Raw genomic sequence first — 57671 nt, forward strand, 5'->3', positions numbered from 1 at the left:
AGAGGTACGGCCGGGTCCCCGTGCCAGTTGGACGCGAACACCACCGCACCGGATGTCACGGAAGGCCTACATGTTCACTCCGGAGAGTGATCCCAGCGGCCGGGAGGCCCTTCTCCTCTCCCCACTGGGAGAACGCGCGATGCAGCCGCGCCCGTATGGGCTTGGAGCCGTCTCGCAATACAGCCTGGTACAGCCGTGTCGTCGACCTCACTGTCCGCCCTTCGGTCCGCCGGGTGAGAGGTACGGCCGGGTCCCCGTGCCAGTTGGACGCGAACACCACCGCACCGGATGTCACGGAAGGCCTACATGTTCACTCCGGAGAGTGATCCCAGGGGCGGGAATCGCCCGACTGCGATGCCGGCGGCGAGACATCCGGCAGGTCGTTCGTCGTGGGACGCCGCGCTCGCACCGTCAGCGCCCTCAGGTGGTCCACGACCATGCGCCCGGCCGGTCTAACTTTTCATTTCTTATGAATAGTTATTGACGCTGCGCCCGCCGGGATGCCACTGTGTGCTTCGACCTGGCCGCCCCTTACTCCCCCTGCTCCTCCGGAGGCCACCCTTGAACCACCCCAATGTGAGCCGTCGCGGCTTTCTCGCCGGCCTCGGCGCGCTCGGCATGACGTCGGCGCTGGGCGCGTGCGCGACGAGCACCTCCTCGGGCCCGGCCGCGGCCGGGAGCGGCGCCACGTCCAAGGCCCTGCAGCTGAAGTCCCGCGAGACCAGCGACAAGAGCCGCAAGGCCATGCAGGCGCTGCTGGACGAGTTCGTCAGGAGCAACCCGCAGTACAAGCCGACGCTGAACACGATGGAGGCGGCGGCCTTCCAGCAGCAGATCCGCGCCGACCTCGCGCTCGCCACGCCGCCGGACGTGCTCACCTGGTTCGCCGGCGAGATCGCCGGGAACTTCGCCAAGCAGGGACTGCTGCTGGACGCGACCTCGGCGTTCCCCGCCGAGGGCTACAGCGAGCAGTTCGCCGGGCTGTCCTCCGACGCCTCCGGCAAGAAGATCTTCATCCCGACCAACTACTACTGGTGGGGCATGTTCTACCGCACCTCCTTCTTCGAGAAGTGGGGTGTCTCCGAGCCGAAGACCTGGGACGAGTTCATCGCGCTCTGCAAGACCCTGAAGGGCAAGGGCGTCAGCCCGCTGGCCCTGCCGCTCGCCGACGCCGCCTGGCTCACCGCGTCCTGGTTCGACTACCTGAACCTGCGCGTCAACGGCGCGGCGTTCCACCGCGCGCTGCTCGCGGGGCAGGAGAGCTACGCCGACCCCCGGGTGGCCAAGGTGCTGGACGTCTGGCGGGAGGTGCTGCCCTATCTGGACCCGGCGGGCAAGGGCCTGTCCTTCCAGGAGGGCTCGGCCAAGTGGCAGCAGGGCAAGGACGCCATCTTCCTGTGCGGGCCGTTCCTCGCCGACGCCATGCCGGCCGAGGTGAAGGCCGACGTCAACTTCTTCCAGTTCCCAATCGTCGACCCGGCCGTGCCGGTGGCCGAGGAGGCGCCGCTGGACGGCTTCATCGCCAGCGCGCACACCGCCAACCCCGACGGAGCGCTCGCGTTCCTGAAGTACGCCGCCACCCCGGCGGCCCAGGAGCTCTACCTCAAGATCTCCGAGAACACCGTCATCCCCGCCAACAGCCAGGCGAAGTCCCCCTTCACGACGCCGCTGCTGGAGAAGGGGCGCTCGATGGTCGCCGCGGCCGCCGACGTGACGCAGTTCTTCAACCGCGACTCCAACGACGACCAGCTCAACGCGCTCACCACGGCGCTGGTGAAGTTCATCGACCGGCCCGGCGAGGCCGGCGACATCCTCAAGCAGTGGCAGAGCGACTCGGCCAAGGCTCGCGGCAACTGACGATGGCCGCTTCCGCCAAGGCGTTCTCGCACGGCTCCCGCGGCGCCGGTTCCCGGTACGGGGACCGGCGGCGCGGGGCGCGCGAGAAGGCCGTCCTCCTCGCCTTCGTGCTCGTGCCCTTCGCGGTGGAGATGCTGTGGACCTTCTGGCCGGCGCTCAACAGCGTCTACATCTCGCTGACCCGGTGGGACGGCATCTCGCCGCCGGTGTTCGTCGGGATGGACAACTACCTGCGCATGTGGTCCGACGAGACCTTCCGCGCGGCGCTCGGCAACACCGTGGTGTGGCTGGCGCTGTTCGGCGGGCTGTCGGTGCTCGGCGGGCTGGGACTCGCGCTGCTGCTCGACCGGCCCCGCCGGGGGGTGGGCTTCTACCGCGCCGTGTTCTTCCTGCCGGTGGTGTTCTCCATGGTGGTCTCCGCCCTGGTCTGGCGGATGATCTACCAGCCGGACGGCCTGGTCAACGGGCTGCTCACCGCGGCCGGGCTGGAGGAGTGGACGCGCATCTGGCTCGGCGACCCCGACACCGCCCTGTACGCGCTGATCGTGCCCGCGCTGTGGCGCCAGATCGGCTACGTCATGGTGCTGTTCCTGGCGGGGCTGAAGACGGTCGACCCGCTGCTGCACGAGGCGGCCAAGATGGACGGCGCCACCGCCGTCGAACGGTTCCGGTACGTCACGCTGCCGCAGCTTCGCCCGATCAGCACCGTGGTGCTCGCGGTCACCGTGATCGACGCCCTGCGCTCGTTCGACATCGTGTGGGCGCTCACCAAGGGCGGCCCGTACCACTCCTCCGAGCTGCTCAGCACCTACCAGTTCTCGACCGGCGTGCTGGGCTCCCAGCTCGGCTACGGCTCGGCGCTCGCCGTCGTGATCTTCGTGCTCACCATGGCGACGATCGTCGTCTACCTGGTCCGCAGCCTGCGTGAGGAGGAGACCGCATGACCGCGACGACCACGAAGAGCGCGAAGACGGCGAAGAGCGCGAAGACCCCGAAGACGGTGAAGCCCGCGAAGACGGCGAAGACCCGGCTCCGGCCCTGGTTGTTCCACGGGCCGATGGGCATCCTGGCCGCGCTGTGGCTGCTCCCGCTCGCGCTGGTGCTGGTGACGTCGCTGCGCACCTTCGACGACCTCGCGGCGCGCGGGCTCGCCAGCCTGCCCGGCGGCCTGACGATCGGCGCCTACCAGCAGGCCCTCGACGCGGGGGAGTGGCGGGCGATCGGCAACAGCCTGCTCATCACGGTGCCCGTCGTCGTCGTGACGCTCATCCTCGCGTCGATGGCGGCCTACGCCCTGGCCCGGTACCGCATCCCCTTCCGCAGGACGCTGCTGCTGCTCATGCTGGCCGGCAACCTGCTGCCCGCACAGCTGCTGCTCATCCCGGTGCTCAAGCTGACCGAGCGGTTCGGCGTGTTCGACAGTCGCATCGGCATGATCGTGGTGCTGACGGCCGTCGGCCTCGGCTTCTACACCTTCGTCCTGCACGGCTTCATGCGGGGCATCCCCGACGAGATCACCCAGGCGGCCAAGATCGACGGGGCCACCGTCTTCGGCGTCTACCTGCGCATCGTGCTGCCGCTCACCAAGCCGGCGCTGGCCGCGCTCGGGTCGCTGGCCTTCACCTGGACGTTCAACGACCTGCTGTGGGCCATCACCCTGCTGCGCGACGAGACCAAGCTGCCGGTGACCCCGGCCATCCTCGGCATGCAAGGGCAGTACTTCTCCTCATGGAACGTCATCGCCGCCGCCACGGTCCTGGCGGCGATCCCCACGGTGATCGTGTTCCTGCGGTTCCAGCGCTACTTCATCTCGGGCCTGTTGATCGGATCCTCGAAGTGACCGCCGGGGCGATGGCCGCCGGGCCCGGCGGCCTGCGGGAGCGCGCCCGCCGGTGGACGGCGAGGGTGGCGCGGTGAGAGATTCCGCATGATCACTTACCTGATACGAGGACGGCGAAATTGAGCGCTTACCCGGGCCGAGGCGTACACGGGCAGGTCGTCGAGGCGATCGGCCGGCGGATCGTCAGCGGCCAGGAGGCCCCGGGCGTCACCCTCAACGTGGACGCGCTGGAGATCACCTACGACGTCAGCAAGACCGTCGTGCGTGAGGCGCTCAAGGTCCTCGCGGCCAAGGGCCTGGTGGACGCCAGGCCCAAGCGCGGCACCTTCGTCCGCCCCCGTTCCGAGTGGAGCCTGCTCGACCCCGACCTGCTGCGCTGGCAGTTCGAGGCCCCGGCGGGAAGCGGCCTGCTCGACGACCTGTACGAGGTGCGGACCATCGTCGAACCCGCCGGAGCCCGGCTGGCCGCCGTCCGCCGCACCGACGAGGACGTGGCCCGGCTTGAGGCCACGCTCGCGGCGGCCGCCTCCGGCGCCGGAGCCGAGGAGATCGTCGAGGCGGACCTCGCCTTCCACCGCCAGCTCCTCGAAGCCTCGCGCAACGAGCTGCTGATCCGGATGGAGTACATCATCGAGATCGGGCTGCGAGCCCGTGACCTGCTCGTCCACGGCGAAGGCCACCAGGACGACTTCCTGCCTCCCCACCAGGCCGTGCTCGACGCCGTCCGGGCCGCGGACCCCGACGGCGCCGAGCGGGCGATGCGCGCGCTGCTGGAGCAGGCCGCCAAGGACGAGCAGGAGATCAAGAATCGGGGACGACAATGAAGATCGTTAAGGTCGAGACCTTCCTCGTGCCGCCACGCTGGCTGTTCTGCCGCGTGGAGACCGACGAGGGGGTGGTCGGCTGGGGCGAGCCGGTCGTGGAGGGCCGCGCCGAGGCGGTGCGGGCGGCCGTCGACATCCTGGCGGAGTACCTGGTCGGACGCGACCCGCTGCGCATCGAGGACCACTGGCAGGTCATGGCCAACGGCGGCTTCTACCGTGGCGGGCCCGTGCTCTCCAGCGCGCTGGCCGGCCTCGACCAGGCTCTGTGGGACATCGCGGGCAAGACCTACGGCGTGCCCGTCCACGCGCTGCTCGGCGGGCCGGTCCGCGACCGGGTCCGCATGTACGCGTGGGTCGGCGGCGACGACCCCGGCGAACTGGCAGAGAGCATCGCCGCCCGGGTCGAGGCCGGCTTCACCGCGGTCAAGATGAACGCGGGCGGGCGCATGCCGGCCGCCGCGACCCTCGCCGACGTCACCGGCGTCGTGGACCGGGTCGCGCTCGCCAGGGAGGTGCTCGGCCCGGCCAGGGACGTGGCCGTGGACTTCCACGGCAGGACCAGCGCGGCCGACGCGCGGCGCATCCTGCCGCTCATCGCCCCCTACCAGCCGATGTTCGCCGAGGAACCGGTGCTGCCCGACCGGCCCCAGCTGCTGCGCGACGTCGTCACGGCGAGCAGCGTCCCGGTCGCGACCGGCGAGCGGCTGTACTCGCGATGGGACTTCCGGCAGGCGCTCGAAGCCGGCGTCGCCGTCGTGCAGCCCGACCTGTCCCACGCCGGAGGCATCTCCGAGACCCGCAGGATCGCCGCCCTCGCCGAGGTGTGGGACGCCAAGCTGGCGCCGCACTGCCCGCTCGGACCCATCGCGCTCGCCGCGAGCCTGCAGGTGGCCTTCGCCACGCCGAACTTCCTCATCCAGGAGCACTCGATCGGCATCCACTACAACGAAGGGGCCGACCTCCTCGACTACGTCGTCGACACCGAGGTGTTCCGCTTCACCGACGGGCACGCCTCACGGCCGCAGGCCCCCGGGCTCGGCGTGCGGATCGACGAGGCCGCGGTCAGGCGGGCCGACGAGAAGGGGCACGCCTGGCGCAACCCCGTCTGGCGCCACGACGACGGCGGGCTCGCCGAATGGTGACGGCCCCGGTCCCGCTGCGCGCCCGCTTCGACCTGGCCCAGGGCGGCAGGTGGACCTCGCTGGCCGGCGGCGGCCGCGAGTGGCTGTGGTCCCGCCCCGACCCCGCCCGCGCCCGCGTGGCCCCCGGTTCGGAGTTCGTGGACGCGGGAGGTCTCGAAGAGTGCGTGCCGACGGTGCGCGGCCGTCCCGACCACGGCGACGCCTGGAGCCGCCCCTGGACGGGAACGGCGGCCTCCGCCGTCGTGACCTGCGACGACTTCGAGCTGCGGCGGGAGGTCGCCGAGGAGGCGGGCGCGGTCGCGGCCGTCTACCGGCTGTCGGCCGACCCCGGGTACGCGTTCGTGTGGGCCGCGCACGCGCTGCTCGACCTCGGCGAGCGTGCGACGCTCGGCCTTCCCGCGGGCGTGCCCGTCCGGGTGTTCCCGGAGGCCGCCCCGCTGCTGGACCGTCCCTGGCCCGCCGGCGCCGCGTACCTGGAGGGTGCCTGGCCGGCGCCGGCCGGGCTCGCGCTGGACCGGCTCGGCCCGGACGACGGGACGGCGGTGGGCGCCGTGGCCCGCTGCGCGGCCGTCCGCGTCGCCGACGGCGCCGACGTGCTCCACCTGCGCGTGGAGGCGCCCGCCGCGGTGCCCGTCTCCATCGCCCTCTGGCGCAACCTCGGCGGGTTCCCCGCCCACGCGCCGTACCGCAGCGTCGGCGTCGAGCCCATGCTCGGCGCGATGTTCGACCTCGCGGAAGCGGGCCCGGGCGACGCCGCTGTGGTCCCGCCCTCCGGCGAACTGACCTGGCGACTGGTCCTGACCGCGGAACGGACGACCGATGACCCGGCACGATCGGTCGCCGGTGGGACGGATGACCGATGAGCGATGAGCGATGAGCGAGCACGAGTGTTTCTCGGCGGGACGGATGACGATGACCGAATCTGAGTGGTTCCTGGCGGAGCTGGCCGCGCGGAGGCTGCTGGCGATCGTCCGCGGCACCGACGCCGACGCGGCGCTGCGCGCGGTGGTGACGCTGGCGGAGGAGGGCGTGCCCCTCATCGAGGTCTCTCTCGTGACCCCGGACGCGCTCACGGTGATCAGCCGCGCGCGGGCGGCCCTCGGGGACGCCGCCGCCCTCGGCGCCGGCACCGTGATCACCGCCGAGGACGCGCAGCGGGCGGCGGACGCGGGCGCCCGCTACCTCGTCACGCCCGCCGTCAGCGAGGCCGTGCCCGCCGGTCACCGGCTCGGCCTCCCCGTCCTCGCGGGCGCTCTCACCCCGACCGAGGTCGTGACCGCGCTCGGCGACGGAGCGACGGCGATCAAGCTGTTCCCCGCGTCCCTCGGCGGCGTGCGCCACCTGAAGGCGCTGCGCGACCCCTTCCCCCACGCGCCGCTCGTGCCGGTCGGCGGCGTCGGAGCCGCCGAGGCGGTCGACTATCTGCGCGCGGGAGCCATCGCGGTCGGCGTGGGCTCCCCGCTCGTCGGCGACGCGGCCGGCGGCGGGAGCCTCGACGAGCTGAGGGACCGCGTCGCCGCCTTCCGGGAGGCATTGGTGACCAGCGCTCCGCGCTCTGACCCGCGGGGGACGGAGTGATCGACGTCGCCACCTTCGGGGAGACGATGGCCGCCCTGCGGGCGATCGATCCGATCCGGCTCGGCGGCGCGATGCGCCTGTCGGTCGCGGGCGCCGAGTCCACCGTCGCCATCGGCCTCGCCCGCCTGGGCCACCGGGCCCGGTGGACCGGCCTCGTCGGCGACGACGAGACCGGGGCGCTCGTCCTGCGGACGCTGCGGGCCGAAGGCGTGGACGTGGCCCACGCGCGCACCGACCGGCGGGGACCGACCGGGATGATGCTGCTGGAGCGCCGGGTGGGCGACCTGACCCGGGTGATCTACCACCGGTCCGGTTCCGCCGCGTCGTACCTCGCGCCCGAGGACGTCCTGCCCGCGCTCGAGCCAGTCCCCGCGATCCTGCACCTCACCGGCATCACGCCCGCGCTCGGTCCCGGCCCCGCCGCGGCCGTGCGCGCCGCGGCGGAACGGGCGGCGGCGACGCCGGGGACGCGGGTGTGCCTCGACGTCAACTACCGCTCCCGCCTGTGGGAGCGCGACCGGGCGGCCGAGACGCTGCGCGGGCTCGTCCCCTCGCTGTCGGTCGTCGTCGCCTCGCACGACGAACTCGACCTGGTCGCGCCGGCCTCCGCGACGACCGAACGCGACCAGGTGGCCGCGCTGCTGGACGCGGGGGTCGCCGAAGTGGTCGTCAAACGCGGGGCGGGCGGCGCGAGCGGTCACACGTCCGAGGAGAGCGTGCGGGCGCCCGCGCGCCAGGTGCGGGTGACGGACCTGGTCGGCGCGGGCGACGCCTTCGTCGCCGGATACCTGTCGGGCGCGCTCGACGGTCTCGACCTGGCAGGCCGGCTCGGCCGCGCCGTGACCACCGGCGCCTTCGCCGTCGCCTCCCCGGGCGACTGGGAAGGGCTCCCCGCCCGGCACGAGCTGACGCTCCTGGACGCCCTGCCCGGCTCCACCCTGCGCTGAACCGCTGAACCGCTGAACCGCTGAACCGCTGAACCGCTGAACCGCTGAACCGCGGATCTGCTGAATCGCTGATCCGCTGGACGGCTGGACGGCTGGACGGCTGGACCGCTGAAACGAGGTGTGATCGCGTGAACGTCTGGTGCCCGACCTCCTGCGAGCTCGGAGAAGGGGCGCGCTGGGTCGACGGACGGCTGGTGTTCGTCGACATCCTCGCGGGCCGGCTGCTCGACGTCCCGGCCGACCTGCCCGGACCGGCGCGGGTGCTGGCCCAGGTCGACGTGCCGCTCGGCGCGGTGGCCCCGACCCGCTCTCCCGGACGCTGGCTGGCCGCCGCGGGGCAGGGCTTCGCCGTGCTGGACCAGGCGTCCGGCACGCTCGACTGGATCGCCCGGCCGCTGCCCGCGACGTCCCGCATGAACGACGGCGTCTGCGACCCGTCGGGTCGTTTCTGGGCCGGCGGCATGGCCTACGACGCGGCGCCGGGAGCCGGCGTCCTCTACCGGGTCGACCCCGACCTGACCGTCACCGCGGTCAGAACGGGCCTGACCATCCCGAACGGCCCCGCCTTCACCGCCGACGGCCGCACCATGTACCTCGCCGACAGCGCCGAGGGCCGCATCGACCGCCACCAGGTCGACCCCGTCACCGGTGACCTCGGCGAGCCGTCCGCCTTCGCGACGATCACCGGCGGCGGCCCGGACGGGATGACGGTGGACGACGAGGACCATCTGTGGGTCGCGCTCTGGGGCGGCTCCGCCGTCCACCGGTACGCCCCCGATGGCCGGCTCGTCCGCGTCGTCCAGGTTCCCACCCCGCAGCCGACCAGCGTCTGCCTCATCGACGGCCGCCTGTTCGTCACCTCCGCCGCCTACGGCCTGGACCCGGCGCCGCCGGGCGCGGGAGCGGTCTACGCGGTGGACGACATGCCCCACGGCCGCCCGGCGACCCGGTTCCCGCTCGGCTGATCTCTCCTCCGGAGGCCGCGGACGAGCCCGGGGGCGGCCGTGGCGGACGCGAGGTATGCCAGAAGCAGCACCGGTGTCAGTTTCGCCGCGTACGCGCGCCTCGACGGTGAGCCGTGGTCGATGATCATGCTCCTTCGCGAGAGGCGATCGGACCTTTCACTGCGAACTACGCAACGCCGTACGCGACAGGTATAACAGCCCGGCGCGGGCCATCTCCGACGAATCCGGAGCCTGCCAGCCCGGTTCAGCCCGGTACGGCGGAGGTCGTCCGGTTATCGTCGGTGGAGTCTCCCGAGAGAAGGCCGACCGCTGTGCGCGATAACGATGCCATCGACGTCCCTTACCGCGACCGGGTGCGCGGATGCCTGCTCGGCGGGGCGGTCGGTGACGCCCTCGGTGCGCCGATCCGGTCCGACTCGCTGGCGGACATCCGGCGGGGGCACGGGCCGGCCGGGCTGACCGACCTGGCGCCGGACCCGCGCGGCGAGGCCCACCTGGCGCTCGACCCGCGTGCGGAGGTCGGCCTGATCGGCGACGACACCCAGCTGACGCTGTTCACCGTCGAGGGCCTGATCCGCGCCGGCGTACGGGAGCGGGAGAGGGGCATGGCCGCCGTGGTGGACGTCGTCCGCAACGCCTACCGTCGCTGGCTCGACACGCAGACGTACTTCGCGCCGCCACCGCCGGACGGCCTCGTCCGCACCGGCCGGCTCCGCGAGCACCCGTGGCTGTACTCCCGCCGCGCGGAACCCCGCGACACCGTCATCCCGGCGGCCCCGTTCGGCCTCGTCGCCCGCGCCGCGCGCGCCGCCGTCCAGCTCGCCGTCGACTGCGCCGAGATCGCCCACGACGACCCCGCCGGCCACCTCGCGTCCGGGGCCCTGGCCGCCGTCGTCTTCCACATCGTGCGCGGCGGGCCGCTGATGGCGGCCGTGCGGGACACGCTCGACCTGCTCGGCGAGCATCCCGGCCACGAGCGGACCACCGCCGCGATCCAGGCCGCGGTCACCCTGGCCGCCGAGGACACGCCGTCGCCGGAGACGGTGGAAAGACTCGGCGGCGCGCGGGACGCCGGGGAGGCGCTCGCGATCGCCCTCTACTGCGCCCTGGCCGCGGGCGGCGACGTCGAGCGCGCGCTGCTGCTGGCGGTCAACCACTCCGGCGACAGCGGCACCACCGGCGCCATCTGCGGCGCCATCGTGGGAGCCCGGTACGGCCAGGCCGCGCTGCCGAGGCGCTGGCTGGACCGGCTGGAAGGAAAAGACGTCATCGCCCAGCTCGCCGACGACCTCGCCACCCAGGCCGTCGGCGGCCCCGTCGCCCGGGACGAATACCCGGGATGCTGACCCGCACCGGCGCCGTACGGCCCATCACCCCCGGCGGCCATGCGGATGTGGTGGCCATGCGGGGCGCGGCCGCCCGCTGACTCGGCGGCTTCCGGGGGCACCTCCGAGCGACGCTGAACCTCTACAAACCCACCCCCGGCGTCTGCACACCGGGTCCATAGATTCCTGGTCATGACCGTCGATACCGATGATTTCCTGACCTGGCTACGGGACTTCGAGGGCGCGGAGCTGCTGCGGCGAACCTGGGGCGACCCGGACTGGAGCCTCGGCGCACGGCTGGAGCCGAACCTGGTGAGAAGCCTCCAGCGGTTCCAGGTGGGGGAGGACGGCGACGGCCGCGCTCTGGCGGGCAAGGCCGACCGGGCGGGCGATCCGCTGTACGCGAGCGCGATCCGGCTGTTCGTCGACGAGGAGCGCGAGCACGCCCGCCTGCTCGGCCGGCTGCTGGAGGCCGCGGGCGCGGCGACCATCCCGGGCCACTGGACCGACGCCGCCTTCGTCCGCCTGCGGCGGCTCCTCGGCCTGCGGACGGAGCTGATGGTCCTGATGCTCGCCGAGGTCGTCGCGCTCACCTACTACCGGGCCGTGCGCGACGGCGTCCGCGACCTGCTCGCCTCGGACGTCGCCGGCCGGATCCTCGCCGACGAGCTCCGCCACGTGCCGTTCCACTGCGACCGCCTGCGCCGGTCCTTCCGCGACTCCTCCCGGCTCGCGCGGGAGACCGCGCGGGCACTGTGGTGGCTGCTGCTGGCCGGCGCGCTGACCGTGGTGCTCCTCGACCACGGTCACTGCCTGCGCGGCCTCGGCGTCACCCGGACGGGCTTCGCCGGCGACGTCATCGCCGACTTCCGCGCCGTGGTCGCCGACGTGATGTCCCAGGGCCCACCGGATGCCACCTGACCGGCCGACGAGGAAGGTCTCACGGGCGTGGATCGGTTCGATAGCGGCCCGGAGTCGTTCCGACGACGCCGGTGAACGCCGCGATGAAGCCGCTGGGGTTGGCCCATCCGCAGGCGTGGGCGGTCCGGGTGGTGTCGTGGCCGTCGGCCAGGAGCACGAGCGCGTGGTAGACGCGTAGCTGCGTGCGCCATTCGTAGAAGGTCATGCCGAGTTCGTCGCGGAACAGCCGGCTGAGGGTGCGGGAGCCGGCTCCGACCGCCCTCCCGAGTCCGGCCAGCGTGGTGTTGTCCGCCGGGTTCTCATGCAGCATCCGGGCGATGGCCCGCAGCCGGTCGTCCCGCGGTTCGGGCAGGTGCAGCGGCTGTTCGTGTGCTTCGCGCAGCTCGTCGACGAGGACGCGAAGGAGGCGAGCGCGCGCGGAGCGGCTGTAGCCGGGCGCGGCGTCGTCGTGGTTGCGGGGGCCGGTCAGCGCGAGCAGGACCTCGCGGGCGAGGCCGGAGGCGGTGAACACGGCGGGACGCTCGGGCATGAGCCGGGCGAGCGACGGCGACAGGAAGACGATGCGCATGTCGGTGTCGCCGTGGGCGCGGTGGCGGTGCGTGAACCCGGCGGGCGTCCAGGCGACCCGGTTGGCGGGGACGACCGAGGTGCCGCGCTCGGTGACGACCGCCAGGACGCCGCCGGCCGCGTACACCAGGTGCCCCCGTGCGTGCGACCGCGTCGCGCTCGTGCCGCCGGACGGCCAAAGGTGGCGCCCGCCGGACGGCCAGATGTGCGACGTGACGCCGGCGGCCGGATGAGGTTGGCGGCTAACGGGCATCGATCGGCATTCTATCGGTGGCCCGCCACACCTTGGTCTGGCGAGACTTCCCGCATGCGCGGTGGTCTCCGGTCGCGTACAGCGCACCGGCCGGACCACACGGCAGCGAGGCGGCGTGCCTCGATGCCGCGGCGCCTACGAGAAGTGGAGAAGCGCATGGAGACGTTCGTCCTCGTGCCCGGCGGCTGGCACGGCTCCTGGTCGTTCGAGGCGGTGGTCCCGCTGCTGGAACGCGCCGGGCACGCCGTGCACGCCGTGACCCTGACCGGTCTGCGGCCGGACGACGACGAGGCGACGGTCGCGACCGCCAACCTCGACACGCACGCCGGCGACGTACTGCGGCTCCTCGACCGCGCCCACGTCACCGGCGCGACGCTGGTCGGCCACAGCTACGGCGGGATGGTGATCGCCGCCGCCGCCGATCGCGCCGACGGCCGGGTCTCACGGCTGGTGCACCTCGACGCCTATGTGCCACGCGACGGCGAGTCGTGCTGGTCGTCGACGACCGAGCGGTACCGGGAGTTGTTCGCCGCGGGCGCCGCGACCACCGGCTACGCCGTCCGGCCGCCGGACGGCGGCGACCCCCGCCGCCGTCCCCATCCCCTCGCCTCCTTCGTGCAGGCGATCCGGCTCACGGGCGCGCTCGCCCGGGTGCCCCGCCGGGAGTTCGCCTACTGCTCGGGATGGGAGGACCGGACGCCGTTCGCCGGACTGCGCACCCGGCTCCAGGCCGACCCCGGGTGGCGGGTCCACGACCTGCCGACCGGCCACGACGCGATGCGCGAGGCCCCGGAGGCGGTCGCCGCGCTGCTGCTCGGCGACCGCCTCCGGGGCGCGTCGGCGCTCCAGGGACGAGAAGGTCAGTACGGCCAGCCGGGGACGTTCAGCCGGACGCTGTAGAGGCCGAAGTTGCCGGAGTTGCCGCCTCGGGAGGGCGTGCCCGAGGTGATGTACAGCGTCTGCCCGTCGGGGCCGCCGAAGGCGACGTTGGTGGTGTTCATCCCGGCCGAGATGGTGCCGAGCTGCACGCCGGACGGCGAGTACACGTGGACCTTGCCGTCGTTGAAGGACGCCTGGTAGAGGTTGCCGGCGCAGTCGATGGTCGCGCCGTCGGATCCGTTCAGGGACGCGAAGTCGGCGCGCTGGCCGAGGCTGCCGTCGGCGTTGACCGGCCACTTGTAGATCCGTCCCGTGCCGTTGCCGCCGACGTAGAGCGTCCTGCCGTCGGGGGAGAGCACGATGCCGTTGGGCTCCCGGATGGTGTCGTCGATCAGCGACACGACGCCGTTCTTCACCCGGAACACGCCGGTGCGGCCGGACATCTGGTCCGCCCGGTTCGCCCGTTGGAAGTCGGGGTCGGTGAAGTAGACCGTGCCGTCGGCGCCGACGGTGAGGTCGTTCGGCGAGTTGAAGGCGCGGCCCTGGTAGGAGGAGGCCACCACGCCCCGCGTCCGGTCGGGCAGACCGAAGGAGGAGACGCTGCGCTGGTCGTGCGTCGCGGCCAGCAGCGTGCCGCCGTCCCGGCTGAGCGCCAGGCCGTTGCTGCCCGAGCCGGCGATGAAGGTCTCGAACGTGCCCAGGTGGGTGAACCGCAGCACGTCCGCGGGCTGGACGCCCTCCGAGCCGGTGCCGTCGCGCATCAGCGACAGCAGCAGACTCTGTGAGGTGGCGTCCCAGACCGGGCCCTCCAGGAAGTTGAACCCGTCCCGGATCTTCGTGGCCGTCACCGACGTCGACGGCAGCGGGCTGGGATAGCTCGCACCCGGCGTGCACGGCCCGACGCCGGGATGCGGCGTGCTCGGCGTGGGCGTCGGTGTGGGCGGGGGAGTCGGGGTGGGAGTCGGTGTGGGCGTGGGAGTCGGCGTCGGCGTGGGGGTGACCGTCGGGGTGGGGGTGAGGGTCACGGGCCCGCTGCACATGACACCGTTGAGCCAGAACGTGTTGGGCAGAGGATTGGCGCCGGTGAGGCTCGCCTGGAATCCCAGGCCGCTGACCGTGGCGTTGGTGGCGATCGAGCCGTTGTAGGACATGCTGGTAGCGCTCACACGCGCGCCGGACTGCGTCCACGTGGCGTTCCAGCCCCACCCGACCCGCTGGCCTGAGTCGAGGAAGTCGAACTCCAGCTTCCAGCCGTTGACCGGGTCGCCGAGGTTGGTGATGGCCACGTCGCCCTGGAAGCCGCCGTTCCACTGATTCATGATCTTGTAGGTCACCTTGCATCCGGCGGCGGCCGCCGCCGGCATCGTCACCGCTGCGACTCCACCGGCGACGACCAGCGCGGCGGCCAGCCCAGTGGCCGCGACAGCGGCGAGACCTCGTCTCATCTGGCGTCCTTTCGGGAGGCGGCGACGGGCGGACGCCGCCCGCGTCGAAGTGCCGGTCGGGGCGGGATGCACCGGCACGCCACGCGGCGCGCCGCCGACCGAGCCTCCCGAAGTTAACCGACGAACTTGACGGTCGCGATCGGCCGCCGTCACGGCGTCCGCCGTGTGAGACGCGCTGTGACGCGCTTGCACGCGGCGGCCGGTCGCGCGCCGGGCCGCCGGCGGCCTCAGCCTGGGCGAACGCGGCCGCCCGCCCGTCCGGCGCGCCGATCGGCGTCCGGAAGGGGGCCGGGCCGCCGTGCTGAAACGTTCACCTTCGCCGAGCGCGCGGCCGCCCTCGTCCCGGCGGTCGCCTCACGGCGGTCGCCTCACGGCGGTCGTGAACGCGGCATCGCCCGGCTTCACCGCAGGGCGTCGGCGCGGGCCTGGCGGAGGGACGCCATGACGGTCTCTCGCAGGCCGGGGCACAGGGCGATGGTCGCGGCCGAGCCGACGGTGTGCGCGGTGTCGTCCTGGTCGAGCACGACGCCGCCCGCCTCGCGCACCAGAAGCACCCCCGCCATCGTGTCCCACGGCGCGTTCGCCAGGATGACGGACGCGTCGAGCTTCCCCTGCGCCACCCACGCCAGGTCGATCGCCGCCGTCCCGATCATCCGGATCCGCTGCGCCCGGCCGCCGAGCCGGGCCAGCAGCGCCAGCCTGACCCGGTTCTTCGCGTCCGCGTCCGCGCCGACGGCGAAGTCGCCGATCGAGATCATCGCCTCGGACAGGTCCCGGGTCTCCGAGGCGCGGATGCGCTCGTCTCCCATGAACGCCCCGTGCCCGGCCGCGGCGGTGTAGCCGACGCCGAGGAACGGCAGGTCGATGGCGGCCAGCACGCTGTTCTCGCCCTTGACGAGAGCGAGTGACACCGCGCACAACGGGACGCCGCGGGCCAGGTTCGCCGTGCCGTCCACCGGATCGAGGGCCCACCACAGCGCGTCGCCGGCCGAGCCGGTACGTCCGCGCTCTTCGCCGAGGATCCCGATCTCCGGGGTCTCGCGGGACAGGAAGTCACGCACCGCGTCCTCGACGGCGAGGTCGACATCGGTCACCATGTCGCGGTCGCCCTTCGCCATGACCGAGGACGGCATCCGGGACCGGATGATCCGGTGCGCCGTCGCCACGGCTTCCCTGGCGACGGGCAGCAGTTCGAGGTGGCCGGTCACGTCAGGCGCCGGCGGTGCCGCGCCGGCCCTGCGCGACCGTGTCGAGATGCGGCAGATGGTGCCCGAGCCGGTCGCGTTTCGCGATCAGGTAGCGGAGGTTGTGGTCGTTCGCCTGCGCGAGGAGCGGCACACGGGCCGCCACCGCGATGCCGTGCGCTTCGAGGGCGCGGATCTTGTCGGAGTTGTTGGACATCAGCCGGACCGACCTGACTCCCAGGTACTTCAGCACCCGGGCCGCCGGGCCGAAGTCCCGGGTGTCCACCGGAAGGCCGAGCACGGTGGCCGAGTCGACGGTGTCCAGCCCGTCCTCGTCCTGCAACCGGTGGGTGCGCACCTTGGCGACCAGGCCGATGCCGCGGCCCTCGTGCCCGCGCAGGTACACGAGGACACCGCTTCCCGCGTGGACGATCGCGTCGAGCGCGGCGTTGAGCTGATCGCCGCACTCGCACCGCATCGCGGCGAAGATGTCGCCCGTCACGCATTCCGAATGCACCCGGACGAGGACGCCGTCGTGCGTCCTGATGTCACCGAAGACGAGGGCGAGGTGTTCGTGCCCGTCGGCCGGGTCGCGGAACGCGACCGAGCGGAAGGTGCCGTGGCGGGTCACCAGATCGGCCTCGGCGACGTCCTCGCTCGTGATGCTGAGGTCACGCATCTATATCTCCTCGTTTCTCGGCGGTCGATATCGGGCTCGAACCGTCTTCGACGGCTCCGGCTGTTGCGAGATCGCGGGCGGCGGCGGAGGCTGACGATCCATGAACGACTCCGCGTACCTCCTGCCGTTGGCCACCACCACAGAAGAACGGGATCGGCGCGCCGAAGTGGCGCTGCTGCCCATCGGCAGCTTCGAGCAGCACGGGCCGTACCTCCCGCTGGCCACCGATACGATCATCGCCTGCACGATCGCCGGCGAACTCGCGGCCGCCTATCCGGTGCTGCACCTGCCGCCCGTCACCGTCTCGTGCTCCCACGAGCACGAGCACGCGGCCTGGCCGGGAACGGTCAGCGTCTCCGCCGCGACGCTGTACGCCGTGGTCCGGGACATAGCGGCTTCTCTCCAGAGGGCCGGTATCACCAGGCTGGTGCTGGTCAACGGCCATGGCGGAAACTACGTGCTGGGCAACGTCGTCCAGGAGGCCGCGGGGGAGGGGCGGCGTATGGCGGTCTTCCCAGGTGGCGCCGACTGGGAGTCGGCGTGGGCCGCGGCGGGCCTGGAGACCTCCGCCTGGAGCGACATGCACGCGGGAGAACTGGAGACGTCCATCCTTCTGCACGCCCATCCACGGCTGGTCAGGCCCGGTTACGAATCGGGCGACCGGCTGTCCGACGACCGTCAGCACCTGCTCACCCTCGGCATGGCGGCGTACACGGAGTCGGGGGTCATCGGCAGGCCGTCATTGGCTTCGGCGAGCAAGGGAAAGGCCGTTCTCGGCAGCCTGGTCCAGTCGTTCGGCGGCTACCTCGCCGTCCTCGGCTCCTAGCGTCCGTGCCCCTCCGACGGACGCCCCTCCGGCCGACGCCCCTCCGGCTGGCGCCCGTCCGGCCGGCGCGCGATCAGCGGGACCGGTGCCGCGGCGGAGCAGCAGCACCACGGCGCCCGGCAGGCTCGCGGCGAAGGCGAGCACCCCGTACACCACCGCGGTGGTGAGCCCCTGTTCGGCGCCGAGCCCCACGGCGCCGAACGCCACCGCAGAGAAGCCCTCGCGCGGCCCCCATCCGCCGACGTTCACCGGCAGGGCCATCACGAGCAGCGCCAGCAGCGCCAGCGGGACGAGCCGCCCGATCGGCGCGGCCGAGCCCGCGGTGCGCGCGGCGACGAGGAACAGTGCGACGTACCCGAGCAGCACCGCGGCGGACAGCCCCAGCGCGCCCGGCCACGCGTCCCTGGCCAGCAGGCCGCGGCGCAGATCCGCCGCGGCGGTCGCGACCGCGCCCCGCCATCGCGGGATGTCCGGCCTGCGCCAGGCCCAGGTCACGAGCGCGCCGGCGACGGCGAGCCCGCCCAGCAGGGCCGCCGTGATCCCAAGGCCCGGCATGAGGGCGCGGGCCATCGTCGCGGCCAGCGACGGCTCCAGCAGCAGCGCGGTGACGCCCGCGCCGATCAGCACCACCTGGCCGGCGGTCCGTTCCAGCACCACGGCGCGGACGCCGCGGCCGACGTCACCGGCGTACCGTCCATGGCGGAGCGCCCGGTGCGCGTCGCCGAGCACGCCGGCGGGGAGCACCGCGTTGAGGAACAGCGCCCGGTAGTAGTCCGCGACCGCCGTGAGCATCGGCAGCGGCAGGCCGAGCCGGCGCGCCAGCAGCCGCCACCGCCAGACGCTGAGCACGGTGGTCAGCAGTCCGATCAGCAGCGCGGCCAGCACCGCCGGGGCGTCGATCAGCCTGAGCCCGTCGACGAACGCGCCGGTGCCGAGCCGCCATACCAGCACGAGCAGGATGGCCACCGCGACGACCGCGCGCAGCCACGGCCACATCCGCCTCGTCAACGGCGCGTACCGGCTCGTCAACGGCGCGCACCGGTCGCGGGCGCCGGGAGCGCGAGCAGGTCCTCGTGCCCGACCACGACGCGTAACGCGCCGGCCGCGCACGCGTCGAGCCTGCGCCGCAGATAGGCCCGCCCTTCCGGCGCGAGGTCCGGACGCTGCTCACAGGCGGCGCCGACCCAGCCGCGCAGCCACTCGGCGGTCAGCGCCTCCTGGTCCGCGCCGAGCCGCCATGGACTGGGCCGGGTGAGCACCGTGGCGCCCCGTCGCGCGAAGGCGGCCGCGGCGAAGGCGGACGCGTCGGGGCCGAGCAGGCGCCGGCCGGCGGTGACACGGCGCTGGTGGGCGTCGAAGGCGGCGGCGATCTCGGCGTCGAGCGGGTCGGCCGGGCCGAGCTCGACCCGGCCGACCACGGAAAGGGTCAGCAGCGCGGGGAGCCGGGCCTCGGCGCAGGCGTCGGCGAGGCCGTCCACCTCGTCGGCGGTGAGCAGGTCCAGCAACGCGGAGGCGGTCACCAGCGAGGCCCCGGCGAGCTCGCCGGCGCCGAGCCGGGTGACGTCGCCCCGCGCGGCCTCCATCGTGACGGGGCCGCCGTCGGCGGCCGGGCCGCTGACGCCGGCGACGGCGCGCGCGAGCAGGCCGGGGTCCCGGTCGTGCAGGATCCAGTGCTGCGGGCCGGGCAGCCGGGCGGCCAGCCAGCGCCCCATGGCGCCGGTGCCGCAGCCGAGATCACGGATGACCAGCGGGCCGGCGGGCCGGCGCGCGGTCGCCAGGTGGGCGCGCAGCGGGTCGAGCAGGTCCGTCGCGCGGGCCGAGGCGTCGGCTTCTTCGCGCAGTGCCAGCCATCGCGGGCTGAATTCGGGGGCGTTCACGTGGCCGGCCCGGACCGCGGCCGAAGCCGTTCCAGCACCTCCGCCAGGCGTTGTGATGTTACGTCCCATCCGTCCAGCATGCCACGCCTGTCACAAGCCGACCTCCTTATCCGTTCTCTTAGGGCGGGCTCGCCGAGCCAGCGGCGTAGCGCGTCCGCGAGCGCGGCGGGGTCCTCCGGGGGCGTGAGCATCCCGGGGACGCTGCCGTCGGGCGCGCGGCCCAGGGTCTCCGGTACCGCGTCCACGGCCGTCGCCAGCACCGGAATGCCGCGGGCCAGCGCCTCGGTCACCACCATGCCGTACGTCTCGCCGCGTGAGGCCAGCACCACGAGGTCGGCGGCGGCATAGCCGGCGGCGAGCAGTTCGCCGGTGCGCGGACCGGTGAGCCGTACCCGGTCCTGCAGGCCGAGCGCGGCGATCCGCTCACGGAGCCGCGCGACGTACGCGGGGCTGCGGTGCGGGGATCCGACGAGCTCGCAGCTCCACGGCAGGTCGGCAAGCGTTCCGAGGGCCCGCACGAGCAGGTCCTGCCCCTTGCGAGGGGTGAGCGCGGCCACGCAGAGCAGCCGGGACGCGCCGTCGGTGCCGGGAGCGAGCGGCGCGGGGTCGGCGCCGGGCGGGACGACGTGGACCCGCTCGGGGTCGAGACCGTGGTGTACGGCCAGTTCGCGCCCGGCCCACGGGCTGGTCGCCAGCACCGCGGTGGCCGCGTGCAGCGTCGTCCGCTCGCGGGCGTCGAGCTCCTCGGCCAGCGCTGGGGCGATGCCGGTCTCGGCGGCCAGCGGCAGGTGCACCAGCACCGCGAGGCGCAGCCGGCGCGCGTGCGGGAGGACGACCTCGGGGACGCCGCACGCGACCAGCCCGTCCATCAGCACCACGGCGCCGTCGGGGAGGGAGGCGAGCGCCCGTGCCAGCTCGGCGCGGGCGTCCGCGCCGGGTGCCGGCCAGGCGCCGTCGACGGCGACCTCGTGGACCGACCAGCCCGCCGCGGCGAGGCCCTGGCACACGCGCCGGTCATAGGTGTTCCCCCCGCTGGGGACGGTCACGTCGTCCACGTCACCGGGCAGGAAGACGTGCACCGAGCGCGCCGCCGTGCTCATGGACGCGGCGGCGGGCGAGCTCAAAGGGCGCGCTCGTAGCTCGCCCAGGCGACGTGCGACTCGTGCAGGGTGACGGTGATCCCGGCCAGGCCGCGCGCCCCCTCGCCCAGGACTCCCGCGCGCGCCCGGTCGGCGAGCCGGTCGGCGATGACCTTGGCGAGGAACTCCGTCGTGGTGTTGACCCCGGCGAAGGCCGGCTCGTCGTCCAGGTTGCGGAGGTTCAGCTCGCCGAGCACGGCGCCGAGCTCCTGGGTGGCGAGGGCGATGTCGACCACGATGTTGTCGCCGTCGAGCTCGGCCCGGCGGAACGTCGCGTCGACGACGAACGTCGCGCCGTGCAACCGCCGTGCCGGGCCGAAGACCTCGCCGTGGAAGCTGTGCGCGACCATCATGTGGTCGCGAACGGTGACACTGAACAATGCGTCCATCCTCCAGGAGGTCGGCTGCCTGTTAGTCCTCGGCCGGACCATACACGACTCGATGGCACAATCCGGGCAGATCGCCGTTGGCGATGCGGGCCAGCGCGTCGGGCAGGTCCGCGAACGCGCACTCGCCCGTGATCAGCGCGTCGAACGCGGGGTCGGCGAGGAAGCGCATGGCCAGCGACAGCCGATCGGCGTAGGTGCGCCGGGCACGCCTCGCCGGTGACACCGAGCCCACCTGGCTGCCGCGCACGACCAGGCGACGGGAGTGGAAGGCCTCGCCGAGCGGCACGCTGATCCGCCGGTCGCCGTACCAGCTGAGCTCGATGACGGTGCCCTCGGCGGCCAGGAGCTCCAGCGATCGCGCGAGACCGGCCTCGGTGGCGCTGGCGTGCACCACGAGGTCGCACTCCCCGGCGGCCCGCTCGGGCGTCACGAAGCCGACGCCGAGCGCCTCGGCGACGGCCGCCCGCGCCGGATCCACATCGACGAGCTGCACCTGGACGCCCGGGAACCCGGCGAGCAGTCTGGCCACGCAACAGCCGACCATCCCCGCCCCGACGACGGCGACCCGGTCGCCGATGAGCGGCGCCGCGTCCCACAGGGCGTTCACCGCAGTCTCCACCGTGCCGGCCAGCACCGCCCGCGCCGCGGGCACCGCGTCCGGCACGAGGGTCACCGCGCCGACCGGGACGACATAGCGGGTCTGGTGCGGATAGAGGCAGAAGACGGTGCGCCCCTGCCAGGCCGGCGGCCCCTCCTCGACCACCCCCACATTGAGATAGCCGTACTTGACCGGCCCGGGGAAGTCGCCCTCCTGGAAGGGCGCCCGCATCACCTCGTGCTGGCTCGCCGGCACGCCGCCGCGGAAGACGAGGCTCTCCGTGCCCCGGCTCACGCCGGAATAAAGGGTGCGGACCAGGACCTCGCCGGCGGCGGGTTCCGGCACGACGGCCGGCCGAATCTCTCCCTCACCGGGAGATTTAAGCCAGAAAGCATCTGATTTGAGCCGCATCGGCCTCCTCTCCGTATCTCATCGCGAGGGAGTCATCACTGCCCGGAAACGGGTCAGCCGCATGATATTGGACGCCCCGTATCCGGGGTCATGGAGTTGGAGGCGTAGTTGACCACACTGGATTGGCGCGTGCCGGAGGTGCAGGTCCGCGGACCGGCCGCCGGGGTGGGGGCGCAGGTCGTCCTGCTCGTCGTGCTCTGGGCGGACGCGGGCCTGAACTCCGCGGGCCGGCTGGCCGGACTCGCCTGTGCCGTGATCCTCTCGGCCATCCTCACCCGCTCCATGCGCCGGTCCGGGATCAGCTCGCTGGGACCGGCCGGCCTGGTCACCCTGGCCCGCGCCGAGCTGGCCGTAGGCGTCACGGCGCTGGTGACGAGCGGCCTCACCGGCGGGCGGGCGCCGGTCTCGTACATCGTCGCGCTCGCCACGGTGGCGCTGATCCTCGACGGGGTCGACGGCCATGTGGCGCGGCGCACCGGGACCGTGTCGCAGCTCGGGGCGCGGTTCGACATGGAGACCGACGCCTTCCTCATCCTGGTGCTCAGCGTGCACGTGGCCGGATCCACCGGCGTCTGGGTGCTCGCGATCGGCGCCATGCGGTACGCGTTCGTCGCGGCCGCCTGGGCGCTGCCCTGGCTGCGGGCGCCGCTGCCGCCGAGCTTCGCCCGCAAGGCCGTGGCCGCGCTACAGGGCGTCATCCTGGTCGTCGCGAGCGCCGGAGTGGCGCCGCGTTTTGTCGCGGACGGACTGGTCGCGGTGGCGCTGGCGTCGCTCGTGTGGTCGTTCGGCCGCGACATCGGGTGGCTGTGGCGCGACCGGCACCTCGGCCGGTCGCGTGCGCAGGACGGCGGCCGGGCCGGGGAAGTACCGTGGCACCTCATGGAACGGAGCGGCTGGCCATCGGCCGAGGCCGCCCACGCGGCGGCGCCCGGCGAGCCGCGCCTTGTCCAGCACGTTTGAACCACCGGTGGCCGCCGGGCGTATACGTACTCGACGCCGCGAGCCGGCTCGCGCGGCCTCGGCCGGCATCGCGGCGGTGACCGGCGTCACCGGGCCCGGCGTGGAAGGACCTTGAGGATTGTCGTTCATCACGCGCTTCCGCCGGCCGTCGCCGCAGGAAGGGACGGCCCCGAAGGGCGCCCCCGCCGACGCCGGCGCGACCGAACCCGCCGGCGACGCCCCGAGGCGCCCCGTCGCCGCGTGGGTGGCCACCCTCTTCGCCTGCCTGTTCGTGCTGTTCGCCCTCAACGCCCCGAACCAGATCGGGCATCTCACGCCCGGGGCGTTCGCCCGTATCCCACTGGAAGGGCTCATCGGCGTCGCCCTCGTGCTCGTCCTGCCGGCCAGGCCCAGGCGAGTGGCGGCGGCGCTCGCCGGCGCGGCCCTCGCCCTGCTGACGATCGTCAAGTTCGTCGACATGGGCTTCTACGCGGTGCTCCAACGGCCCTTCGACCCGGTGCTCGACTGGGCCTTCTTCGGGAACGCCGTGGACTTCCTCACCGCGTCGTTCGGCCGGGCCGGCGCGGCCGGCTCCATCGTCGCGGTCGCGGTGCTGCTCGTCGGCGTGCTCACCCTGATGACGCTGTCGGTCGTGCGCCTGGCCCGCCTGGTGTCCAGGCACCGCGTCCCGGCGGCCGGCACCACCGGGACGCTCGGGGTCGCCTGGGTCGCCTGCGCCCTGCTCGGTGTGCCGATCGCCCCTGACGTGCCCGCCGCCGCCCTCGTCCGCGACCACGCGGTCCAGGTGGGCGCGAGCCTGCGTGACCAGCGGGTGTTCGCCGCGCAGGCCGCCGTCGACGCCTTCCGCGACACCCCGGGCCAGGACCTGCTGACCGCTCTGCGCGGCAAGGACGTCATCGTCTCCTTCATCGAGAGCTACGGCCGTGACGCGGTCGAGGATCCGGAGTTCGCGCCGCAGGTGGACGCGGTGCTCGACGCGGGGAGCCGCCGGCTGCGCGCGGCCGGGTTCGCCTCCCGCAGCGCCTTCCTCACCTCGCCGACCTTCGGCGGCGGCAGCTGGCTGGCCCATGCCACGCTGCTCTCCGGCCTGTGGGTGAACAACCAGCGGCGCCACGGCGACCTGGTCACGAGCGACCGCCTGACCCTCGGCACCCTGTTCCGGCGCGCGGGCTGGCGGACGGTCGCCGTCATGCCGGGCAACACCAAGGACTGGCCCGAGGGGGCGTTCTACGGCTACGACCGGGTCTACGACTCGCGCAACCTCGGCTATCGCGGCCCGGGCTTCAACTGGGGCACCATGCCCGACCAGTACACCCTGTCGGCCTTCCACCGGCTCGAACGCGCCAAGCCGGGCCACGCGCCGATGATGGTGGAGATGCCCCTGGTCTCCAGCCACGCGCCCTGGGCGCCCATTCCCCGCCTCGTCGACTGGAACGCCGTCGGCGACGGCTCCGTCTTCGGCCCCATCGCCGCCACCGGCGAGTCGCCGGACGCCGTGTGGCGCGACGCCGCCCGGGTGCGCACCGAGTACCGGCGTTCCATCGAGTACACGCTGAGTTCCCTCATCTCCTACGTGGAGACCTACGGCGACGACGATCTCGTGCTCGTCTTCCTCGGCGACCACCAGCCCGCCCCGATCGTCACCGGTGAGGGCGCGAGCCGGGACGTGCCCGTCACGATCGTCGCCCGCGACCGGGCCGTGCTGGACCGGATCTCCGGATGGGGCTGGCAGGACGGCCTGAAGCCCGGCCCGGGAGCCCCGGTCTGGCGGATGGACGCCTTCCGCGACCGCTTCCTCACCGCCTTCAGGTGATCAGACAGACGATCCGCCTTCCGCACCGCGTTCAGCCGATCAACCGGACGATCCGCCGGAGGGGCACGGCGGGGGGATCGGTTCGCTCCCCGGCACCGACAGCAGCTCCTCCGGCGTCAGCCGCGAACGCGCCGAGATGCGGCACAGATGGTCCATCCACTGGGCGGGGTCGACCCTTACGAACTCCAGCCCCCGGTAGGGGCCGTTGGCGAAGACGGGGGGATCGCCGAAACCGGTGTCGAGGAGCATCGCCCTGCCGCCGGAGAGCAAGGCGTGGATCTCGGACCGGAACGGCACGGCGAGTTCGCGCCGGCGGGTGGCGACCTCCCAGACCTCCAGCTGTTCTCCCTCCATGGCGAAGCGTCCGTCGTCCATCGCCGGCCAGCCCGAGCTCGCCGGCAGACGACCGGCCTCGGCGTAACCCTGGCCGGCGTTCCACGCGCGTACCGAAGGGGTGTCGGTGCCGAAGTCGGTCAACGACGCGATCAGCCGTCCGCCACTCCGGTCGAAACGGAGCGTGCAGATGGTCACCTGCCGCTCGAGGCGGATCGTCCGGACGACCCCGCCGGTGCGCAGGTCGCGGATCTCGATCGTGTTCTCCCGTGCCGCCACGGCGTACTCGCGCCCGCCGGGCCGTACCGCGATCGCCGGGTCCACGTCGGGACGGTCCTCCGGCTTCACCCCCGACCGGTCCTCCAGCACCTGCGGGGCCGAGAGCCGCTTCCCCGTGGCGGGGTCCCATCGCGTCACGAGGCCGTCGAAGGAGACCAGGAGGTGTCCCTCGCCGTCGAACACCGGCACCGGGGCCGTGTACTCCCCGCCGGGAGGCCCCGTCCCCTGGTACGGCAGGTCGATGACGGACGCCACCCGCAACGCGCCGGTGTCCCAGACGGCGACGCGCCGCTGGTCGGCCGTCGCGGTCAGCAGCCACCTGCCGTCCTCGCTCAGCGCCATGTTCCCGGCCGACAGCCGCACCTTGTCGGCGACGGAGTTGACGTGCGTGGAAAGGTGACGGCCGCCGTCGTCCGCCCACAGGTCGATCCTGCCGGCCGCGGAACCGTCCAGATCCGTGGAGAGCGTGGCGATGAGATGGCGCTTCTCGCTCACCGCCACTTCGTGCAACGTGCCTGGGAAGAACTCCAGCGACCCGGGCACGAGGCGGCGGACGTCCGCATGGGCCCGCGGGCCCAGCGCGTTGAACCCGATCCCGCTGACGAGCAAACCTGCGCCGTCGTCCACGAGATTGCCCACCTGCCAGTCTCCGTCGGCGGGCAGGACGTAACAGGCGGCGGTCTTCCCCGTGCGCAGGTCCCAGACGACGTACTGCTGCCGGTTCGCGTCACCGGAGGACGAGCCCTCGGTGGTCACGTTGCCCAGCAGGTACCTCCCGTGCGCCTCCAGCCGGTAGTAGTCCGCCCTCTCGCACGCGAAGGAGGAGGTGAACTCCTTGCGCGGTGCCGCGCGGGCGACGTCCCACACGCGCACGGTCACGGTGCTGCGCTCGCCGCCCCTTCCGAGCAGGACGTAGGTCCGGTCCACTCCTGTCTCGGCGCGGCGGTCGCACCGTACGTCCACGAGAGTGCCGCCGTCGGGGGTGAGGTACTGCCGCTGCCCCTGTACGGGAATCGACCTCAGCGTCCGGCCCGTGCCGGCGTCCCGGACGGCGACGCGCCCCGTCACCCCCGGGCTGACGCCCTCCTCGGTCCCGACGGTCAGGTCCCCCAGCTCCACCCCCCGATATCCGAGGATCTTCCCGGTCAGCACGGTGCGCGAGCCGTCCCCGAAGCCGAGCACCTCATCGGCGAACCTCACCTCCCGCACGACCGGCCTCGCGTCGACGCCCTCGAACCGGACCAGGTACGACCTGTCGTCCACGGCGGCGTAGAGCGCCCCGTCCGCGGAGAACTGCAGTTGGGCCGCCGCGCCGTGCGGGCCCTTCGGCAGCGCGATGTCGGCGAGCGGCCGGGAACGCTCCACGTCCCACACGACCAGACGGTCGTTGTCGTTGTCCACCGTCGCGACGCGGCGGCCGTCCAGGGTGGTGGCCACCCGGTCGGGTACGAAACCCAGGTTCACCGGCGTGCCGGGGCCCCGCCGGGTCAGGTCCCAGCGCGTCAGGCTCGTGCGGGTCAGCACCATCGCCGTCCGGCCGTCCGCCATCGCCGCGACCTCTCGTGCTCTGCCGGGCGTCTCCAGGAAGTGCGTGACCTGCCGCGTCTCAAGGTAGCGCCGGGCGAGGTTGGAGTACGCCTCCGGAGTGCTCTTGGCGCGGTACGCCGCCACGGTCAGCAGGTTCGCCGCCGTCGGGAGGTCGCTGGTCGTCGCGGCGGTCTGGGCGCTCGCCGACAGCGCCCGGGAGAAGTTGTGGAGAGCCTCGTCCTGGGACACCCGCCGCTGGTTGTCGAGCAGCGTTCCGAGGAGGAGGGCCGCGACGGTCAGCACCGCCAGGGACGAGACGGTCGTCCGCCGGACGCGCAGGGACCTTCGGCGGGCGGCCCATCCGGCGTCGAGGAAGTCGTGCTCCTTCCGGCTCAGCTCGGCGGGCCTCGTCCGCTGCCATTGCCTGCCGATCTCCAGCGGCGCCCCGCGCGGCAGCAAGGAGCGGTCGCGGCCGGCCGCCTCCCACTGCGTGATGTCCAGGCGCAGGCCTTCCTGCCAGACGCGGAAGTCGAGGTCGCTCGCCAGCCACCTGGCGAACCGCCCCCAGCCCGCGATGAGGGCCTCGTGCGCGAGCTCCACCGTCTCGGTGCCGTCGGGAGCCCGGCCGGAGACCACCAGCCTCGTCCGCGCCAGCCGCTGCGCCAGCGACCACTGCTCGGCGGTGAGCTCGTCCCGGCGTACGACCCGGCGGGTGTGCCTGCCCGCCTCGCCGGGCCGCACCAGCCGCTCGAACACGCTGCGCGCGGCGGCGTGCTCCGAGGCCTGCAGGTCGCCGGTCCAGACCCGCTCGGCGTACTGGGCCAGCGCACCGCGCACGCCGCCCAGCCGCTCGTAGGCCTCGTGCCCGATGACGCCTGCCGCCTGGGACTCCCACAGCAACGTCAGCGTGAACTCCAGCAGGGGCAGGGCCCCGGGCTCGTCCGCCAGGTCGTCGAGTATGCGGTCCACCAGCCCCGGCGCGAAACTCACGCTCCCGATCGCGTCGACCGGCCCCCGTACGGCCGCCCGCAGCTCCTCCCGTCCCAGCGGACCGAGCAGAAGGAGCCCGGGATTGAGGAACTCGCCCATGCCGGCGATGTCCAGCACCTGGTCCAGGAAGTCCGAACGGAGCGTGACGACGACCCGGACCGTCCGGCCGGCCTGCCTGGGAGCCGTGAGCACCGCCCGCAGCTGCGCGAGGAACCGCTCGGCCTGGCGGGGATCCTGGACCAGGATCTCCTCGAACTGGTCGATGACGAGCAGCAGCGTCCGCGCGTCGGTGCGGTCGAGAACCCGGTCGATGATCTCGCCGATGCGCCCGCCGGCGACGACGGATGCCAGCTTGGGCACCTCGGCGAGCCGTTCGGACTCGGTCATGTCCGGTTCGAGAAGCGGCAGCAGACCGTTCGCGCAGGCCGTCGCCAGGGTCGATCCGGCCGATGGCCGGAAACCCGCGACGGCGGTGCCGTCGTCCCGCACGCGCGGCAGCAGCCCGGCGGCCACCAGGGACGACTTGCCGCTGCCCGAAGGCCCCACGACCGCGGTGAGCGGCCTGGCCGCGACACTCGCCGTGATCTTGTCCACGGCGTCGTCGCGGCCGAAGTACACGCCGCTGTCCTGCTCGCGGAAGGCGGCGAGCCCCCGGTACGGGCAGGCGGGAAGGGCGTAGTCGGCGAGCCGGGGCCAGGCGTCTATGAGCGCGTCGCTCGGCACGACGTATCCGGTGGCCAGTTCGGCGCGGCGCTCCGCCGCCACCACGATGCCCACGACGCCGTCGAGCTCGTCGTCCCAGACCGGCCCGCCACTGAAACCGGGCTGGATCGCGAAACCGGCCGACTGCGGGCGCTCGATCTGGAGCCAGCCCGACCCGACGCGGTCCCGGAGCATCCCGGACGCCCACACGCCGCCCGAATGGCCGCGGGGAAAGCCGAACGCCCGGAACGGGTGCCCCCACAGATCGCGGGACAGCACCAGGTGCGCCGCCGCCGCGGCGGCGGGTGGATCGGATTCCAGCAGGAGGCCGGCGACGTCCCCGGAGTCGTCCTCGGCGACCGGCTGCCAGAAGACGACCTCGGCGGCGTACCGCCGCTCGTCCTCGATCAGCGGGAAACCGACCGTCACGCGTCCTCGCGGCGGATCGGACGACGCCGCGGGCAGGCCGACGGCCGCGGCGACGACGTGCGCGCAGGTGAGGACCGTCCGCGGCCCGGCCAGGACGCCGGCGCCCACCGGGTCGCCGCGGGCGTCGTGAATGGCGACGATCGCGGCGTTCACCCCCGGTCGGGGGACGCTCAAGCCCTGTTCCAGGTGAGGGTCACGGCGAACGTGGCCTCACCGGAGGCCTTGGCCACGACCAGCCCCGCCTCGCTCGTCACCTTGAACCCGAACTCCACCGTCATCGTGTCGGGCTTCTCGGGTATCTCGCGGACCTTCTCCACAAAGGACATCGCGATCGGTTTTATGCGGTCCATCGCCATCTGCAGGGTTTCATTCGCCGTCGCGATGATCTGCCCGCGTCGCGCCGCGCGCACGATGCCGTCCTCGTCCTCCACTTCCACGAGAACGGGCGCGGCGCCGTCAACCGGAAGCTCCACCAGAAAACCCAATTGCAGGCTCCTCGACCACCAAGGACGGAAAACCGATCAAGCTTGCGCGCGTTCCCCCAAAGGGTGGCAGGCCCCCACGCCACACACAAGAGCGGCGCCCGGGAGATCACCTACAGCCCTGGGAACCATGCCCTGTCGAGGTTCTCCAGCGCTTGACTGAGGAGATGGCTCCAGCCGTCGGCCGCTCTGCGGTCGGCGAAACGTACGACCCAGGGCCTGGGGCGGGGCGCCTCTTCTCCACGCCGTGTCACGTCGGCTCGCTGAGAGGCCGAGGAACCTCCGGGCCGTCGCAGGGGAACGGACCCTGGAGTTCGCGTGCGAGCCGCGGGTCGCTCCACGCCACGGCGGTGGATCGCCAGGAGGTCAGCGCCCTGCTGAAGGGCACCAGTTCGCCGGTGTCCGCCCCGGCCGTCAGGTGGCCGAGCAACTCGCTCACGCAGGCGTGCCGTTCTGTGTCGGGCAGCCAGGTGGTCCACGGCAGCTCCTCGGCCAGCACCTCCTCGGCGAGGTCCCTGTTCCGCCGGGCGAGTATGGCCAGCGCGCGGGCGGCGATGCGGAGCGTGGCGGCGCCGGCTTCGAAACGTTCGGCCCGCATCAGGACGAGGTTCTCGTCGTCCCTGCGCTCCAGTACGACGTCGGCATCGTCGAGAGAGGGCAGCACCTGCGAAGGCCCACGCAAGAAGACGCTGTACGGGAAGCTCGTCGTCGCCATGACTTTCATGTCATCTGAACTACTTCAGATTGCCGCTCGGCGCCACAGGAACGACACTCTGGCGCTCCAACCGCTGTCGCGACGGCGGCTCGCCTTCACGGGTGGCGGCGGGTCGCCGGGGGCCTGGTCATGGAGGGGTTTCGCGGTCGCGTTGCCAGAGTTGTTCGCCGTCGTCGTAGCGGCCGGTGGGTGCGAGGCCCGCGTGGCGGGCCACGGCGGCGGAGGCGGTGTGGTCCGGGTGGATGTGCGCCTGGACGCGGACGACGCCGCGCGCGTCGAGCCAGGCCACCAGGGCCCGCGCGGCCTCGGACGCGTACCCCTGCCCTTGCCAGGGGGAACCGACCACCCAGGCGATCTCGGCCCGCCGCCCGTCGTCCACGATCGTGGCCTGCACGTAGCCGGCCGCACGCCCGTCGGCGCGTCCGCGGAGGATCCAGTTGTGCCATTCCTCGCGGCCGTCCGGAGAACGTCCGGCGACCTGCAGGGCGTAGCGGGCGCGCAGTTGCCGCAAGGTAGGCGCGGAGCCGCCGGTGAAGAAGTAGAGGTCGTCGCCGGCGAGCACCTCGACCATCTCGTCGGCGTCGCTCACGGCGAGCGGGTCCAGCCGGAGCCGGTCGGACGTCAGCCGCGTGGTCGTCATCTCATCCATCCGCGATCGTGGCGATCATGAATCGGTGGTCTCCGGCGTTCTCGCCGGGGCGCCGGGGTTCGCGCCGGGGTTCGCGTCGGCGTGCGTCAGGGCGGTGAGGGCAGGGCGGAGGACGGCGGCGACGCGGTCGGCGGGGACGTCCCGCAGGGCGGTGAGGTCGAGCAGCTGGTGGGCGATGGTCACGCCGAGAACGGTGCTGATCATCAGGGCCGCGCGCAGGTGGGGATCCTCGGCCGGGACGGCGGAACCGAGCTGCTCCACCTGTTCGTCCAGCCGGGCGCGCACCCTCTCGGCCGCCTCGGGGTGGGTGAGCATGGAGCGCATCATCGCCAGCGACGCCTCCGGGATCGGCCCGATCTTCATCCCGACCCTGGCCAGCAGCTCTTCGACCAGGCCCTCCGGGGCGCCGTCCAGCGGCGGGATCGCGGGGATGCGCACGGCCCGGTCGAACAGCTCCTGCTTGGAGCCGAAGTACTGCATGACCAGCGCTGGATCCACCTCGGCCATGGACGCGATGGCCCGGATCGTGGCCCGCTCGAAGCCGCGTTCGGCGAACACGGCGCGCGCGGCGGCCAGAATGCGCTCCTCGGAGCGGCGGCGGCGCTCCGCGCGGCTGGTCGTCGTGTCCTTCACGGCATGACTCTACCGGCGTTGACCCACGCCGCCGTTTCGCTCTACGATCGTTGAGTCAACGCTTGTAGAGTGAAACGGAGTGGACGGATGACGGCCCACGCGGATCGCACCCCCCGTGACGTGCTCGCCCGCTACCACCGCGCCATGGTCGACAGGTCGGCCGACGACCTCGCCGACCTCTACGCGGTCGACGGGGTCCACGAGTTCCCGTTCCGGGCGCCGGGGTTCCCCGCGCGCTTCCGCGGACGAGAGGAGGTGCGCGCCGGGTACCACACGGCCTGGGACACCAGCCCGGTGCGGCTGGCGGAGATCCATGACGTGGTCGTGCACGAGGCCGCCGATCCGGAGGTCATCGTGGGGGAGTGGCGCGCCACCGGCACGCTCGCGCCCGCCGGGCGGCCGCTTGAGGTGTCCGGGCTGCTGATGTTCCGGGTGCGCGACGGCGAGATCGTCGAGATGCGCGACTACATGGACGTCTTCGGCACCTACCACGCCATCGGACGCCTGAAGGACGCGGTCGCCGCCATGGACCGCCCGGCGGCGAACTGACCGCCCGGCCACCCGGCCGGCCTGGTCGGCGCGGTGGCCCGCTCGCCCGGCGTCGCGCCGCGGATCATTCGTCTACCGGCGCAGCGCCCACTCGACTCCCGGGCAGCGGTTCATGACGACGTCGAGTCCCGCGTCGAGGGCGCGCTGGGCGGCGGCCTCGTCGACCACGCCGAGGGGGAGCCAGACCGCGCCGGCGCCGGCAGCGATCGCCTCGTCCACCGCCTGCCCGGCGAACTCCGACCGCCGGTACACGCCGACGACGTCCGCCTTCACCGGCACGTCGGCCAGGGACGCGTACCCCTGCTCACCCAGGACCGGCTCGGCGGCCGGGTGGACCGGGACGATGCGCTTGCCCCGCATCTGGAGCAGCTGCGCCTGCTGGTAGGCCGTACGGTCCGGATCGTCGCCGAGCCCGACGAAGGCCCACGTCTTCGACTCCGCGAGCAGCCGCTTGATGACACTCTGATCCGCGAAACGTTCGTTCACGTCCTGCGTCAACACGCCGGACACCGCACGGCTTCCCGACAGGTGAGAGGCCGGATGCCCGGCGGGCACGGGGGTTCAGCCGAGCGGGGGCGCCTTTCTGGCCGAGCCGCGGTAGTCCGCCACGGTGTAGCGCCGGTCGCTTTCGTCGAGTTTCGCGTGGGCGGCCGCCGCCAGGTCGACCCCGAGGACGTCGGCGAGCCGGACGAGGTACAGCGTCACGTCGGCGACCTCCGAGCGCAGGCGGGCGGCCGCCTCGGGGTCCGCCATGACCTCGGACGCCTCCTCGGGCGTCAGCCACTGCAGCTCCGCGAGCAGTTCGCCGACCTCTCCGGCCAGCGCCATCGCCAGGTTCTTGGGCGTGTGGAACTGCTCCCAGTCCCGGTCGCGGGCGAACCGCCGCATCCGCTCGGTCAACTCTCCAAGCTCGCTCATGGCAGCAAGCTACCGGCGGCGCTCGTCCGGCCCACGGTGAGAGCGCGGCGGCGTCGCCGGCTTACCTGGCGGGTAATCGACGCCCGGCGCCGGGAGCGGAAGGCTTGTGGCATGTCCACCGACACCGTTCACACCCCTGACGCCCGTGGCACGCGCGCCGTCGTCGAAGAGCTGCTCCGCCGGATCGCCGAGGGCGACCACGAGCGGGTCGCCGAGTTGTTCGCCGAGCGGTTCGACTGGCGGCTGAACTGGCCCACAGAGGGACATCCCGCGGTGCCCTGGATCCGGCCGCGCACGCGCCGCGCCGATGTCGCCGACCATTTCCGATCGCTGGCGGCCCACCATGTGCCCGAGGCGAACGGCACGTCAGTGGAGCGCGTCGTGGTCGACGGGGCGGACGCCGTCGTGCTGGGCGAGATAGCCCAGACGGCGAGGGCCGGCGGGACGGCCTACACCTCGCCGTTCGCGCTGCGCCTCACCGTCGAGGACGGGTTCGTCACCCGCTTCCACATCTACGAGGACAGCCTCACGGTCGCCCGGGCCTTCGGCGCTCAGGAGTAGCGCTGGCGGGCGGCGGCGGTGGCGTCCAGCAGTTCGGCGACGGTCCGGCGGGCGGCGCTCCCGCCGTTGGAACCGCCGTTGCCGTTGACCCCGCCCTGGCCGTTGACGACATCGTGGCCGTTGACGCCGTTCCGGCCGTTGACACCGGCTTGGCCGTTGACGCCGCCGGACGGGTGGAAGTCGCCGTGGTAGCGGCCGAGCAGTTCCTCGCGGACCCGGTCGCCGTCGCCGCGGACGGTGCGGAGGAGCAGCACGTCCTTGTCCTGTTCGGGCAGGCTCCCGATCCACCGGGACAGCCTCGCCTGATCGTCCCCGCCGATGGCCGGGGCGGCCGTCGCGGCGGTCGCCAGCAGGTCGGCGTCGAGGCGCAGGAAGTCGGCCAGGGCCCGCTGAGCCGGGGTCGGCGAGCCGAGGCCCGCGGGGACGGGCGGCTCCTGCTCGTCCTCCATCTCCTCGTCGAAGGCGTCCTCGTCGCGCTCCCAGGCGCCGATGGCGGCCAGCCAGGCGAGGTACAGCGGGCGCAGGTCGCCCGAGGCCAGCTCGTCGCGGACGCCGGCGATGACCGAGAGCCGCCCCTCGGGGTCCTCCGTCGCGTCCGCGTCCTCGTCCTCGCTGCGGAGGTCGAGGATGAGGTGCCCGTCGGTCACCCACGCCTCGACCCGCTCGTCCAGCAGGTAGGGCCGCACGGTGGCGAGGTCGAGCAGCTTCTCGGGCAGGCGCAGCATCACCTGGTTGGCGCCCCAGTCGGCCACGTACAGGTGGGCGTCGTAGTGGCGCTCCATCATCCGCACCGGGTCCCCGCCGAAGTCGCCCGACTCGTAGTGGTCGGTGAAGGACGTCGCGGTGACCTGGGCGTCGGGCGCGATGGCGCGCATCTCGGCCTGCTGATCCGCCGTCAGCGGGTGGTCGATCGCCACGAACTCGTAGTACTGGTACTCGCTCACGGATCCGTCGCCCCCAGTGCCGTCATGTGCCGATTCGCTGCGAACCGCCGGTCGCTGAGAATAGTGAAGAAAGTCCGTCCCCGTCTCGGCTGACCGTGCCCGCTCGGCGGTGTGGCATGCGTTTCGCCGGCCGTGACAGGTAGCGAACAGCAGACGGGAAGCGATACCCGCAGTGGATCTCGAACCGGTGGGACACCGGGTCTCGTGCCGAAGAGGAAGATGATCGGCGTCATCGGTGGCCGCCGACCCGATCTGGACGATGGATGGGAGAGATGCCGAGTGGAAGACGGCGTGGAGGATGTCGCGCTCGTGCTGGCGGACGCGCCGGGCGAGGTGCGCGATGTGTACTCCTGGCTGCGGGAGGATCCCGAACTGCGCCGCTGGGTCGGCCTCGTCGAAGGCCCGCCGGCCGAAGGCGCGCTCGGGCCCGTCGCCGAGGCCGTCCAGGTCGTGACCGGAGCGCCCGAGGTGGTGGCCACGCTCGCCGGCGTCGTCATCGCGTGGCTGCGCTACCGCACCAGCGACGTCAAGATCAAGATTCGGAGGAGCGGCACCGAGACCGAGGTGGAGGTCACCGCCAACCGCGTGAAGACCATGAACGCCGCGCAGGTGCAAGAGCTGAGAACCCAGATCGAAGCCGTCCTCGGCGGCCATTCCCCGTCGTTGCCGGCGTCCGAGCCGGCGAAGTCGGTGACGGGCCACTCCTCGCCGGCGGAGGACGCGGGGCGTGACTGAGGCCGCGCCGAGGCTGCTGCTGTCCGGCCCGGGGGTGCGCGTCCTGGTCGCCGGCTCAGGCAGGCACGTCGCGGAGGCCATGGTCGGCGACGTGCCCCAGGCGGTCTCCGCCGCCACCGACCTGGCCGCCGCCCTGGTCGAGCACGCCGGCGTGGCGCCCGAGCGGCTCACGCTGCTGCTGGACCCCGACGATCCCGCCCGGCTGGCGACGGCCGTCGACGCCCTGTCCCGGCAGGCCACCGACGTGCTGGTGTTCGTCTATGTCGGGCACGGTCTCATAGGTCCGGACAACCAGTTGTACCTGGCCACTCATGCCACGGTGGACCTCACCCGGGGCCCGGTCAGGAACCAGGCGCTGGCGTACGCGGAGGTCGCCGACCTGCTGTCCAGGAGCAGGGCCCGGCTGAGCGTGGTGATCCTGGACTGCTGCTGGGCCGGCCGCGCCACCGGCTGGCCGGACACCTATCTGCTGACCTCCACCAGCCGCGACGAGGCGGCCTGGGCGCTGCCCGGCGACCGCCACACCGCGTTCACCGGCGCGCTCATCCACCTGCTCGCCGAAGGCGACCCCACCGCGCCGTACCTGCTCGGCCTGGACGACGTGCACGGCTGCCTCGCCCGTGACCTGCGCGAACGCGGCCTGCCCGTTCCCCGCCGCCAGGCCGCCGACCAGGGCGGCAGCCCGATCGCGGTCAACGCCGCGTACCGCACTCCGGACGGTCGCCGGTTTCCCGCCGCACTGGCCGATGACGGGCGGCACAGCCCCTACCGAGGTCTGCGCGCCTACCGTGCCGAGGACGCGGCCTTCTTCTTCGGCCGCGAACCGCTCACCCGTACCCTCGCCGACCGGGTGAACTCCGGCAGCGGCGCACCGCTCGTCGTCACGGGTCCCTCCGGCTCGGGCAAGTCCTCCGTCCTGCAGGCAGGGCTGATCGCGACCCTGGGCGCCGAACGCTGCCTGCTGCTGACCCCCGGAGCCGACCCCTTCGACGGCCTGCTCCGAAGCCTGGCCGGCCTGACCGGACAAGCCCCACCCGGCCGCGACCGCTCGGGGGACACGAGCGGAGGAGATCCACCGCCGGTGGCCCCGGACGCGCCAGATCGCCTGTGGGACGCGAGCGGAAGAGGTCCACGGCTGGTGGCCCCAAATCGCTTGGTGGACGCTCTTCCCGAGGACGCCGTTCTCGTCGTCGACCAGTTCGAAGAGGTCTTCACCCTCTGCGAGGACGAGTCGCGCCGCGAGGCGTTCGTCACGGCACTCGTCGCGATCTCCCGCAGGGTGCCCGTGGTGATCGGCGTGCGCGCCGACTTCTTCGGTCACTGCACCGCCTACCCCGGGCTCGTGGACGCGCTGGAGCACGCGGTCGTCGTCCCGCCGCTGACCCGCGAGCAGCTGCGCGAGGTGATCGAGGAACCGGCCCGGCTGGCCGGCCTCGCCCTCGACGAGGGGCTGGTGGAACAACTGCTGGACGACCTCGGCGCCGGCGCGAACAGCGCTCCGCTGCCGTTGCTGTCCCACGCGCTGCTGGCCACCTGGCAACGCCGGGAGAACGGCGTCCTCACCCTGGCGGCCTACCGCGCGACGGGCGGCATCGCCCGGGCGCTGGCCCGCACCGCCGACGAGACCCTGACCTCCCTCACCGCGCCTCAGGACACCGCGCGCCACATGTTCCTGCGCCTCGTCCGGTTCGGCGAGGCCACCGACGACACCCGCCGGACGGTGCCGCTGACGGAGCTGCTCCCCGCCGCCGGCGGACTGGAACACGAGCAGGCCAGGGCCGTCCTCGACGCCTTCACCCGGGCCCGGCTGATCACCGTGGACCAGGACCGGGCGCACATCGTCCACGAGGCCCTCATCCGCGCCTGGCCGCGACTGCGCGCCTGGATCGACGCCGACCGCGCCGACCTGCTCGTCGGACAGCAGCTCGCCGAGGACGCCGCGCGCTGGGACCGCCAGGGACGCGAGCCCGCCTATCTCTACACCGGCGCCCGGCTGGAGGCCGTCCAGCGCACGCGCGAGCGCTGGCGCGCCGGCCCGGCCGGTCATCCCTTGCCGACCGAGGTCGTCACCGACTTCCTGGCCGCCGGCGACACGGCCGCCGACCGGGCCAGGCTGCGCCGCCGGCTCACTCTGGCGGCCCTCGTCGTCCTGCTGATCGCCTCGCTGGGCGGCGCCGGGGCGGCCGTCGTCGCCGCGAACGACGCCAGGACCCAGCAGCGTCTCGCCGAGACCCGCGCTCGGGAGGCCACCTCACGCGAGAAGGCTCAGCAGAGCCAGTACATCGCCGGCGTCGATCCCGTGCGGTCGGTCGCGCTGGCGGCCGACGCCTGGCGCACCGCCCGTACGCCCGAGGCCCGCTACAGCGTCCTCGACATCCTCGCCGGTGCGGGCCGAGGGGTCATCACCGTCGGCGAGACCTCCGCGTGGGCCGTGGCCTACAGCCCGGACGGCAAGACCCTGGCCACCTCGGAGACCGACGGCACCATACGGCTGTGGGACGCGACCACGCGCCTTCCCGTCGGCGCCCCGCTCACCGGCCACCGGACCCCCGTCTCCTCCGCAGAGAGTATCGTTCCTTCGATCGCCTTCAGCCCGGACGGGAACACCCTCGCCAGCGCAGGACTGGACGGCACCGTACGGTTGTGGAACGTCACGACTCATGCCCTCATCGGTGCTCCGCTCACCGGTCACCGGGGTTTCGTCTGGGCGGTGGCCTTCAGCCCGGACGGGCGCACGCTGGCGAGCGCAGGACATGACAAAGCCCTGCGTTTGTGGGATATATCCGCTCATCGGCAGGTCGGCGTCCCCCTCACCGGACACACGAGCCGCGTGTACGCGGTCGCCTTCAGCCCGGACGGGCGCACCCTCGCCAGTGCCGGAGACGACAAGACCGTACGCCTGTGGGACGTCGCCGCCCATGCTTTGTCCGGAACGCCGCTCACCGGCGAGACGGCCGCCATCGGCGGCGTCGCCTTCAGCCCGGACGGCAAGACACTGGCCACCATGGCCGGGGGCAAGACCGTACGGCTGTGGGACCTCACCACGCGTCGTCGGCTCGGCACCCCGCTCACCGGCCACCAGGACACCATCGATTACCCGGCGTACAGCCCGATCAACGGGGTGCGCTTCAGCCCGGACGGACGCACCTTGGCCACGGCGGGAAACGACGGGACCGTACGTCTGTGGGACGTATCCACGCACCGTCAGCTCGGCGCTCCGCTCACCGGGCACAAGAACATCGTCGTCGGGCTGACCTTCAGCCGGGACGGACGCACGCTCGCCACTGCCGGATTCGATGGATCCGTCCGTTTCTGGGATGTCACCGCGCACCGCCAGCTCGGCGGTCCCTTCGACATCGGCGCCGAGTTCGCCTGGACCGCGGCCTTCAGCCCGGACGGCCGCACCCTGGCCGGCGGGGGAGGCGACGGCGTCGTGCATCTCTGGGACGTGGCCACCCACCGGCGCCTCGGCGAACCCCTTACCGGCCACAAAGGGCATGTACTCTCGCTGGCCTTCAGCCCGGACGGCCGCACGCTCGCCAGCGCGGGAGCCGACGGCACCGGCACCGTGCTGCTGTGGGACGTCGCGACGCACCGCCAGGTCGCGAGCCTCACCGGGCACGAAGACGCGGCCTACACCGTCGCCTTCAGCCCGGACGGGCGCACGCTGGCCGGTGCCAATGCCAATGCCAATGCCAATGCCGGTGCCGGCGGCACCATACTCGTGTGGGACGTCGCCACCCGTCGCCAGGTCGCCCGGCTGACCGGGCACGGCGGGAAGGTCATCGAGGTGGTGTTCACCCAGAACGGCCGCGGCCTCGCCAGCGCGGGGAGCGACGGGAGCGTCCGCCTGTGGAACATCGCCAGGCGCAGTGGCGTCACCGTTCTCCGGCCGCGTCGCGAAGGCCTGGTCAGCGCCCTCGCCTTCAGCGCCGACGCGCGCACCCTCGCCACAGCCTTCACCGGCGAGAGCGTGGTGCGGCTGTGGGACCTCGCCACCGGGCGGGAACGAGGCGATCCCTTGTCCGGGCACCAGGACACCCGCAACGCGGCGGCCATCGACTCCATCACCAGCGTGTCCTTCAGCCCCGACGGACGCAGCCTCGCGACCGGGGGAGCCGACGGCACCATCCGACTGTGGGACGCTACCACCCACCGGCAACTGGGCGACCCGCTCACCGGGCACACCGTCTCCTCCAACGGGTCGCCGTTCGTCAGCGGCCTGGTCTTCAGCCGGGACGGACGCATCCTGGCCAGCATGGGCGGTGACGGCACCGTGCGCCTGTGGGGCGGCGTCGCGGTCCCGGACGACCGTGATCTCGCGGCGGAGATCGCGCGGCTGGACTTCCGCCGCTGAAACGGTTCATCCGGGGCTGCTCCGGGCGGGCCTTACTGCTGTGCCGTCCAGGCCCGGCCATGCCCGGTAGGGCGCGGGGCGACGTCGCAGGTCGTCGGGGGTTCGGGTGGGGCGGGAACGGCGTCCGCGCCGGGCGGCGGCCCGCTGCCAGCCGCATATCTCGAAAAGATCACGAGTATTGACAGATCGGACATCCGGAATTTACGTTCGGGCTCACTTATCCGGTTCAGCCGCAGCGGGGCCTCCGGGCTTGTCCAGTGCCCTGGTCAGGGGTGCTCGCGCGTGGTGAAGTAGGGATCCTGACCGATCACGAACAGGAGCGCACCTGCCGTCGGGGCGCGGCTTGGGAGCGCTCCCAAGGCCCGTGGGGTCCGTCCCACGGGCCCTTCCATCGGGGCGAGGCGTAACGCGGACCTCCGCCGTGCGTGCGGAGGAAGGAGAGACACGATGCGAAACCGGGCACGTATCCTGCTCCCGATCCTGGTGACGGCAGGTGTGCTGGCGGCCGCCGGCTGCACCGGGGGAAGCTCCCCTTCCGCCTCCCAGAGCTCCCAGGCGGGCGGCGCCCCGGCGTCCGGCGCCGCCGCGAACCCGAACTCGCTTCCCCGCAACGAGACGCTGTACACCAGCGGCGTGCAGTGGGGCCCGCCGGCGAACTACAACCCGATCCGCGAGTGGGACCACGCCGCCGGCACCAAGGGCCTGGTGTACGAGACCCTGTTCCACTTCGACACCACGACGCTCAAGCTCACCCCATGGCTGGCCGAGAGCGGCTCCTGGACCGACGACAAGACCTACGAGCTGAAGCTCCGGCCCGGCGTCAAGTGGTCCGACGGCACCCCGTTCACCGCCAAGGACGTCGCGTTCACCTACGAGCTCGGCAAGATGGAGACCAGCCCCTACCACCAGCTGTGGGAGTGGCTGAAGGGCGCCGAGGCCGTCGACGACCAGACGGTCAAATTCTCCTTCTCCACGGCCAACTACCAGGAGTGGGACTTCAACCTCTACGGCCGCGCCATCGTCCCCCAGCACATCTGGAGCAAGCTGTCGGAGGAGGACGTGCTGAACGGGGTGAACGAGAACCCGGTCGGCACCGGCGCCTACAAGTTCCTCAGCAAGGACCAGGACCGCGTCGTGCTCCAGCGCCGCGACGACTGGTGGGGCAAGACGGCGCTCAAGATGGAGCCCAAGCCCAAGTACATCGTCGACATCGTCAACGGCAGCAACGAGGTCGCGCTGGGTCTGCTGCTGCAGAAGGGCATGGACCTCAGCAACAACTTCCTGCCCGGCGTCGCCAACCTCGTGCAGGGCGGCAAGTTCGGCATCACCACCTACTACGACGAGCCGCCGTACATGCTGTCGGCCAACACCGCCTGGCTGGTGCCCAACACCGCGAAGAAGCCGATGGACGATCCGGCGTTCCGCAAGGCGCTGGCCGCCTCGATCGACACCAAGAAGATCGTGGAGGGCGTCTACGGCAACCTGGTCAAGGCGTCCGACCCGACCGGGCTGCTGCCGCAGTGGGACCAGTACATCGACAAGACCCTGACCGGCTCCGCCGGCTTCTCCTACGACAAGGACAAGGCCAAGAAACTGCTCGCCGACGCCGGCTACAAGGACGGCGACGGCGACGGGTTCGTGGAGAACAAGGACGGCTCCAAGATCAGCCTGAGCCTCATCGTGCCGTCCGGATGGACGGACTGGATGGAGGCGGCCCGGTCGATCGCCGGGAGCGCCAAGGACGCCGGCATCAACATCACCCCGGACTTCCCCGACTTCAACGCCCTGGTGGAGAAGCGCGGCAAGGGCGACTTCGACCTGCTCGTCAACAACGAGCGCCAGCTGTCCAACAGCCCGTTCACCTACTACCAGTACGTGTTCCAGCTCCCGGTGCACAAGGTGCAGAACACCGTCAACTTCGCGCGGTACGAGAACAAGAAGGCCTGGGAGCTCGTGCAGAAGCTCGACCAGGTCAAGACCGACGACGTCGAGGGTATGAAGTCGGCGCTGTCCGGCATCGAGAAGGTCTTCCTCGACGAGCTGCCGGTCATCCCGCTCTGGTACAACGGCCTGTGGTCCCAGACCAGCACCGCGGTGTGGAAGAACTGGCCCTCCGCGGCGCAGGGCGCGCCGAAGACCCCGGCCGTCACCTGGCGCAACTGGTGGGAGCTCGGCGGCTTCGAGACGCTGACCCAGCTGCAGCCCGCGGCGTCCTGACCCGAAAGCCACCGCCCCTCTCCCTCGGCCCGCGCGCGAGGGGGAGGGGCCTGCCCGCGGGAGCCTCTCGTGCGTCGTTACTTCAGCCGGAAACTACTCATCTACGGGCTGACGTTCGTCTTCGCCGTCACGATCAACTGGATGATCCCGCGTTTCATGCCCGGCGACCCGGTCGCCAGCATGCTCGCCCGGGCCAACGTGTCCCAGCCGCAGGCCGTGGAGGCCATGCGCTCCTACTACTCCAACCTGTTCGGGTTCGACGAGCCGCTGTGGCGGCAGTACCTGAACTTCTGGGGCGCCCTGTTCCAGGGGGACTTCGGCACCAGCATCTGGGTGTTCCCCACCCCGGTGAGCACCGTCATCATGGGCGCGGTGCCCTACACCCTTGGGCTGATGATCCCCTCGGTGCTGCTCAGCTACTTCGTCGGCAACCGCATCGGCGCGTACGCGGCCCGGCGCAAGCTGCTGGACAACACCGTGCTGCCTGTCGGCTACGTGCTGACCGCCACCCCGTACATGTGGCTGGCCGTGCTGCTGGCCTGGGGGCTCGGCGTCGTCGCCGGCCTCTTCCCGGTCGCCGGGGGCTACAGCTTCTCCATCCGGCCGAACTGGTCGGTCGACTTCCTGCTCGACCTGCTGCACCACTGGGTGCTGCCGTTCTTCTCGCTCTTCCTGGTCGCTCTGGGCGGCTGGGCGATCGGCATGCGCAACATGATCATCTATGAGCTGGAGTCGGACTACTCCAACTACCTGGCCGCGCTCGGCGCGCCGCAGCGGCTCATCCGCAGGTACGCGTTCCGCAACGCCGTCCTCCCGCAGATCACCGGGCTGGCGCTCCAGCTCGGCGTGCTGGTGGCCGGCGCGCTGGTCACCGAGATCGTGTTCTCCTACCCGGGCCTCGGCAGCCTCATACTCAAGGCGATCCAGAACCAGGACTTCTTCCTGCTGCAGGGCATCTTCCTGTTCATCGTGCTCGGCGTGCTGATCGCCAACTTCATCATCGACATCGTCTACGTGCTGGTCGACCCGCGGACGCGCACGGGAATGGCGGGTGCGTCGGCATGACCGCTCTGGAAGAGACCTCCACCCGCGGGCCGGCCGTGCCGGTCAGCGCCCGCCGCGAGGCGCTGTACTTCGCCCTGCGCAACACCAAGCTGATCGTCGGCGCCGGCGTCGTACTGGTCTTCCTGCTGGCCGGCCTCATCGGCCCGCTGCTGGTGAGCGGGTCGCCCAACGAGTACGTGGGCAAGCCGCTGGACCCGCCGTCCGCGCAGTACTGGTTCGGCACCACGACGTTCGGACAGGACGTCTTCGCCCAGTTCGTGCACGGCCTGCGCACCACCTTCCTGGTCGGCGTCCTCGGCGGCGGGGTCGCGGCCATCGTCGGCATGGTGGTCGGCTTCGTGGCCGGCTACCGCGGCGGGCTGGTCGACGAGGCGCTCAACATGATCACCAACATCATCCTGGTGCTGCCCGCGCTGGCCGTACTGCTGATCATCAACGCCTACCTGGGCATCCGCAGCGTCGGAGCCCAGGCGCTGTTCATCGGCCTGACCTCCTGGCCCTGGGCCGCCCGGGCGATCCGCGCGCAGACGTTCTCGCTGCGCGGCCGCGACTTCGTCGACCTCGCCCGGCTGAGCGGCGCGAACACCTGGAAGATCATCACCAGGGAGATCGGGCCGAACATGAGCTCCTACCTGCTGCTGACCTTCATCCTGCTGTTCGGCAACTCCATCCTGATCGCCTCGTCGCTCGACTTCATCGGCCTCGGGCCGACCGAGGGGGTCTCGCTCGGCCTGATGCTGCAGAACGCCGGCCAGTGGAGCGCCATGCAACTCGGCCTGTGGTGGTGGTTCATCCCGCCCGGCGCCGCCATCACCGCCATCGTCGGCGCCCTGTACGTGGCCAACGTGGGCCTGGACGAGGTCTTCAACCCGAAACTGAGGCGGACATGAGCCTGCGCGTCAGCGAGCTGAGCGTGTACTACAAGACGCTGAAGGGCGACGTGCGGGCGCTCGACGGAGTCTCCTTCGAGGTGCGCGACGGCGAGATCCTCGGCGTCGCCGGGGAGTCCGGCTGCGGCAAGACGACCCTCGGCAAGAGCCTCATCCGCATGGACGGCCGCATGCGCCACGTCGGCGGCGACGTCGAACTGGACGGCGAGAAGCTGCCCATCGGCGACGACCGGCGGATGAACCCGTTCCGCTTCCACAAGGTCTCCCTCGTCCCGCAGTACTCGATGAGCGCGATGAACCCCACCCGGAAGATCGGGAAAATGGTCGGCGAGCTGCTCAGATCACGCGGCGTCCCCCTCGACCAGGCCAAGCTGGACAGCCGCCTGGACCTGGTGGGCCTGCCGCGCGAGGTGCTGCGGCGCTACCCGATCGAGCTGTCCGGCGGCATGAAACAGCGGATGGTGATGGTCATCTCGACCCTGCTGGACCCCTCGCTGCTCATCGCCGACGAGATCACCTCCGCGCTGGACGTCTCGACACAGAAGGCGGTGGCCACCGCGCTGGCCGGGTTCCGGGACGGCGGAGTGGTGCGGAGCATGGTGTTCATCACCCATGACATCTCGCTCACCTACCAGATCGCCGACACCATCATGGTGATGTACGCCGGGAAGCTCGCCGAGAAGGCGCCGGCCAAGACGATCGTCGAGTCGCCCCGGCACCCGTACACCAGGATGCTCATCGACTCGCTGCCCGAGGCGGGCGTCCGGCACACCGAACGGCGGCTGGCCGGCATCGCGGGCAGCCCGCCGTCCCTGCTCGACCCGCCGAGCGGCTGCCGGTTCCGCGACCGGTGCCCCCTCGCCTTCGACCGGTGCGCGCAGGAGCCGCCGCCGCGCGAGGTCGAACCGGGCCACGTCGTCGCGTGCTGGAAGGCGGACGCCTGATGCTGCGACTCGACGACGTCACCAAGACGTACAAGGTCGGCGCGTTCGGCGGCAAGACGCTGACCGCGGTCGACCGGGTCAGCTTCGACGTCCGTCCCGGCGAGGTCGTGTCGCTCATCGGGGAGAGCGGCAGCGGCAAGAGCACGCTGGGCCGCATGATCCTCGGCCTCACCCCGGCCACCGGCGGGACCATCACCTTCGACGGCGCCCCCGTCAAACCCGGCAAGGCCTACTACCGCAACGTGCAGGGCGTCTTCCAGGACCCGTTCAGCACCTTCAACCCGGTCTTCAAGGCCGACCGGGTGTTCGCCATGATCCGGGACGCGTACTTCCCCGGCGTGTCCGACGCCGACTGGTCGGCCCGGCTGCGCACCGCGCTGCGCGACGTGCGGCTCGACCCCGACCAGGTGGCCGGCCGCTTCCCCCACCAGCTCAGCGGCGGCCAGCTCCAGCGCCTGCTCATCGCCCGCGCCCTGCTGCTGGACATCCGCCTGCTGGTGGCCGACGAGATCACCAGCATGCTGGACGCCTCCACCCGCATCGACGTCCTCAACGTGCTGGCCGACCTCAAGGAACGCGGCCTCGGCGTGCTGTACATCACCCACGACCTGTCGCTGGGCCACTACCTGGCCGAACGGACCGTCGTGCTCCGGCACGGCGAGGTGGTCGAGACGGGTTCCACCGAGGCGGTCTTCACCCGCCCCCTGCACCCCTACACCCGCCAACTCCTGTCAGCCGTCCCCCGCCTGCACGCCCCCTGGGAAGCCCCCCGACCAGTAGAAACCTGCCTCTACCACGAACACGACACCACCACCCGCCTGTACGCGGCCGAAGAAGACCACCTAGTAGCCTGCGCCAAACTCCCCGACTGCCCCTAGAACACCTGATCCGAGGAGCACCCTTCGGGCCGCGCGGCCTATCTGCCCGCCGGGCGGCGTCCCCAGGCCGAGATCAACGGCGCGAGAGTCAGGTCGAGTTCGCCGGCGTCGATGGCGGCCAGGTGCGCGTCGATCTCGGCGTCGTCGGCCAGCCCGGCCGCGAGCAGCTCGCCGCGCACGTGCCGTATGGTCGCCGCCTCCAACCGGTCACAGGCCCGCCCGCCGACCGGGAACGAGCCCACCGCGGCGACATCTGCCAAGCCCGCCTCACGCAACGCCCGCGGCAGCGTCCGGCCGTAGCGCAGGTCCGCGCCGCGGCGCGTCATCAACTCCCGGACCGCGTCACGCAACCGGTTGGCCCGCCGCTGCGCGGGGCCGCTGTCGTCCAGGCACGCCAGCGGCTGCAGAGCGGTATCGGCGTCCTCGACCAGCAGCCGGCCGCCGGGCCGTAGCGCCGCCGCCATCGTGGCCAGCGCCCGTGCCCGGTCGGGCACATGGAGCAGCACGAGCCTGGCGTGCACCAGGTCGAACGTCCCTGGCTCCGGGGGCGGATCGGCGGCGACGTCGTGCCGGCGCACCTCGTACCCCTCGCCCGCCTCCAGCCACGACACATCGATGTCGGTGGCCAGCACGTACCCGGTCGGACCGACGGCCGCCGCGAGCGCCCGCGGGATACCGCGGCCACCGGCCCCCACCTCCCAGCAGCGCGAGCCGGGCCCGACCCCGAGCCGATCGAAGTGCGCGCGCGTCACACCGTCGAACAGCTCGGCCAGCCAGACGAACCGCTCGCCCGCCTCGGCGCGCGCATTGTCCAGCAGGTACCCGCGGGCGGGCGCGGAGTCCCCACCGGGCACGGCGGCCACACCGGTCGGATCCGTCCGGCCACCGCCGTCCGGCGGACGAGGCGAGGAGCTCATCACCACATGGTCGACCTCCCCCCGCCACCACGCCACCACGACGAGGAGAGGGATATCTCACACACGGCGTCGGGCCGCACCGTAACCGGCGGGCGACCCGGAAGTGCCGGTGCCGCGCACCCTGCCGTTCGTGAAGGTGTCGCACAACGTCAAGTCGAAAGCGACCGCGCCGGCCTGCGCCGCGGGCGCAAGAACCTGAACGCCCCGAGCGCTCGAATCGGTCGCGCGCTCGGTCTGCGGTCTGGTTCGCATCACGACGGTGTTGAGCAGGTGGGATCGGGCGCCGATGAGAAATGGCGCCGACAGCCGTCCAAGTAGACGTCCGGTGAAACGCGCTGCGCGCATCAAGGGAGAGCAACGAGATGAGACCACTGCGATACTCGATCAACGTCACGCTCGACGGCTGCTGCCATCACGAGGCAGGGCTCCCCCCGGACGAGGAGTCGATGCGTTACTGGACCGCTGAGATGGAGCGAGCCGATGCCCTGCTGTTCGGCCGGGTGACCTACGAGATGATGGAGTCGGCGTGGCGGAAGCCGGCCACGGACACGTGGCCTGAGTGGATGGATGAGTGGCAGATCCCGTTCGCCGAGACCATCGACCGGGCGAAGAAGTACGTCGTGTCGAGCACGCTGAGCGCGGTCGATTGGAATGCCGAGCTGGTGCGAGGCGACTTCGGGCGAGCGGTTCAGCGGCTCAAGCAGGAGTCAGGCGAGGGCCTGTGGGTGGGTGGCGTGACGCTCCCCCTGGCGTTGGCGGATCTGGGACTGATCGACGAGTACGAGTTCCTCGTGCAGCCGGTCCTCGCCGGACACGGGCCGACGTTGCTCGCCGGTCTGCGCGAGCGCATCCAGCTCGAGCCCGTGGACCGCCGTGAGTTCCAGTCGGGGGCGGTCGCCCTGCGATACCGGCCCACGCGAGTTACGGCTTGACGTGACGCTGTTCTCACCGCCTCTGCGACGCCGCCAGCCGGCAGGCCGGCAACGCGGAGAGCAATAAAAGGAAAGGGCACCGCGAGACGTGATGCGCCCTGTTGATGCTGGGCCGCTCAGATCGAGGCGGTCACCGTGGTCATGGAGGGTTCAGCCTTCCTCCCGTGAGCCCCATGGCGAGGGCGGACGCCGTCATCCGGCCGTACTTGGCGGCTTCACGAAGTTCGGCCTCGAAGGCGAACAGGTCACGCCAAACCTGGCCGTATCCGCGCTGATCGTCGAGCGGGAGGCGGGGGACGTGGGCGCGACGGGGGTCGAAGCGGCTCACGCCTGATTGGGTGCCGCTGCCGCTGACCGGCAAGGTACGGATGAACCCCGCGAGGAAGTAAGGGTCGAGACGCTCAGGGTGGGGCCTCAGCAGGGTGAGGCGCGGGCCGAGGAGCAGCCCGGCCTCCTCCGCCACCATGGTCGCGATCTCCCGATCGCGGGTCGCGACCACGACGTCACCCGGCTCTATCACGATGCGGTCCTCCGGCCGTGCGCGTGTCGTCGCCTGCCCGCCGGTGAAGACCTGACCGGCTTCGAGCACGAGCTGACCGGAACCCTCGGGGTCGTACCGGCCGGACTGGAGGATGGAAAGGGCGCCGGTCCGCTCCAACTCGGAGAGCGCCACCATCGGCATCTCACGAGCCCGGCAGGGAGCCGCGTGAGGCACCAGCGCGGCGAGACGTTCCAGACGGCCGAGGAACTCCGCCCGAACCGCAAGATAGTCACCCGCCTCCCCGTCTGCCACGCCGACGTGCCGTTCCGGACTGATGTCGACGTCCTCGTCGACCAGGTCGATGATCGGGACGGTACGGCTCTCGCCGGGCACGTCGAGCAATAGGCGAGCGACCCGCGCTGGCTCCTCATAGCCCCAGTTACGTTCGTTGAACGGCGGATGGCGCACCACCGCGTCCACGACCACGCCCGGCCAGGCGTCCTCCCGTAGAGAGTCCCCCTCTTCACCGCGCCGTCGACTCCCGCCAGTGACAGGCGTGCCTGCGCCAGCCGAGCCGGCGCCTCCTCGTGTTCCTGCCCGTACACGCGCTCGGCCTTGCCCATCGCGGCCAGGAGCATTCCCAGTCCGCAGGCTGGATCCAGGACCGTCCGGACATCAGGACCGGTGAGCTTTATCATGAGGTCCGCCACTTCGGCGGGCGTCTCGGCCGGCCGCCGCGACTGGACGTCGGCGAAGCGATCGAGCAGGAATCGAACGGCCTCGGTTGTGCCCCGCTCACCGGCGTACTGTTCGATCAGCTTCCAGGCCGGGCGGGGGACCAGCCGGGATCTGCCCTGGCCGCGCAGCAACTCGGTCGCCTCGGCGACCACATCTCCGAGGCGCAGGTCGTCGGCCGCCATCCTGATCTGCTGCCAGACCCGCTCACGCAGGGGGAGTTCCTCGATCTTGCCCTGGCCGAGCAGCCATGCTTCGACGGCCTTGAGGGAGAACGTCGGGCTGGTCGCCGTCCCGCCGACCGGCTCGGGAAAGTCCTCGTACCGCCGCCGCCAGTTGCTCACGGCCGCCCGGCCGACACCCGCCATCCGCGCGATGTCAGCCGAGGTGACCGTCGCCTCATCTCCGTGATCTCGGTGTTCGGTGCCCGGCTCTGGATGGTGTGCGACCCCCCGTAGGAAGCCGTTAGACCGGTCAGGGACGGCGCGTGAACGGCATGACCGGCAGGCTGCGGCAGCGGAACCACCGCCTCGAACGACTGGGAGGCCGACCTTTCCCGTCACTGAAAAGGGTCTTTACATAAGATCGCGACAGGTGTGATGATCACTCTGTTTTGACACATATGTTCGAAAGGATCGAGTGAGCCCATCACGAAAGTCGTCCGGCTTATCCAGCCGGACGCGCCGCCGCGCTGCCCTGATCGCCGTCCTGACTATGCCGCTCTCGCTGATGAGCGCGCCCGCGACCGCCCAAAGCCTCACGCCACCCCCTACCACCTCGCCCACCTCCAAGACGCCGCCACCAAGCGCCCCCGACACGCCTACCAGCAAAGCGCTGGCGTGGGCCAAGAAGGACAACCGGCGCATCGAGATCGAGTCACTGCGCTCGGAGACCGCCACCTACTACGCCAACCCTGACGGCAAGACCTTGCGGATGGAGCAGTACCTGGAGCCCATCCGGGTCAAGAACGCCAACGGCGACGGCTTCACCCCGATCGACACCACCCTCATCGCGGCAGACGGAGTCATCAGGCCCAAAGCGGCCAAGGACAGCCTGACGCTGTCCGCCGGCGGTAACACCGAAGCGATCAAGAGCAGGAATGGCGACATCGCCGCCCGGATCGACGCTCCGCGCACGTTGCCCAAGCCCACGCTCGACGGCAGCACCGCCACCTACCCCTCCGCCTACGGCAAGGGCATCGACCTGGTCGTCACCGCCACCGCGACCGGGTTCCGCCAGCAGATCGTGATCCGCCAACGCCCCGCCGGACCGGTGATCTTCCGCGTTCCGGTGGATCTGCCCAAGGGCCTCTCCTTCGGCAAGAACGCCAAGGGACAGCCGGCGCTGAAGAGCGAGGACGGCAAGCACAGCCTCGACATCCGGCCCGCGGCGCTGCTGGACGCGGCCGCAGCCGACGCGAACGCCGACCTCGGGGCCGTCCGGGTCGGCAGGGCGCAGGTGAGCCTGGACGGCTCAGCGCTGGCGTATCGCCCCGACCCCGCCTTCCTCGCCGACCCGGCAACGACGTACCCGGTGACCATGGCCGCTGTGGACGACGACTGGTATGAGTGCACCCTCGGCGGCGCCCCTTGCCCTGCGGGCGACCCGATGGACACCTACATCAACGACGTTGACCTCACCGACAGCTGGGACATGCACTACCGCGACCAGATGTGGGTCGGGAAGTCCTACGCCAGCGGCATCGCCAAGCGCTGGCGCGCCTACATCCAGTTTCCGCTTCCCGGGGCGAGCGACCCGTTCTGGGGCTCTGAAATCCAGAACGCCGACCTGGAGCTGTGGAACTACCTGTCCAACGACTGCGGCGAGTTCGTCGGGTCCGGGATCACCGCCCGGCAGGTCACCTCTGACTGGGACCAACTGACCCTGCAATGGGGCCAGCAGCCGTCGGTCACCAACGTGGGCGCGGACACCGAGTACGGTGCTTACAGTCCCGACTGCTTCGGTTCGATGAACTATGAGCACGACCTCATCCACTCGGTCGACGACATCGTCCAGGCATGGGCGGACGGGGAAACGAACTACGGATTCCGGCTCTCCGCAGGAGATGAATCCGAACTGCGGAATTGGCGGCGTTACCGCACCCGCGAGCAGACCAGTGGCTATCCCGCCCACGGTCCCCGGCTCACAGTCGACTTCGAGCCGCCGGCGCCCGCGCGTCAGGAGACGGTCGTCCTCGCTGTGCCGGAGCCCTTGGATACTCTCCCCACCGACTACGACGAGGCGGTGGCGCTTTCGACGCGTTCGGGGACGACGCCGGGTGAGTTCGACTCGATCAACGTGCCCGACGCGGTGCTCGACGCCACCCTCGCCAACCGCAGCGCGATGGCGGATACGGTCGGCACCGACAGACTCACCCCGGACGAGCCGGGCGTTCCGGAGCAGGACGACACGAGCGGTGGCGACGGAGAGGATGTCGTAGCTCCGAGGATACTTTCCCACGAGCCTGCCGCCGACGCGGTCGAGGTGCCGCTCGACGCGGTGGTGCGGGTCACGTTCTCCGAGGCTGTCGGCCTCACGGAGGTCAAGGTGCGGGCGCCTGACGGTACGGATGTCGCGGGTTCCCTGGCCGACGGCGACGAGGACACTGTCGTGACGTTCACCCCGGACCGGCCCCTGGCCCCGGGGACCGAGTACTCGGCCGAAGTCTCCTGGGCGACGGACGCTTCGGAGAACACGACAGAGCCGTACACGTGGTCCTTCCGAACGGTCGACCAGGCAGCGGGGCGTTGGACGTTCGACGAGGGGGACGGTCGTACGGCCGCCGACTCGTCGGGCAATGATCATCACGCGGGCCTGAACGACACCGCGGAATGGATCGCAGGCAAGAGCGGGAACGCGGTCTCCAACGTGCCGTCGCAGGCGCGGATCGCCGCCTCGCGGTCGGCGGCCGAGCAGGGTAAGGCCGTCGAGGTTGTCGACGAGACGACCGCCACCGGCATCACCTACGCCCAGCCGGATGGGAAGAGTTTCAAGACCGAGGTCACGGCCGGTCCGGTGCGAACCAGGCAGGGCGGCGGATGGGTGCCGATCGACACCACCTTGACGGAGCAGGGCGGCAAGCTGCGGCCCAAGGCCCTCGCTGAGGGCGCGGTCCTGGAGATCTCCGCCGGTGGCACGGGTCCGTTCGTGAAGATGGCCGCCGACGGGAAGTCGTACGCGCTGCGCTGGCCGACGCCGCTGCCCAAGCCGACCGTCAAGGGCAGTGTGGCCACCTACACCGATGCCGCGGGCGTGGGCGCCGACCTGGTGGTGACGGCGTCGCCGACCGGGTTCCGGTATGAAGTGGTGCTGCGGCAGCGGCCCGCCAAGCCGCTGCAGCTACGTATCGGCGTCGACGACGAGGGCTTGACTCTGACCGAGGGCAAGGGCGGTCGGCTGCTACTGAAGAGCAAGGACAAAAGGCTGGTGGCCGCGGGGGCGCGGCCGGCCATGTGGGACGGCAGTGGCAAGGGCCGGCTCGCGTCGGCCAAGCGCGGCAAGGCCGGTACGGACGTGGTCACCAGGGACGGCCGTAGGCAGCTGGTGGTCAAGCCGGACCAGGCGTTCCTGGCCGACGCAGGCACCACCTACCCGGTGCGCGTGGCCGCGGCGGTCACGCTGCCGCTCGGCGCCGACGTCGAGGTCACCACCTACGACACGGTCGACTCACCCGCGTTGCCTGACAACCCGTACATGCTCATCGGCACCGATACGAGCGGATACAAGTCGCGGGCGCATCTGCGGTTCGACACCACGAGCCTGCAGGGCACCACGGTGACCGCCGCCACGCTGTCGATGAACACCATCGACGCTCACAACTGCGGTCCCGCGCTCACCAACGGCATCCAGGTCGCCCGCCTGACCAGCGCCTGGGACCCGGACAACATGTACTGGACCAACAAGCCCACCCACACCACCGAGGACGCCTCCACCAACTTCAAGGGCGTCACCCCGGACTGCGAGCCCTGGCCGGACAGCATGGACTGGAACGTCACCGGCATCGCGCAGGACTGGGCCGCCGGCGCCGCCAACCACGGCCTGGTGCTCAAATCGCCCGGCGAGGCGAACATCAACAACTACAGATTTTTCACCGCCTCCGAAGACACCGACTTCAACATCCCGCCGAAGCTCACCATCACCACCAGCGGGCCCGCCTCCGCACCTACCGTCACCAACCTGGCCATCAGCCCAGCGCAGGCGAGCGGCGGCACCACCACAGTCACCTCGCTCACCCCGCAACTCGCCGCGACCGTCACCGACACCGCGAGTGGCACCCTCACCGGCCAGTTCGAGGTCGAACACGATCCGGCCGCCACCGGGCAGGGCAGCGGCCAGATCTGGACCGGCGCCTCGCAGCCGGTCACGTCCGACGCCCGAGCCGCAGTCAGCGTCCCCGCGGGCAAGCTGACCGACGGCTGGAAGATCCGCTGGCGGGCCCGCGCGGCCAACGCCACCGCCTCAACCACCTCGGCGTGGTCGGCCTGGCAGACGGCTACGGTCGATGTGCCCAACCCGACCGTCGGCGCCTTCCAGGTCACCCCCTCCCAGGTGGTGAACGGTGTCATCACGGCCACCAGCCTGATCCCGTCCCTGCAGACCACGGTCACCGACCCGGCCGCACAGCCGGTACGGGCCGAGTTCGAACTCGAGCACGACCCGGCCGCCACCGGGCAGGGCAGCGGCCAAATCTGGACCGGCGCCGTGAACAACGCCGCCTCCGGCACCCAAGTCTCGGCGACCGTCCCCGGCGGGAAGCTGAATGACGGGTGGAAGGTGCGCTGGCGGGTCCGGGCGGTCAACGCCACCACCACGGTCGGTTCGCCGTGGTCGGACTGGCAGAACCTGGCCGTGGACGTGCCGGACCCGGTCTCCGAACCGGCCGTGGGCGCGCTGCAGGTCACCCCGTCCGAGCAGGTGGACGGCACCACCGTCACCCCCACCCGCACCCCGGCGTTGCTGGTCCAGGTGATCGACCCGGCCGGCCAGGCGCTGCGGGCCGAGGCCGAGATCGAGCACGACCCGGCCGCACCCGAAGGCCAGGGCGCCGGCCAGATCTGGACCGGCAGCGCGGACAACGTGCCGGTCGGCACCCAGGCGAGCATCGCCGTCCCGGCGGACACGCTGACCGACGGCTGGAAGGTGCGCTGGCGGGCCCGCGCGGTCTCATCCACCGCCACATCCGCCTGGTCGGACTGGCAGTCCTTCACCGTCAGCCTGCCCAAGCCCACCGCCACCGGCCTGACGATCACCCCGTCCAAGGTGGTGGACGGCGTGACGGTGACCACCACGCTCACCCCCACGTTGCAGGCCACTCTCACTCATCCGTCCGGCCAGGCGCTGCGGGCCGAGGCCGAGATCGAGCACGACCCGACGGCACCCGCCGGGCAGGGCACCGGCCAGATCTGGACCGGCGCCATGGACGGTGTTACCTCCGGCACCCAGGCGAGCGTCGCCGTCCCCAACGGGAAGCTGGCCGACGGGTGGAAGGTGCGCTGGCGCCTGCGCGCGGTCGCCGGCGACGCCTCCTCGGCCTGGTCGGACTGGCAGCAGATCACCGTCAATGTCATCCAGCCGGGCGAGGAGCCCCTGGCCCAGACCACCGAAACGGTGATCCGCACCGACCAGAGCTTCACCGCCGCCGCCTGGCTGCGCTGGAGCGACAAGGACGGCGACTACACCGTCCTTGAGCAGAAGGGCACTCACCAAGCGCCCTTCCGGCTCGGCAACACTCCCGATCACGGGCTGGTGTTCACCCTCACCAGCGCCGACGCCACCGGTGCGACGGTGGAGGGCGTGCTGTCCGGGATCGAGCCGCCCGTGGATGAGTGGTTCCACCTGGTGGGCGTGTACGACGCGGACACCCGTACGGCCACCTTGTATCTGAACGGGGCACAGGCCGGGACCGCGCAGTTGTCCTTCCCCGCCTGGAACGCCCAGGCCCCGCTACGGATCGGCGCGGCGATGGCAGGGAGCATCGACGAGGCCGTGGCCTATCAGCGGCCGCTGTCGGCCAGCGGAGTCGCCGACCTGTTCACGCAGGCCCAGGCGGCCTCGGCTCCGGTAGCGTCGTCCGCGAAGGCGAGCCCGGCCCGTACATCGCCCAGTGGCACGACGAGCGTCTCTTCCGCCGCCGCGGAGGACGGCAGCTTCTACAACCGGATCAACCTGGAGGGTTGTCAGACACTGGACAACAACTACGACGGAGATACGGCGGACTCCTACGAGACCTGGATGAAGGGAAAATTCGCCTACGGTCAGTCCCGCATTCACGAATCCAGCTACAATTATTGCTGGTCATCCTACATCTATGTCCTGGAATTCGCCGAGAATCCGATCACGGGTGTGATGAAAAGGTCCGCGAAGCGGTCAGCGCAGCTCCAGAACGCGAAGCGGAAGAACGGGCAGAAGGTCGAGATCGAGGATGACGACGCCTTCCGGTTCCGCGCCACCTGGGTCATGCACTCCTATCTCGGCAACTCGAAGGGCAACGAGTTCTCCGTGCCGCAGCTGGAGCTTTCGCCTCAGAAATTCAAGGTCTTCGCGCGCCTCGATCAGCTGGCGATCGTGGGCGGCGACAATGCTGTGAAGGTCCCGTCGAGCGACCTGAGCGGGATGTCCATGCAGATCGTGGCCGGCCGGGGGCCGCAGGACAAATGCAACGTCATCTCTGATGAGAGCGGGCCGTTCGGGTTACGTGATGTGTCCGCCTGGCATGCCTCCTCCGACGCCCTGTTCGTCTACGGGTGGCCGGCCGGCATCACGAGCGGCACCCAGCGGTGCGAGATCCCTCTCGCCGTCTTCATGCCGGGTGAGGACCCGGGCACGGGCGTGGCCATTCCGCTCTGGAGTCGCACACTCGTCGACAGCCGTAACATCGTCGAGGAGAATCTGGTCCTCCGGCACGGATCGGGGATTCCCATCAGTCCCTGGGACGGTAAGCCGTACACGCAACTGGTGCCCAAGGTGCAGTGCGACTGGGAGAAAGCCGGCTTCGGAAAGCGTCAACGGAAGGGCGGGTGCATCAACCTCGGTGTATCCCGGGTGTTCGTGATGTCCAAGAGCAGGAACAGTAACTTCCTCGAGGTCATCAAGCACATCGAGAAGGCGCTCAACCGGTCGGTCAACGCGGGCACCGCACCGCCGAAGCGACCGGGCCACAATTGGGCCGACCCCATGTATCCACCTGCGAAGACCAGCACGGTGAGCCCCGTGAGCAAGGTGATCCCCGGAAACTGGGCCGCGGGCGGCGCCGCGCTGACCAAGGTCAACGATGCTGGCGGGACCTACAACCGAAGTTTCTTCCAGAATATCGAGTTCGTCACGGACCACGGTACGGCTGACGAGAAACACTGGCCGGACCTTCCCCTGGGTCCCAACGGCACCCGGCCGAAGCCGACGAGTAAACAGCTCATAGGAGTGAACCTGTGCAAGTACTACTTCTGGGATGACTACAAGACGGCGACGAAATGGGCCTACGGGGTGCCGCAGGCGGGCTGGCTACAGTGTGACGAGTATCCATTCGCGTCGACGCTGGAAGGCGCCGGCAAGAAGGACGGGAACTACTCCATCCAAGCGGTTTCCAAGCAGCACAACCTGGATCACGGGGCTGCTCTCGACAGTTTCTACGCCGACTATCGTGTCGTGCCCGGTAATCAGTTCTGGGTCAAGATCGTGAGCTGATCCGGACAATGCTCTGGTTCCTAGCTGAACGTCTGTGAGTGGAGGCGGTCACCCGCCTCCACTCACAGACTTGCCCGAACCTGCGAAAGGATCTGTCTGTTGAACCTGCGAGCGATGCCCGCGGAGAGCCAGTGGGATCTCCTGGAGGAGTACCTCCTGAACAGCCGCTTCGATGTGGCATGGATCGACACGGAGAAGATCGATGAAGCCGCAGAGCGTTTCCGGGTGGATCCGGGCTCTGGGGTTCTCTGCGATCTCGATACCGCGTTCGGCCTGATCGACGATGACGATGAGGAGACTCTGGTCTGGCTCGGGACGCACTCCCCTGGCTGGTCTGTCTCGGTCACCATGAACAGAGGTTTCACGCTGTCCGAAGAAGCGAGCGCGGGAGGAAGGGGCGTCCTCGCTCACTGGCACATGGCCGACATGTATGAGCTTGCCGATGAGGGGATGGTCTACTACCACGACGGAGAGTACGTGGGCAGGGTGGGCGAGGAGGCGTTCCAGGATTACGCGCGGGACCTGGACCTAGATGACGCCGGGTTCCGGGAGCTGGTGGAGTACTACCTCATCCTGGCGGGGCGGATCACGGGCCGGTTTCTCGACCGGGACTGGTTCGCGACGTCACGCGTTCTCTACCGCGTCCCCCGCGACGCCTGGCCGTGCTGAACGAGCCTTCCCTCACGCATCGCTTGAGAAGTACGGGTCGCGACGCCCGCCGCCCGCACCTCGTACGCGTGCTCTCAGGCGGCGCGATCTGAAGGAGTTCAGGACCTTTCTCGACGGCCACGTCGACGGCACGTTGCCGGGCACCATGATCAGGTTGCTGGACGACACGCAGGTCCGTGCCGGCCATCTACGGAACCCGGGGCTGGCCCGCCTGATCGAATGTGCCAACGCCGCGACCGCCGTGCTCATCTCGGGTGACCGGAAGGCGGGCCCGTTGACTCCACCGGGATGCGGTTGCGGCTGGCCTGGCGGACCGGCCTTTTAGCCGACGACTCACTTGGCGAGTCGGCGGTAGCGGATGAGGGCTACGGCGATGGCCACGAACGATGCGAAATGGTCGGCCCGGCGTTCGTAACGGTTGAAGAAACGCATCCACGATCGATCCACCGATCAACCCCGAACGAGTCACGGTCTAAGCGTGAGCTCCGATGGCGAGGGTCTGGGCGAGTTCGAAGGCGGCGTCGAGGCGCTTCCAGATCGCGGCCGAGGCGGCCAGCGCGGCCTCGTCGTCGTGGTGCCTGGCCCTGGCACGGGCCAGGCACGCCGCCGCCCAGTCGTTCTCATGCGCGGCGGGCGCGGCGGCCGAGAGGTAGGCGGCGGCGTCGGGAAGCCCGGCGACGACGGCCAGCTCCGCGCCGGCGGCTCTGGCGTAGGTCTCGTGACGGCTCAGCGGATAGCCGACGAAGGCCCGCCTGACCAGGTTTTCCGCGTCGGAAAGGTCGCCGGTGTGCACCGCCGTGCGGGCGTCGGTGAAGGCGGCGAAGGGTGCGACACCGGGCGCCTGGTCGAAGTCGGTGATGCCGAGGATCTCCATCGCGCGATCGCGCCAGCGGAGGGCGGCGCGCATGTCGCCGAGCAGTCCATGAGCCAGGGCGACGGGAAGCACCCCGCCGGTGACCAGGGCCGGTGCCACGGGGCGGCCACTGCGCTCCCAGCCGGCCCACATCCCGGGTGCCAGCTCGATCGCCTCGTCCAGGCGTC

Annotated in this window: 48 protein-coding genes and 1 pseudogene (1 of these 49 running past the window's edge); 27 read left to right on the top strand and 22 right to left on the bottom strand. The window is 71.5% G+C overall.

Features of this window, described 5'->3' with window-relative positions:
- The first annotated feature begins 561 nt into the window (after nucleotides 1–561).
- From ACZ6QO_RS04980 to ACZ6QO_RS05030, 11 genes are all read left to right on the top strand, one after another.
- Nucleotides 562–1857, top strand: a complete 1296-nt coding sequence (locus ACZ6QO_RS04980; protein WP_465847760.1) for an ABC transporter substrate-binding protein — start codon at nucleotides 562–564, stop codon at nucleotides 1855–1857.
- Nucleotides 1821–2801 carry a carbohydrate ABC transporter permease gene (locus ACZ6QO_RS04985; RefSeq protein ID WP_465847761.1) on the top strand — a complete coding sequence of 327 codons (981 nt, stop codon included), beginning with the start codon at nucleotides 1821–1823 and terminating at the stop codon, nucleotides 2799–2801. Before ACZ6QO_RS04980 ends, ACZ6QO_RS04985 begins: the two co-directional genes overlap by 37 nt.
- Nucleotides 2798–3697 (top strand): carbohydrate ABC transporter permease, encoded by a 900-nt coding sequence (locus tag ACZ6QO_RS04990; RefSeq protein WP_465847763.1) that lies wholly within the window; start codon nucleotides 2798–2800, stop codon nucleotides 3695–3697. The genes ACZ6QO_RS04985 and ACZ6QO_RS04990 overlap by 4 nt, the downstream gene beginning before the upstream one ends.
- 119 nt (nucleotides 3698–3816) lie before the next feature.
- A complete protein-coding gene (locus ACZ6QO_RS04995) occupies nucleotides 3817–4521 on the top strand; it encodes a FadR/GntR family transcriptional regulator (RefSeq protein WP_465847765.1) in 705 nt (234 codons plus the stop codon).
- Complete coding sequence (gene dgoD, locus ACZ6QO_RS05000) at nucleotides 4518–5663, top strand: galactonate dehydratase (RefSeq protein WP_465847767.1); 1146 nt, start codon at nucleotides 4518–4520, stop codon at nucleotides 5661–5663. The genes ACZ6QO_RS04995 and dgoD overlap by 4 nt, the downstream gene beginning before the upstream one ends.
- Nucleotides 5657–6526, top strand: coding sequence for a hypothetical protein (locus ACZ6QO_RS05005; RefSeq protein WP_465847769.1), 870 nt, complete (start codon nucleotides 5657–5659; stop codon nucleotides 6524–6526). Before dgoD ends, ACZ6QO_RS05005 begins: the two co-directional genes overlap by 7 nt.
- 49 nt (nucleotides 6527–6575) lie before the next feature.
- Nucleotides 6576–7241 carry a bifunctional 4-hydroxy-2-oxoglutarate aldolase/2-dehydro-3-deoxy-phosphogluconate aldolase gene (locus tag ACZ6QO_RS05010; RefSeq protein WP_465847770.1) on the top strand — a complete coding sequence of 222 codons (666 nt, stop codon included), beginning with the start codon at nucleotides 6576–6578 and terminating at the stop codon, nucleotides 7239–7241.
- Nucleotides 7238–8188: a sugar kinase gene (locus tag ACZ6QO_RS05015; RefSeq protein ID WP_465847772.1), complete on the top strand. Its 951-nt coding sequence runs from the start codon at nucleotides 7238–7240 to the stop codon at nucleotides 8186–8188. Before ACZ6QO_RS05010 ends, ACZ6QO_RS05015 begins: the two co-directional genes overlap by 4 nt.
- A gap of 128 nt (nucleotides 8189–8316) precedes the next feature.
- Nucleotides 8317–9153 carry an SMP-30/gluconolactonase/LRE family protein gene (locus ACZ6QO_RS05020; RefSeq protein WP_465847774.1) on the top strand — a complete coding sequence of 279 codons (837 nt, stop codon included), beginning with the start codon at nucleotides 8317–8319 and terminating at the stop codon, nucleotides 9151–9153.
- A gap of 311 nt (nucleotides 9154–9464) precedes the next feature.
- Nucleotides 9465–10499: an ADP-ribosylglycohydrolase family protein gene (locus tag ACZ6QO_RS05025; protein ID WP_465847775.1), complete on the top strand. Its 1035-nt coding sequence runs from the start codon at nucleotides 9465–9467 to the stop codon at nucleotides 10497–10499.
- A 171-nt stretch (nucleotides 10500–10670) separates the two neighbouring features.
- The gene (locus ACZ6QO_RS05030) at nucleotides 10671–11399 is read left to right on the top strand and encodes a ferritin-like domain-containing protein (protein ID WP_465847777.1); all 729 of its coding nucleotides are present in this window, start codon (nucleotides 10671–10673) and stop codon (nucleotides 11397–11399) included.
- A 19-nt stretch (nucleotides 11400–11418) separates the two neighbouring features.
- On the opposite strand, the gene ACZ6QO_RS05035 is transcribed toward ACZ6QO_RS05030, so the two are convergent.
- On the bottom strand, nucleotides 11419–12219 hold the full coding sequence (locus ACZ6QO_RS05035) for an AraC family transcriptional regulator (RefSeq protein WP_465847778.1): 801 nt from the start codon (nucleotides 12217–12219) through the stop codon (nucleotides 11419–11421).
- 156 nt (nucleotides 12220–12375) lie between these two features.
- On the opposite strand from ACZ6QO_RS05035, the gene ACZ6QO_RS05040 reads away from it, so the two are divergent.
- A complete protein-coding gene (locus tag ACZ6QO_RS05040; protein ID WP_465847779.1) occupies nucleotides 12376–13119 on the top strand; it encodes an alpha/beta fold hydrolase in 744 nt (247 codons plus the stop codon).
- Here ACZ6QO_RS05040 and ACZ6QO_RS05045 read toward each other — a convergent pair.
- The 3 genes from ACZ6QO_RS05045 to ribA form a co-directional block, all read right to left on the bottom strand.
- Entirely contained in the window at nucleotides 13080–14543 is a 1464-nt protein-coding gene (locus ACZ6QO_RS05045; RefSeq protein WP_465847781.1) for an SMP-30/gluconolactonase/LRE family protein, read from the bottom strand. The genes ACZ6QO_RS05040 and ACZ6QO_RS05045 overlap by 40 nt on opposite strands.
- Nucleotides 14544–14944: 401 nt before the next feature.
- The gene (locus tag ACZ6QO_RS05050) at nucleotides 14945–15751 is read right to left on the bottom strand and encodes an inositol monophosphatase family protein (protein ID WP_465847783.1); all 807 of its coding nucleotides are present in this window, start codon (nucleotides 15749–15751) and stop codon (nucleotides 14945–14947) included.
- 1 nt (nucleotide 15752) lies between these two features.
- Nucleotides 15753–16406 (bottom strand): GTP cyclohydrolase II, encoded by a 654-nt coding sequence (gene ribA / locus ACZ6QO_RS05055; protein ID WP_465847784.1) that lies wholly within the window; start codon nucleotides 16404–16406, stop codon nucleotides 15753–15755.
- Nucleotides 16407–16506: 100 nt separating this feature from the next.
- On the opposite strand from ribA, the gene ACZ6QO_RS05060 reads away from it, so the two are divergent.
- Entirely contained in the window at nucleotides 16507–17232 is a 726-nt protein-coding gene (locus tag ACZ6QO_RS05060) for a creatininase family protein (RefSeq protein WP_465847786.1), read from the top strand.
- On the opposite strand, the gene ACZ6QO_RS05065 is transcribed toward ACZ6QO_RS05060, so the two are convergent.
- From ACZ6QO_RS05065 to ACZ6QO_RS05085, 5 genes are read right to left on the bottom strand one after another with little or no spacing between them, the layout of a single operon-like run.
- Complete coding sequence (locus ACZ6QO_RS05065; RefSeq protein WP_465847788.1) at nucleotides 17146–18240, bottom strand: lysylphosphatidylglycerol synthase transmembrane domain-containing protein; 1095 nt, start codon at nucleotides 18238–18240, stop codon at nucleotides 17146–17148. The genes ACZ6QO_RS05060 and ACZ6QO_RS05065 overlap by 87 nt on opposite strands.
- 17 nt (nucleotides 18241–18257) lie before the next feature.
- Nucleotides 18258–19109: a class I SAM-dependent methyltransferase gene (locus ACZ6QO_RS05070; RefSeq protein ID WP_465847790.1), complete on the bottom strand. Its 852-nt coding sequence runs from the start codon at nucleotides 19107–19109 to the stop codon at nucleotides 18258–18260.
- A complete protein-coding gene (locus ACZ6QO_RS05075; RefSeq protein WP_465847792.1) occupies nucleotides 19106–20233 on the bottom strand; it encodes a glycosyltransferase family 4 protein in 1128 nt (375 codons plus the stop codon). The genes ACZ6QO_RS05070 and ACZ6QO_RS05075 overlap by 4 nt, the downstream gene beginning before the upstream one ends.
- Nucleotides 20230–20628, bottom strand: a complete 399-nt coding sequence (locus ACZ6QO_RS05080; RefSeq protein WP_465847793.1) for a 6-pyruvoyl trahydropterin synthase family protein — start codon at nucleotides 20626–20628, stop codon at nucleotides 20230–20232. The genes ACZ6QO_RS05075 and ACZ6QO_RS05080 overlap by 4 nt, the downstream gene beginning before the upstream one ends.
- Before the next feature lie 31 nt (nucleotides 20629–20659).
- On the bottom strand, nucleotides 20660–21646 hold the full coding sequence (locus tag ACZ6QO_RS05085; protein ID WP_465847795.1) for a zinc-dependent alcohol dehydrogenase: 987 nt from the start codon (nucleotides 21644–21646) through the stop codon (nucleotides 20660–20662).
- Between the two features lie 108 nt (nucleotides 21647–21754).
- Between ACZ6QO_RS05085 and ACZ6QO_RS05090 the strand changes: the two genes are divergently transcribed.
- Together ACZ6QO_RS05090 and ACZ6QO_RS05095 are read left to right on the top strand one after the other, a co-directional pair.
- Nucleotides 21755–22606 (top strand): CDP-alcohol phosphatidyltransferase family protein, encoded by an 852-nt coding sequence (locus ACZ6QO_RS05090; protein WP_465847796.1) that lies wholly within the window; start codon nucleotides 21755–21757, stop codon nucleotides 22604–22606.
- A gap of 118 nt (nucleotides 22607–22724) precedes the next feature.
- Complete coding sequence (locus tag ACZ6QO_RS05095; protein ID WP_465847797.1) at nucleotides 22725–24419, top strand: sulfatase-like hydrolase/transferase; 1695 nt, start codon at nucleotides 22725–22727, stop codon at nucleotides 24417–24419.
- 39 nt (nucleotides 24420–24458) lie between these two features.
- Here the strand turns inward: ACZ6QO_RS05095 and ACZ6QO_RS05100 are convergent, their stop codons facing one another.
- From ACZ6QO_RS05100 to ACZ6QO_RS05120, 5 genes are all read right to left on the bottom strand, one after another.
- On the bottom strand, nucleotides 24459–28853 hold the full coding sequence (locus ACZ6QO_RS05100; protein ID WP_465847798.1) for an nSTAND1 domain-containing NTPase: 4395 nt from the start codon (nucleotides 28851–28853) through the stop codon (nucleotides 24459–24461).
- Entirely contained in the window at nucleotides 28850–29152 is a 303-nt protein-coding gene (locus tag ACZ6QO_RS05105) for a CU044_2847 family protein (protein WP_465847800.1), read from the bottom strand. Before ACZ6QO_RS05105 ends, ACZ6QO_RS05100 begins: the two co-directional genes overlap by 4 nt.
- Nucleotides 29153–29411: 259 nt before the next feature.
- Complete coding sequence (locus tag ACZ6QO_RS05110; RefSeq protein ID WP_465847802.1) at nucleotides 29412–29876, bottom strand: hypothetical protein; 465 nt, start codon at nucleotides 29874–29876, stop codon at nucleotides 29412–29414.
- 127 nt (nucleotides 29877–30003) lie between these two features.
- Nucleotides 30004–30516 (bottom strand): GNAT family N-acetyltransferase, encoded by a 513-nt coding sequence (locus tag ACZ6QO_RS05115; protein ID WP_465847804.1) that lies wholly within the window; start codon nucleotides 30514–30516, stop codon nucleotides 30004–30006.
- Nucleotides 30517–30540: 24 nt separating this feature from the next.
- On the bottom strand, nucleotides 30541–31158 hold the full coding sequence (locus tag ACZ6QO_RS05120) for a TetR/AcrR family transcriptional regulator (RefSeq protein WP_465847805.1): 618 nt from the start codon (nucleotides 31156–31158) through the stop codon (nucleotides 30541–30543).
- Nucleotides 31159–31245: 87 nt separating this feature from the next.
- Here ACZ6QO_RS05120 and ACZ6QO_RS05125 point away from each other — a divergent pair, with 87 nt between their 5' ends.
- On the top strand, nucleotides 31246–31707 hold the full coding sequence (locus ACZ6QO_RS05125; RefSeq protein WP_465847807.1) for a nuclear transport factor 2 family protein: 462 nt from the start codon (nucleotides 31246–31248) through the stop codon (nucleotides 31705–31707).
- Nucleotides 31708–31779: 72 nt separating this feature from the next.
- Here ACZ6QO_RS05125 and ACZ6QO_RS05130 read toward each other — a convergent pair whose 3' ends face one another.
- Both ACZ6QO_RS05130 and ACZ6QO_RS05135 read right to left on the bottom strand, forming a co-directional pair.
- Nucleotides 31780–32208, bottom strand: coding sequence for a CoA-binding protein (locus tag ACZ6QO_RS05130; RefSeq protein ID WP_465847809.1), 429 nt, complete (start codon nucleotides 32206–32208; stop codon nucleotides 31780–31782).
- A gap of 60 nt (nucleotides 32209–32268) precedes the next feature.
- On the bottom strand, nucleotides 32269–32625 hold the full coding sequence (locus ACZ6QO_RS05135; RefSeq protein WP_465847811.1) for a nucleotide pyrophosphohydrolase: 357 nt from the start codon (nucleotides 32623–32625) through the stop codon (nucleotides 32269–32271).
- 111 nt (nucleotides 32626–32736) lie between these two features.
- On the opposite strand from ACZ6QO_RS05135, the gene ACZ6QO_RS05140 reads away from it, so the two are divergent.
- Nucleotides 32737–33186, top strand: coding sequence for a nuclear transport factor 2 family protein (locus ACZ6QO_RS05140; protein ID WP_465847813.1), 450 nt, complete (start codon nucleotides 32737–32739; stop codon nucleotides 33184–33186).
- On the opposite strand, the gene ACZ6QO_RS05145 is transcribed toward ACZ6QO_RS05140, so the two are convergent.
- Nucleotides 33177–34130, bottom strand: coding sequence for a hypothetical protein (locus ACZ6QO_RS05145; RefSeq protein ID WP_465847814.1), 954 nt, complete (start codon nucleotides 34128–34130; stop codon nucleotides 33177–33179). The genes ACZ6QO_RS05140 and ACZ6QO_RS05145 overlap by 10 nt on opposite strands.
- A 291-nt stretch (nucleotides 34131–34421) precedes the next feature.
- On the opposite strand from ACZ6QO_RS05145, the gene ACZ6QO_RS05150 reads away from it, so the two are divergent.
- The 7 genes from ACZ6QO_RS05150 (at nucleotide 34422) to ACZ6QO_RS05180 (ending at nucleotide 45216) form a co-directional block, all read left to right on the top strand.
- Nucleotides 34422–34865 carry an effector-associated constant component EACC1 gene (locus ACZ6QO_RS05150; RefSeq protein WP_465847815.1) on the top strand — a complete coding sequence of 148 codons (444 nt, stop codon included), beginning with the start codon at nucleotides 34422–34424 and terminating at the stop codon, nucleotides 34863–34865.
- Nucleotides 34858–39222 carry a caspase, EACC1-associated type gene (locus tag ACZ6QO_RS05155; RefSeq protein ID WP_465847817.1) on the top strand — a complete coding sequence of 1455 codons (4365 nt, stop codon included), beginning with the start codon at nucleotides 34858–34860 and terminating at the stop codon, nucleotides 39220–39222. The genes ACZ6QO_RS05150 and ACZ6QO_RS05155 overlap by 8 nt, the downstream gene beginning before the upstream one ends.
- A gap of 447 nt (nucleotides 39223–39669) precedes the next feature.
- Nucleotides 39670–41439 (top strand): ABC transporter substrate-binding protein, encoded by a 1770-nt coding sequence (locus ACZ6QO_RS05160; protein ID WP_465847819.1) that lies wholly within the window; start codon nucleotides 39670–39672, stop codon nucleotides 41437–41439.
- A 69-nt stretch (nucleotides 41440–41508) separates the two neighbouring features.
- Complete coding sequence (locus ACZ6QO_RS05165) at nucleotides 41509–42504, top strand: ABC transporter permease (protein ID WP_465847820.1); 996 nt, start codon at nucleotides 41509–41511, stop codon at nucleotides 42502–42504.
- A complete protein-coding gene (locus ACZ6QO_RS05170; RefSeq protein WP_465847821.1) occupies nucleotides 42501–43394 on the top strand; it encodes an ABC transporter permease in 894 nt (297 codons plus the stop codon). Before ACZ6QO_RS05165 ends, ACZ6QO_RS05170 begins: the two co-directional genes overlap by 4 nt.
- Entirely contained in the window at nucleotides 43391–44338 is a 948-nt protein-coding gene (locus ACZ6QO_RS05175) for an ABC transporter ATP-binding protein (RefSeq protein WP_465847823.1), read from the top strand. Before ACZ6QO_RS05170 ends, ACZ6QO_RS05175 begins: the two co-directional genes overlap by 4 nt.
- Nucleotides 44338–45216, top strand: a complete 879-nt coding sequence (locus tag ACZ6QO_RS05180; RefSeq protein WP_465847825.1) for an ABC transporter ATP-binding protein — start codon at nucleotides 44338–44340, stop codon at nucleotides 45214–45216. Before ACZ6QO_RS05175 ends, ACZ6QO_RS05180 begins: the two co-directional genes overlap by 1 nt.
- Nucleotides 45217–45254: 38 nt before the next feature.
- Here ACZ6QO_RS05180 and ACZ6QO_RS05185 read toward each other — a convergent pair whose 3' ends face one another.
- Nucleotides 45255–46133, bottom strand: a complete 879-nt coding sequence (locus ACZ6QO_RS05185) for a methyltransferase domain-containing protein (RefSeq protein WP_465847827.1) — start codon at nucleotides 46131–46133, stop codon at nucleotides 45255–45257.
- Between the two features lie 57 nt (nucleotides 46134–46190).
- A complete protein-coding gene (locus tag ACZ6QO_RS05190) occupies nucleotides 46191–46478 on the bottom strand; it encodes a hypothetical protein (protein ID WP_465847829.1) in 288 nt (95 codons plus the stop codon).
- A gap of 17 nt (nucleotides 46479–46495) precedes the next feature.
- On the opposite strand from ACZ6QO_RS05190, the gene ACZ6QO_RS05195 reads away from it, so the two are divergent.
- A complete protein-coding gene (locus ACZ6QO_RS05195) occupies nucleotides 46496–47065 on the top strand; it encodes a dihydrofolate reductase family protein (RefSeq protein ID WP_465847831.1) in 570 nt (189 codons plus the stop codon).
- Between the two features lie 139 nt (nucleotides 47066–47204).
- Here ACZ6QO_RS05195 and ACZ6QO_RS05200 read toward each other — a convergent pair whose 3' ends face one another.
- Complete coding sequence (locus ACZ6QO_RS05200) at nucleotides 47205–48032, bottom strand: hypothetical protein (protein ID WP_465848096.1); 828 nt, start codon at nucleotides 48030–48032, stop codon at nucleotides 47205–47207.
- A gap of 101 nt (nucleotides 48033–48133) precedes the next feature.
- A pseudogene (locus ACZ6QO_RS05205) lies at nucleotides 48134–48649 on the bottom strand (N-6 DNA methylase); the annotation flags it as partial.
- A 346-nt stretch (nucleotides 48650–48995) separates the two neighbouring features.
- On the opposite strand from ACZ6QO_RS05205, the gene ACZ6QO_RS05210 reads away from it, so the two are divergent.
- Both ACZ6QO_RS05210 and ACZ6QO_RS05215 read left to right on the top strand, forming a co-directional pair.
- Nucleotides 48996–55961 carry a DNRLRE domain-containing protein gene (locus tag ACZ6QO_RS05210; protein WP_465847833.1) on the top strand — a complete coding sequence of 2322 codons (6966 nt, stop codon included), beginning with the start codon at nucleotides 48996–48998 and terminating at the stop codon, nucleotides 55959–55961.
- Between the two features lie 99 nt (nucleotides 55962–56060).
- Nucleotides 56061–56630, top strand: coding sequence for a hypothetical protein (locus ACZ6QO_RS05215; protein WP_465847835.1), 570 nt, complete (start codon nucleotides 56061–56063; stop codon nucleotides 56628–56630).
- Nucleotides 56631–57102: 472 nt separating this feature from the next.
- Here ACZ6QO_RS05215 and ACZ6QO_RS05220 read toward each other — a convergent pair whose 3' ends face one another.
- Nucleotides 57103–57671, bottom strand: partial view of an ATP-binding protein gene (locus ACZ6QO_RS05220; RefSeq protein WP_465847837.1) — the 3' end only. The gene runs 2077 nt beyond the window's last position; 569 of the gene's 2646 nt are visible here — the last part of the coding sequence; its start codon lies beyond the right edge, outside the window — the gene reads right to left on this strand; it ends in the stop codon at nucleotides 57103–57105.

The sequence above is a fragment of the Sphaerisporangium sp. NPDC049457 genome, from assembly GCF_055586705.1.

Excerpts from the sequence above, each read along its gene's own strand:
- ACZ6QO_RS05125 (WP_465847807.1), top strand. The coding sequence starts at position 31,246 with ATGACGGCCCACGCGGATCGCACCCCCCGTGACGTGCTCGCCCGCTAC.
- ACZ6QO_RS05190 (WP_465847829.1), bottom strand. The coding sequence starts at position 46,478 with ATGCGCGCAGCGCGTTTCACCGGACGTCTACTTGGACGGCTGTCGGCG.
- ACZ6QO_RS05045 (WP_465847781.1), bottom strand. The coding sequence starts at position 14,543 with ATGAGACGAGGTCTCGCCGCTGTCGCGGCCACTGGGCTGGCCGCCGCG.
- ACZ6QO_RS05180 (WP_465847825.1), top strand. The coding sequence starts at position 44,338 with ATGCTGCGACTCGACGACGTCACCAAGACGTACAAGGTCGGCGCGTTC.
- ACZ6QO_RS05085 (WP_465847795.1), bottom strand. The coding sequence starts at position 21,646 with ATGCGGCTCAAATCAGATGCTTTCTGGCTTAAATCTCCCGGTGAGGGA.
- ACZ6QO_RS05140 (WP_465847813.1), top strand. The coding sequence starts at position 32,737 with ATGTCCACCGACACCGTTCACACCCCTGACGCCCGTGGCACGCGCGCC.
- ACZ6QO_RS05010 (WP_465847770.1), top strand. The coding sequence starts at position 6,576 with ATGACCGAATCTGAGTGGTTCCTGGCGGAGCTGGCCGCGCGGAGGCTG.
- ACZ6QO_RS05210 (WP_465847833.1), top strand. The coding sequence starts at position 48,996 with ATGCCGCTCTCGCTGATGAGCGCGCCCGCGACCGCCCAAAGCCTCACG.
- ACZ6QO_RS05005 (WP_465847769.1), top strand. The coding sequence starts at position 5,657 with ATGGTGACGGCCCCGGTCCCGCTGCGCGCCCGCTTCGACCTGGCCCAG.
- ACZ6QO_RS05115 (WP_465847804.1), bottom strand. The coding sequence starts at position 30,516 with ATGACGACCACGCGGCTGACGTCCGACCGGCTCCGGCTGGACCCGCTC.
- ACZ6QO_RS05060 (WP_465847786.1), top strand. The coding sequence starts at position 16,507 with ATGAACGACTCCGCGTACCTCCTGCCGTTGGCCACCACCACAGAAGAA.
- ACZ6QO_RS05040 (WP_465847779.1), top strand. The coding sequence starts at position 12,376 with ATGGAGACGTTCGTCCTCGTGCCCGGCGGCTGGCACGGCTCCTGGTCG.
- ACZ6QO_RS05175 (WP_465847823.1), top strand. The coding sequence starts at position 43,391 with ATGAGCCTGCGCGTCAGCGAGCTGAGCGTGTACTACAAGACGCTGAAG.
- ACZ6QO_RS05035 (WP_465847778.1), bottom strand. The coding sequence starts at position 12,219 with ATGCCCGTTAGCCGCCAACCTCATCCGGCCGCCGGCGTCACGTCGCAC.
- ACZ6QO_RS05170 (WP_465847821.1), top strand. The coding sequence starts at position 42,501 with ATGACCGCTCTGGAAGAGACCTCCACCCGCGGGCCGGCCGTGCCGGTC.
- ACZ6QO_RS04990 (WP_465847763.1), top strand. The coding sequence starts at position 2,798 with ATGACCGCGACGACCACGAAGAGCGCGAAGACGGCGAAGAGCGCGAAG.
- ACZ6QO_RS05160 (WP_465847819.1), top strand. The coding sequence starts at position 39,670 with ATGCGAAACCGGGCACGTATCCTGCTCCCGATCCTGGTGACGGCAGGT.
- ACZ6QO_RS05135 (WP_465847811.1), bottom strand. The coding sequence starts at position 32,625 with ATGAGCGAGCTTGGAGAGTTGACCGAGCGGATGCGGCGGTTCGCCCGC.
- ACZ6QO_RS05185 (WP_465847827.1), bottom strand. The coding sequence starts at position 46,133 with ATGAGCTCCTCGCCTCGTCCGCCGGACGGCGGTGGCCGGACGGATCCG.
- ACZ6QO_RS05195 (WP_465847831.1), top strand. The coding sequence starts at position 46,496 with ATGAGACCACTGCGATACTCGATCAACGTCACGCTCGACGGCTGCTGC.
- ACZ6QO_RS05030 (WP_465847777.1), top strand. The coding sequence starts at position 10,671 with ATGACCGTCGATACCGATGATTTCCTGACCTGGCTACGGGACTTCGAG.
- ribA (WP_465847784.1), bottom strand. The coding sequence starts at position 16,406 with ATGCGTGACCTCAGCATCACGAGCGAGGACGTCGCCGAGGCCGATCTG.
- ACZ6QO_RS05110 (WP_465847802.1), bottom strand. The coding sequence starts at position 29,876 with ATGGCGACGACGAGCTTCCCGTACAGCGTCTTCTTGCGTGGGCCTTCG.
- dgoD (WP_465847767.1), top strand. The coding sequence starts at position 4,518 with ATGAAGATCGTTAAGGTCGAGACCTTCCTCGTGCCGCCACGCTGGCTG.